This is a genomic window from Seonamhaeicola sp. ABD4_340, assembly GCF_056312135.1.
On record NZ_CM149981.1, the window covers coordinates 2,768,700 to 2,826,370 of the forward strand.

Annotated in this window: 43 protein-coding genes and 1 tRNA gene (1 of these 44 only partly in view); 30 read left to right on the top strand and 14 right to left on the bottom strand. The window is 32.4% G+C overall.

Features of this window, described 5'->3' with window-relative positions; translation table 11 throughout:
* Nucleotides 1-94: 94 nt before the first annotated feature.
* Nucleotides 95-1,357 (top strand): alginate export family protein, encoded by a 1,263-nt coding sequence (locus ACYX4H_RS12015; protein WP_476236520.1) that lies wholly within the window; start codon nucleotides 95-97, stop codon nucleotides 1,355-1,357.
* Nucleotides 1,358-1,534: 177 nt separating this feature from the next.
* A complete protein-coding gene (locus ACYX4H_RS12020; RefSeq protein ID WP_476238663.1) occupies nucleotides 1,535-3,106 on the top strand; it encodes a YifB family Mg chelatase-like AAA ATPase in 1,572 nt (523 codons plus the stop codon).
* A gap of 115 nt (nucleotides 3,107-3,221) precedes the next feature.
* On the opposite strand, the gene lacZ is transcribed toward ACYX4H_RS12020, so the two are convergent.
* A complete protein-coding gene (lacZ, locus tag ACYX4H_RS12025; RefSeq protein WP_476236521.1) occupies nucleotides 3,222-6,482 on the bottom strand; it encodes a beta-galactosidase, LacZ type in 3,261 nt (1,086 codons plus the stop codon).
* A gap of 171 nt (nucleotides 6,483-6,653) precedes the next feature.
* Between lacZ and ACYX4H_RS12030 the strand changes: the two genes are divergently transcribed.
* From ACYX4H_RS12030 to ACYX4H_RS12055, 6 genes are read left to right on the top strand one after another with little or no spacing between them, the layout of a single operon-like run.
* Nucleotides 6,654-7,772, top strand: a complete 1,119-nt coding sequence (locus ACYX4H_RS12030; protein ID WP_476236522.1) for a DUF2891 domain-containing protein — start codon at nucleotides 6,654-6,656, stop codon at nucleotides 7,770-7,772.
* Nucleotides 7,765-8,985: an Nramp family divalent metal transporter gene (locus tag ACYX4H_RS12035; RefSeq protein ID WP_476236524.1), complete on the top strand. Its 1,221-nt coding sequence runs from the start codon at nucleotides 7,765-7,767 to the stop codon at nucleotides 8,983-8,985. The genes ACYX4H_RS12030 and ACYX4H_RS12035 overlap by 8 nt, the downstream gene beginning before the upstream one ends.
* Before the next feature lie 7 nt (nucleotides 8,986-8,992).
* Entirely contained in the window at nucleotides 8,993-9,733 is a 741-nt protein-coding gene (pxpA, locus tag ACYX4H_RS12040; protein ID WP_476236526.1) for a 5-oxoprolinase subunit PxpA, read from the top strand.
* Between the two features lie 3 nt (nucleotides 9,734-9,736).
* On the top strand, nucleotides 9,737-10,462 hold the full coding sequence (gene pxpB, locus ACYX4H_RS12045) for a 5-oxoprolinase subunit PxpB (RefSeq protein ID WP_476236528.1): 726 nt from the start codon (nucleotides 9,737-9,739) through the stop codon (nucleotides 10,460-10,462).
* Nucleotides 10,455-11,306: a 5-oxoprolinase subunit C family protein gene (locus ACYX4H_RS12050; protein WP_476236529.1), complete on the top strand. Its 852-nt coding sequence runs from the start codon at nucleotides 10,455-10,457 to the stop codon at nucleotides 11,304-11,306. The genes pxpB and ACYX4H_RS12050 overlap by 8 nt, the downstream gene beginning before the upstream one ends.
* Nucleotides 11,307-11,347: 41 nt before the next feature.
* A complete protein-coding gene (locus ACYX4H_RS12055; RefSeq protein WP_476236530.1) occupies nucleotides 11,348-12,094 on the top strand; it encodes a DUF6503 family protein in 747 nt (248 codons plus the stop codon).
* Here the strand turns inward: ACYX4H_RS12055 and deoD are convergent.
* From deoD to clpB, 4 genes are all read right to left on the bottom strand, one after another.
* A complete protein-coding gene (deoD, locus tag ACYX4H_RS12060) occupies nucleotides 12,091-12,789 on the bottom strand; it encodes a purine-nucleoside phosphorylase (RefSeq protein ID WP_476236532.1) in 699 nt (232 codons plus the stop codon). The genes ACYX4H_RS12055 and deoD overlap by 4 nt on opposite strands.
* A gap of 3 nt (nucleotides 12,790-12,792) precedes the next feature.
* On the bottom strand, nucleotides 12,793-13,458 hold the full coding sequence (gene deoC / locus ACYX4H_RS12065; protein ID WP_476236534.1) for a deoxyribose-phosphate aldolase: 666 nt from the start codon (nucleotides 13,456-13,458) through the stop codon (nucleotides 12,793-12,795).
* 118 nt (nucleotides 13,459-13,576) lie between these two features.
* On the bottom strand, nucleotides 13,577-14,224 hold the full coding sequence (gene deoC, locus ACYX4H_RS12070; RefSeq protein WP_476236535.1) for a deoxyribose-phosphate aldolase: 648 nt from the start codon (nucleotides 14,222-14,224) through the stop codon (nucleotides 13,577-13,579).
* Between the two features lie 375 nt (nucleotides 14,225-14,599).
* Nucleotides 14,600-17,206, bottom strand: a complete 2,607-nt coding sequence (gene clpB / locus ACYX4H_RS12075) for an ATP-dependent chaperone ClpB (protein ID WP_476236537.1) — start codon at nucleotides 17,204-17,206, stop codon at nucleotides 14,600-14,602.
* A 202-nt stretch (nucleotides 17,207-17,408) separates the two neighbouring features.
* Between clpB and ACYX4H_RS12080 the strand changes: the two genes are divergently transcribed.
* From ACYX4H_RS12080 to ACYX4H_RS12105, 6 genes are all read left to right on the top strand, one after another.
* Nucleotides 17,409-17,993 (top strand): phage tail protein, encoded by a 585-nt coding sequence (locus ACYX4H_RS12080; RefSeq protein WP_476236538.1) that lies wholly within the window; start codon nucleotides 17,409-17,411, stop codon nucleotides 17,991-17,993.
* 11 nt (nucleotides 17,994-18,004) lie between these two features.
* On the top strand, nucleotides 18,005-18,694 hold the full coding sequence (locus ACYX4H_RS12085; protein WP_476236539.1) for a T9SS type A sorting domain-containing protein: 690 nt from the start codon (nucleotides 18,005-18,007) through the stop codon (nucleotides 18,692-18,694).
* 109 nt (nucleotides 18,695-18,803) lie between these two features.
* Nucleotides 18,804-19,193, top strand: a complete 390-nt coding sequence (gene ytxJ / locus ACYX4H_RS12090) for a bacillithiol system redox-active protein YtxJ (RefSeq protein WP_476236540.1) — start codon at nucleotides 18,804-18,806, stop codon at nucleotides 19,191-19,193.
* Nucleotides 19,194-19,595, top strand: coding sequence for a gamma-glutamylcyclotransferase family protein (locus tag ACYX4H_RS12095; RefSeq protein ID WP_476236541.1), 402 nt, complete (start codon nucleotides 19,194-19,196; stop codon nucleotides 19,593-19,595). It abuts the gene before it with no gap.
* Nucleotides 19,582-21,270 (top strand): RluA family pseudouridine synthase, encoded by a 1,689-nt coding sequence (locus ACYX4H_RS12100; protein ID WP_476236542.1) that lies wholly within the window; start codon nucleotides 19,582-19,584, stop codon nucleotides 21,268-21,270. Before ACYX4H_RS12095 ends, ACYX4H_RS12100 begins: the two co-directional genes overlap by 14 nt.
* A gap of 211 nt (nucleotides 21,271-21,481) precedes the next feature.
* Nucleotides 21,482-22,480 (top strand): glycosyltransferase, encoded by a 999-nt coding sequence (locus ACYX4H_RS12105; RefSeq protein ID WP_476236543.1) that lies wholly within the window; start codon nucleotides 21,482-21,484, stop codon nucleotides 22,478-22,480.
* Between the two features lie 224 nt (nucleotides 22,481-22,704).
* Here the strand turns inward: ACYX4H_RS12105 and ACYX4H_RS12110 are convergent, their stop codons facing one another.
* On the bottom strand, nucleotides 22,705-23,883 hold the full coding sequence (locus ACYX4H_RS12110) for a hypothetical protein (protein ID WP_476236544.1): 1,179 nt from the start codon (nucleotides 23,881-23,883) through the stop codon (nucleotides 22,705-22,707).
* 125 nt (nucleotides 23,884-24,008) lie between these two features.
* Nucleotides 24,009-25,292 (bottom strand): fumarylacetoacetase, encoded by a 1,284-nt coding sequence (fahA, locus tag ACYX4H_RS12115; protein WP_476236545.1) that lies wholly within the window; start codon nucleotides 25,290-25,292, stop codon nucleotides 24,009-24,011.
* Nucleotides 25,293-25,505: 213 nt separating this feature from the next.
* Here fahA and glyA point away from each other — a divergent pair, with 213 nt between their 5' ends.
* Complete coding sequence (gene glyA, locus ACYX4H_RS12120; protein ID WP_476236546.1) at nucleotides 25,506-26,780, top strand: serine hydroxymethyltransferase; 1,275 nt, start codon at nucleotides 25,506-25,508, stop codon at nucleotides 26,778-26,780.
* 82 nt (nucleotides 26,781-26,862) lie between these two features.
* On the opposite strand, the gene ACYX4H_RS12125 is transcribed toward glyA, so the two are convergent.
* The 6 genes from ACYX4H_RS12125 to ACYX4H_RS12150 form a co-directional block, all read right to left on the bottom strand.
* Nucleotides 26,863-27,114, bottom strand: a complete 252-nt coding sequence (locus ACYX4H_RS12125; protein ID WP_476236547.1) for a YgaP family membrane protein — start codon at nucleotides 27,112-27,114, stop codon at nucleotides 26,863-26,865.
* 211 nt (nucleotides 27,115-27,325) lie between these two features.
* Nucleotides 27,326-28,885 (bottom strand): hypothetical protein, encoded by a 1,560-nt coding sequence (locus tag ACYX4H_RS12130; RefSeq protein WP_476236548.1) that lies wholly within the window; start codon nucleotides 28,883-28,885, stop codon nucleotides 27,326-27,328.
* Nucleotides 28,886-29,196: 311 nt separating this feature from the next.
* A complete protein-coding gene (locus ACYX4H_RS12135) occupies nucleotides 29,197-30,216 on the bottom strand; it encodes a UDP-glucose--hexose-1-phosphate uridylyltransferase (protein WP_476236549.1) in 1,020 nt (339 codons plus the stop codon).
* Between the two features lie 21 nt (nucleotides 30,217-30,237).
* The gene (galK, locus tag ACYX4H_RS12140) at nucleotides 30,238-31,386 is read right to left on the bottom strand and encodes a galactokinase (protein WP_476236550.1); all 1,149 of its coding nucleotides are present in this window, start codon (nucleotides 31,384-31,386) and stop codon (nucleotides 30,238-30,240) included.
* A gap of 12 nt (nucleotides 31,387-31,398) precedes the next feature.
* Nucleotides 31,399-32,289, bottom strand: a complete 891-nt coding sequence (locus ACYX4H_RS12145) for an aldose epimerase family protein (RefSeq protein ID WP_476236551.1) — start codon at nucleotides 32,287-32,289, stop codon at nucleotides 31,399-31,401.
* 8 nt (nucleotides 32,290-32,297) lie between these two features.
* Nucleotides 32,298-33,290, bottom strand: a complete 993-nt coding sequence (locus ACYX4H_RS12150) for a GntR family transcriptional regulator (RefSeq protein WP_475296087.1) — start codon at nucleotides 33,288-33,290, stop codon at nucleotides 32,298-32,300.
* A 148-nt stretch (nucleotides 33,291-33,438) separates the two neighbouring features.
* Between ACYX4H_RS12150 and ACYX4H_RS12155 the strand changes: the two genes are divergently transcribed.
* Together ACYX4H_RS12155 and ACYX4H_RS12160 are read left to right on the top strand one after the other, a co-directional pair.
* The gene (locus ACYX4H_RS12155) at nucleotides 33,439-35,082 is read left to right on the top strand and encodes a sodium/sugar symporter (RefSeq protein WP_475296088.1); all 1,644 of its coding nucleotides are present in this window, start codon (nucleotides 33,439-33,441) and stop codon (nucleotides 35,080-35,082) included.
* 164 nt (nucleotides 35,083-35,246) lie between these two features.
* A tRNA-Arg gene (locus ACYX4H_RS12160) sits at nucleotides 35,247-35,320 on the top strand.
* A gap of 73 nt (nucleotides 35,321-35,393) precedes the next feature.
* Here ACYX4H_RS12160 and ACYX4H_RS12165 read toward each other — a convergent pair.
* Nucleotides 35,394-36,254 carry an AraC family transcriptional regulator gene (locus ACYX4H_RS12165; RefSeq protein WP_476236552.1) on the bottom strand — a complete coding sequence of 287 codons (861 nt, stop codon included), beginning with the start codon at nucleotides 36,252-36,254 and terminating at the stop codon, nucleotides 35,394-35,396.
* A 218-nt stretch (nucleotides 36,255-36,472) separates the two neighbouring features.
* On the opposite strand from ACYX4H_RS12165, the gene ACYX4H_RS12170 reads away from it, so the two are divergent.
* The 13 genes from ACYX4H_RS12170 to ACYX4H_RS12230 all read left to right on the top strand — a co-directional run.
* Nucleotides 36,473-39,550, top strand: coding sequence for a SusC/RagA family TonB-linked outer membrane protein (locus tag ACYX4H_RS12170; protein ID WP_476236554.1), 3,078 nt, complete (start codon nucleotides 36,473-36,475; stop codon nucleotides 39,548-39,550).
* Nucleotides 39,551-39,559: 9 nt separating this feature from the next.
* A complete protein-coding gene (locus ACYX4H_RS12175; RefSeq protein ID WP_476236555.1) occupies nucleotides 39,560-41,095 on the top strand; it encodes a RagB/SusD family nutrient uptake outer membrane protein in 1,536 nt (511 codons plus the stop codon).
* A gap of 11 nt (nucleotides 41,096-41,106) precedes the next feature.
* Nucleotides 41,107-42,807, top strand: a complete 1,701-nt coding sequence (locus ACYX4H_RS12180; RefSeq protein WP_476236556.1) for a hypothetical protein — start codon at nucleotides 41,107-41,109, stop codon at nucleotides 42,805-42,807.
* A gap of 52 nt (nucleotides 42,808-42,859) precedes the next feature.
* Nucleotides 42,860-44,389: a hypothetical protein gene (locus tag ACYX4H_RS12185; protein WP_476236557.1), complete on the top strand. Its 1,530-nt coding sequence runs from the start codon at nucleotides 42,860-42,862 to the stop codon at nucleotides 44,387-44,389.
* Between the two features lie 46 nt (nucleotides 44,390-44,435).
* Nucleotides 44,436-45,485, top strand: a complete 1,050-nt coding sequence (locus tag ACYX4H_RS12190; protein WP_476236558.1) for a glycoside hydrolase family 130 protein — start codon at nucleotides 44,436-44,438, stop codon at nucleotides 45,483-45,485.
* Nucleotides 45,482-47,053 (top strand): hypothetical protein, encoded by a 1,572-nt coding sequence (locus ACYX4H_RS12195; RefSeq protein ID WP_476236559.1) that lies wholly within the window; start codon nucleotides 45,482-45,484, stop codon nucleotides 47,051-47,053. Before ACYX4H_RS12190 ends, ACYX4H_RS12195 begins: the two co-directional genes overlap by 4 nt.
* A 13-nt stretch (nucleotides 47,054-47,066) precedes the next feature.
* Nucleotides 47,067-48,662: a sodium:solute symporter gene (locus ACYX4H_RS12200; protein ID WP_476236560.1), complete on the top strand. Its 1,596-nt coding sequence runs from the start codon at nucleotides 47,067-47,069 to the stop codon at nucleotides 48,660-48,662.
* A 14-nt stretch (nucleotides 48,663-48,676) separates the two neighbouring features.
* Nucleotides 48,677-49,993, top strand: coding sequence for a sugar porter family MFS transporter (locus tag ACYX4H_RS12205; RefSeq protein ID WP_476236561.1), 1,317 nt, complete (start codon nucleotides 48,677-48,679; stop codon nucleotides 49,991-49,993).
* Complete coding sequence (locus ACYX4H_RS12210; protein ID WP_476236562.1) at nucleotides 49,993-50,838, top strand: sialate O-acetylesterase; 846 nt, start codon at nucleotides 49,993-49,995, stop codon at nucleotides 50,836-50,838. Before ACYX4H_RS12205 ends, ACYX4H_RS12210 begins: the two co-directional genes overlap by 1 nt.
* 117 nt (nucleotides 50,839-50,955) lie before the next feature.
* A complete protein-coding gene (locus ACYX4H_RS12215) occupies nucleotides 50,956-51,744 on the top strand; it encodes a T9SS type A sorting domain-containing protein (RefSeq protein WP_476236563.1) in 789 nt (262 codons plus the stop codon).
* Between the two features lie 72 nt (nucleotides 51,745-51,816).
* Nucleotides 51,817-54,432 (top strand): beta-mannosidase, encoded by a 2,616-nt coding sequence (locus ACYX4H_RS12220; RefSeq protein ID WP_476236564.1) that lies wholly within the window; start codon nucleotides 51,817-51,819, stop codon nucleotides 54,430-54,432.
* Nucleotides 54,413-55,384, top strand: coding sequence for a type I phosphomannose isomerase catalytic subunit (locus ACYX4H_RS12225; RefSeq protein WP_476236565.1), 972 nt, complete (start codon nucleotides 54,413-54,415; stop codon nucleotides 55,382-55,384). Before ACYX4H_RS12220 ends, ACYX4H_RS12225 begins: the two co-directional genes overlap by 20 nt.
* 284 nt (nucleotides 55,385-55,668) lie before the next feature.
* Nucleotides 55,669-57,671, top strand: the 5' portion of a protein-coding gene (locus ACYX4H_RS12230) for a prolyl oligopeptidase family serine peptidase (RefSeq protein WP_476236566.1). It continues 697 nt past the right edge of the window; only the first 2,003 of its 2,700 coding nucleotides appear in the window; it begins with the start codon at nucleotides 55,669-55,671; the stop codon falls past the right edge of the window.

Here is a 57,671-nt window from a genome sequence, read left to right on the forward strand (position 1 = left end):
ACCGCTTGTACGTAAGTATATTTGCTTACCAATTAATTAAAAATAACTACAAAAAACAACTTATTAAAAAATGCTAAAATTAAAATTTAACAATATGAAAAAACAATACGTATTATTAGCAGTTTTTGCCTTAGCAATACAATTTGCACAAGCGCAATTTACATTAGACGGTGAGTTTAGACCACGTACAGAATACCGCCACGGATTTGGAAACTTAATTGCAGATGATGCCGATGCTGGTTTTGGAATTTCAACAAGAGCGCGTTTAAATGCTGGTTGGACTACCGATGCTTATAAAGTGTATTTAAGCTTGCAAGATGTTATGGTTTGGGGTGAAAACCGTCAAATATTACCTTGGGATCAAAACAATTCATTTGCAGTTTTTGAAGCTTGGGCAGAAATTAAATTAGCAGAAAGCTGGTCTACTAAAATTGGTCGTCAAGTATTATCATATGATGATCAAAGAATTTTAGGTGGTTTAGATTGGGCACAACAAGGGCGTAATCATGATGCAGCCATGATAAAACATAAAAAAGGTAAATTTATGTTAGATTTTGCTTTGGCTTTCAATCAAGACTATTCTAATCCAACTGGTTTTGTATCTGTTGGTACAGGCTATAATACTTCAGGTTTCTTTTCATATAAAACCATGCAAATGTTATATATGAAACAAGCTTGGGAAAAATTTACAGGTAGCTTATTATTATTAAATAATGGTTTTCAAAAATTTGACGATGCTAGCGCTCCTGATGGTGTAAATAATATGCAAACATTTGGTACGCATTTAACTTATAAAGCAGGTAGTTTTGGTTTTGCAGGTAATGGTTATTTACAGTTTGGTGATGATAGAAAAACAGCGTTTTTACTTGGTTTAGATGCTACTTATAAAGCGTCTGATAAAGTAACACTTGGTGCAGGGGTTGAAGTTATTAGCGGAGACCAAACAAATACTGCAGAAACTGAAGCGTTCTTCCCGTTATATGGTACAAACCACAAGTTTAATGGTTTTATGGATTATTTTTATGTAGGTAATCATGCAAACTCTATTGGTTTATCTGATATTCACGTGAGTGCTAATTTTGATTTAGGAAACAAATCTAGCTTATTAGTTAAAGCACTTAATTTTAGTGGAGAGCAAGAATTACCAAGTGGCGATAAAGCTTTAGGAACTGAAATTGATATTGTATACAAAAAAGCCTTTAAAGGATACGCATTGGTAATGGGGTACTCACACATGTTTGCCGCAGATGGTATGTATGAGTTAAAAGGAATAAGTGAAGATGCTGCTGCAAGCGGACAAAACTGGGCATGGGCCATGTTAGTTATTAAGCCTAAGTTCTTAAATACAGGTAATTAAAATTGAAAATATAATCTGATATTTTTCAGGTTAATCATGACTATTTCATTTTAAAAGTCTCACTTTTCAGTGAGACTTTTTATGTTATAAATTAGAAATCTAAATATATATAAACTGTTTTTTTTTGTTTATGGTAAAAAAGTTTAATCACAGCTACTAAATTCATTTCAAAATAAAATTACATTTCTTACATTTAAGCAGAAAAGAACGAATATGCTTAAAAAAGTTTTTGGTAGTGCCGTTTTTGGTGTTGAAGCTACCACAATTACCGTTGAGGTAAATGTAGATTCTGGTATTGGTTATCATTTAGTAGGTTTGCCAGATAATGCCATAAAAGAAAGTAACTACCGTATAGCTGCTGCGCTTCAAAATAATGGTTATAAAATTCCAGGAAAAAAGATAACAATCAACATGGCTCCTGCCGATTTACGCAAAGAGGGAAGTGCTTACGATTTAACCTTAGCAATTGGAATTTTAGCAGCTTCAAAACAAATACAAGCCGAAAATTTAGAGCAATATTTAATTATGGGCGAACTATCTTTAGACGGAAGTTTACAGCCCATTAAAGGTGCCTTACCCATAGCTATTAAAGCCAGAGAAGAAGGGTTTAAAGGATTCATTTTACCTGCGGCTAATGCTAAAGAAGCCGCCATTGTAAATGATTTAGAAGTTTACGGAATTGAAAACATAAAACAAGTTATAAATTACTTTGATAAAGGCGAAGCTTTACAGCAAACTATTATTGATACAAGAAAAGAGTTTGAAAAAAATCTAGATTTTCCTGAGCATGATTTTGCCGATGTAAAAGGACAAGAAGGTATAAAACGCTGTATGGAAATTGCAGCAGCTGGCGGGCATAACATTATTTTAATTGGTCCACCAGGAGCAGGAAAAACCATGTTAGCCAAACGTTTACCTAGTATTTTACCGCCAATGACCTTACATGAAGCGCTTGAAACAACCAAAATACACTCAGTGGTTGGTAGGGTTAAAGATGCTGGTTTGCTGTCTCAAAGACCTTTTAGGAGCCCACACCATACCATATCAAATGTGGCTTTAGTTGGTGGTGGTAGTTATCCGCAACCAGGTGAAATCTCTCTATCACATAATGGTGTGTTGTTTTTAGATGAGTTACCAGAGTTTAAACGCGATGTTTTAGAAGTTATGCGTCAACCATTAGAGGATAGAGAGGTAACCATTTCAAGAGCTAAATTTACAGTAACATATCCATCATCATTTATGTTGGTAGCCAGTATGAATCCAAGTCCTGGTGGCTATTTTAACGATCCTGATGCGCCTGTAACGTCAAGTCCTGCTGAAATGCAACGGTATTTAAGTAAAATTTCTGGTCCATTATTAGATAGAATAGATATTCATATTGAAGTAACGCCTGTACCTTTTGATAAACTTTCAGATGATAGAAAAGGCGAATCTTCAGTAGATATTAGAAAACGAGTTACAGAAGCAAGAGATATTCAAAGTAAACGTTTTACAGCTAATGAAACGGTACATTATAATGCGCAAATGAATACCAAACAAATTCGTAAACATTGTGTTTTAGATGAAGGCTCAAAACAATTATTAAAAACTGCAATGGAGCGCTTAAATCTGTCGGCTAGAGCTTATGATAGAATTTTAAAAGTAGCTAGAACTATTGCTGATTTGGAAGCCTCTGAAAATATTGAAGGCGCACATATTAGTGAAGCTATACAGTACAGAAGTTTAGATAGAGATGGTTGGTTAGGGTAAATTATAGACTCTGAAATAAGTTTAATATATAAAATTAAGCATACTAATAACATAATTTCAAAACAAAAAAGCAGCTCCAAAGAGCTGCTTTTTCTATAGATATGCTATTAATCTATTAAAATTTAATTTTTTCAGCTTTCACCTTAGAGCTGAAGGGTACTAAATAAAATGAATATTTGTAACTGCTCGGTTTATTTCTAAATTCTTCATGAGCTTGTGCTCGTGGAGACCATGTGTTGTCTCCACCAACTCCTTGTTGGCTTAAATCTATATTTACAGTGTAAACATCACGTTCTACTAATTCATTTAAAAAGTTTGCTTCTTGTAAGTTATCTATACTATACTCTAAAACACTAAAGTTTATGGGTTGTTCGCCTTTAACCAAAACACCTTTTTTAGCAGTATTAGTAAGTGTAAACCAATGTGTATGGGTATGGTTGCCATACTCTTCGGGGTAAACGTATTTATAGTTGATGTCTTCAGGTTTTCCTGAGTATAAACCAACGTGAGCACCATAATTTCTGTCGGCATAATTGGCTTGTGGGCCTTTACCAAAATACGTTAAATTATTGTAGTTATTAGCAATATCAAACTGCATACCAATACGTGGAGCGTTAGGTGCATTATCGGCTATATTTACGTTATAATCTACTTTAATTTCACCTGTTCCTAAAACAGTGTAAGTTAAATTAACCTTAGTTTCAGGTTTATTAATTTTACCGGTAACAGTAATAATTGTTTTACCTTTTTCAGTGTTATTAACAGAAACGTTTTCAACTTTTAACGTGTTTCCAGCATGCATCCAATCTAATTCAGACTTTAATTTCATAGACTCTCTATAAGCTTCGTCATTTTCAGTTTCAGCACGCCAAAAGTTTAGTTTTAAAGGCGATTTCATAATATTTATACCTTTGGCGGTATAAGACGAAATGTACCCCGTATTTTTATCAATTTTAACAGAAACGATGTTGTTACTTACAGATACTGTTTTGTCTGTTTGGTCAACAATTAAAGCATTGTTACTTTTTAATGCTGAAGGCTGCGGAACATCATAATTTAAAGAAAATTGTTCTTCAAACACCACATAACCCGCATCAGCCCAAAGCGTATTGTTTTTTAAACTTCCGAAGACATTTAAATGATATACGCTACCAGCTTTAAGTTTTGGTTTTTTAAAATTTATGTTGAAATTATCAGTTTTAAAAGCTTTGGTGTTTAGAGTTTTTAAATCACCTTTTTGAATAATTTTTCCGTTTTCAGTAATATTCCAAGATAGATTATATTGTGATAAATCTGTGGCGTGGTGACGATTTAAAATACTAAAATTACCGCTTAAAGCATCTTTACTTGAAATTACTACCGGTTGATTTACCTTTTTACATTCAATAATTTCAGGTTTTGGTGTTCTATCTGAAGCAATAATACCATTTATACAAAAACTTCCATCATTTGGCGTGTCTCCATAAGAGCCTCCGTACGCATAGTATTCTTTACCGTTTTCGTCTTTTCTTAAAATACCTTGGTCAATCCAATCCCAAATGTAACCACCTAAAGCGCGGTCGTTGTTATGAATAATATCCCAATAGGTTTTCATGTTTCCAACAGAATTACCCATGGCATGCGCATATTCACACATTAAAACGGGGCGATTATCATATTTAGCAGTATTTGTAATTAAATCTTGATATTCTTGTGGCTGTGGATACATTCGACTAATCATATCAACCCAAGCTGGGTCAGATGGGTTGCCATTATCATGTGCATAATATTTCTTTTTATAATTTGGATGGTTTGGTATGCCTTGAGCACCTTCATAATGTATGTAGCGTGTTGGGTCAAAATCTTTAATCCACCCTGCCATGGCGGCATGATTTGGGCCCATACCAGACTCATTACCTAAACTCCACATTACAATACTTGGGTGGTTTTTATCACGCTCAACCATACGAACAGCACGCTCTAAATAGGCATTGCTCCATTCTGGTACATTTGAAAGCTGCCCGCGTACGCCATGTGTTTCTAAATTTGCTTCATCCATAACGTAAATACCATATTTATCACATAAATCATAAAAATACGGGTCGTTAGGGTAGTGCGATGTTCTTACAGCATTAAAGTTAAATTGTTTTATAAGTTTAACATCGGTTTCCATGTCTTCACGAGTTACAGTTTTTCCATTAATATGGTCGTGGTCATGGCGGTTTACACCAATCATTTTTACAGGATTTCCATTAACAAGAAAACGTCCGCGTTCATCAATTTTAACTTCTCTAAAGCCAACTTTTGTGCTGGTGTGTTGTATGCTGTTACCTTGGTTGTCTTTTACTGTAAAAAGCAGTGTATATAAGTAAGGATCATCAGAAGACCATTTTTTTGGCGACTCAATTTCAGTTTCAATTAAACCAAAATACACATTATCACGTTGCGGATAGTTTTCACCTAATATTTTACTAAAAGGTGTACTTGTAGTTTTACCAACAGTATTACCGTTAGCATCAACCAATTCAGTTAAAAGTTGCCAGTCATCAACAGTAGTTTTTAGGTTGGTGTTGCCAAACTCACCAACTTTAGCTACATATTTATTGGATATGTTTGCAATAATTTCAGGTCTTATTTGCAATAATGCATTTTCATAATTATCATCAAAATCTGTTCTAACTGTAAAATCAGATAAACGTACTTTTGGGTTGGCTTGTAAATATACTTCACGTTCAATTCCACTCATACGCCAGTGGTCTTGTGCTTCCATATAACTACCATCGCACCAACGGTACACTTTAACCGCTACTTTGTTTTCGCCTTGTTTTATATGTTTTGTAATGTCGAATTCAGCAGGAAGCCTTGTATCTTCGCTATAACCAACAAATTTACCATTAACCCATACGTAGTAGGCAGATGAAACGCCTCCAAAATGTATAATAACATCTTTATTGACCCAAGTTTCATCAATATTAAATGTTTTAATATAATGCCCAACGGGGTTGTCATGATGGTTTATATTTGGAAAATCATTAAAAAACGGATAGGTTGTATTGGTATAAATAGGAGTACCGTATCCGCGCATTTCCCAGTTTGAAGGCACATCAATAGCATCCCACTTTGATGCATCGAAATTTTCATTTTTAAAATCATCTAAAGCATCAGCAGGTTTTGCAACCCATTTAAATTGCCAATTACCGTTTAAAGATTTATAATTGCTAGAAGCCTCGCGGTTGCCAGTAAGAGCTTGGTCTTTGCTGTCAAAATTATAAAACGTAGCTTTTGCCGGTAGCCTGTTTATTTGATTTACGTTAGGGTTTTCCCAGTCATTCTGTTGTGCAGTTGTTAGGGAAACAAAAAAGAATAGTAATAGTGAAAAACTACTTAAGTACTTCATTGTTAAATTTAGTTTAGATGTTTTATATTTACTCAATCACAAAGATATTTATTAATAGAAGCAGGCCATATTTTATATATGCAACAAATAGTCAAAAAAAGGCAATTATTGGTCAAATAGGGGTTTTTAGCTTTTAAAACGTCAATATTAGTAAATAATAAACATACTTAAATGAAGAAACATATACTTATTTTAATAATCTTAAGTTTTATTGCTTGTAACCAAACACATAAAAAAACTTCTGAAAAAACAGATAATGAAACACCAATTGTTAAAGAACTGTTGCCAGATTTAGATTTAGCTCAGGCAAATAAATTAGCCGAATTACCTTTGCATTGTATAAATATAGAATATCCTAATAGGTTATCGCAAACATTGGGCAGTGATGAAGATTTAAAATCTCCGGAAGTATTACACCCAGCATTTTATGGATGTTTTGATTGGCATTCATCGGTACATGGGCATTGGAGTTTGGTTAAATTATTAAAAATGTTTCCAGATTTAGAAAAAGCAGAACATATAAAAGAACGTTTGCTTAAAAATATTTCAAAAGAAAACATTGAAGCAGAAGTGGCTTATTTCAAAGGAAAACATAATACAAATTATGAGCGCACTTACGGCTGGACATGGTTGTTAAAATTAGCCGAAGAGTTACACACTTGGGATGATGAAACAGCAAGAGTTTTAGAGCAAAACTTAAAACCACTAACAAATTTAATTTGCAATAAGTATATAGAATATTTACCAAAACTAAATTACGCATTACGTGTTGGAACACACACTAACACAGCTTTTGGGTTGTCTTTTGCCTTTGATTATGCCGAAACCGTAAAACATGAAGCCTTAAAAAAAGTAATTAAAGATAGAGCGTTATTTTTCTTTAAGAATGACACAAATTGTCCCATGAGTTGGGAACCTAGCGGAAGTGATTTTTTATCGCCTTGTTTAGAAGAAGCTGCTTTAATGAAACGCTTACTACCTCTTAAAGATTATAAAATTTGGTTAGAAGAATTTTTGCCACAATTAAAAGATGAAAATTATAGCTTAAAACCAGGTGAAGTTTCAGATAGAACCGATGGGCATTTAGTGCATTTAGATGGTGTAAACTTTTCTAGAGCTTGGAATTTATATGAAATTACTAAAGGGCTGCCAGAATATAACCATTTAAAAAATGTTGCCAATAAGCATATTAACTATTCTTTACCAAGTATTTTTGGTGATGATTATATGGGCGGACATTGGCTTGGTAGTTTTGCAATTTACGCGTTAAATGCTGCTAAAAGTGATTAAAAGGTGGTTTAAAAACATTGGCCCTGGCCCGTTAGTTGCCGCAGCTTTTATTGGTCCGGGTACCGTAACAATGTGCACTATAGCTGGTGTTAATTTTGGGTATGCTTTGCTGTGGGCAATGGTGCTGTCTGTTTTTGCTACGGTGATTCTTCAAGAAATGGCAGCAAGATTGGGTATTGTTTCCCAAAAAGGGCTTTCAGAAATTATAAGAGAAGAAATTAAAATTCCTGTATTCAAAACAATAATAATAATTTTAATTTTAGCAGCTATTGTAATTGGAAATGCAGCTTACGAAGCCGGAAATATCTCTGGTGGTGTTTTGGGTTTAGAAGCTGTTTTAGGGCAGGCTTCTTTTAATTTATTTGGTGTGCCTTTTAAAAGTTTTAGTCTAGTAATTGGAGCATTGGCATTTGTTCTACTTTATTTAGGTAACTATAAAATTATTGAGCGTGCGCTAATAATGCTTGTTGTTTTAATGAGTTTGGCTTTTTTTACCTGTGCTATTTTAACAAAACCAGATATACTGCTAATACTAAAAGGTGCCTTTATACCAAAGTTTCCAAAGAATAGTTTGCTAATTGTTGTTGGGCTTATAGGAACTACCGTAGTACCATACAATCTTTTTTTGCATGCATCTTTGGTAAAAGAAAAGTGGAAAAAAACAACAAATTTAGGCACTGCAAGAAAAGACACTTTTATTGCGGTTGTTTTAGGTGGTTTAGTTTCAATGTGTATTATAATTGCCGCTTCAGCTATTCAAGATACATCTGTTAATAATGCAGCAGATTTAGCCAAAGGACTAGAACCCTTATTTGGTAGTTTTGCCAAGTATTTTTTGGCAACAGGTTTATTTGCTGCAGGTATAACAAGCGCTATAACGGCTCCTTTGGCAGCAGCTTTTGTTGCCTCTGGTTGTTTAGGGTGGACTTCTAATTTAAAATCATTAAAATTTCGAGGTGTTTGGATGTTTATTTTAATACTTGGTGTTGTACTGTCATCAACCAATATTAAACCCATTGAAATTATTAAGTTTGCGCAAGTGGCTAACGGTATTTTACTACCCGTTATAGCTGTAATTTTAATTTTTATAATGAATAAAGCATCGGTTCTTGGAAAATATAAGAACAATACAAAGCAAAATATTCTAGGTTTTATTATCTTAGGAATAACAATATTACTTTCAGTGGTTGCTCTAATGAAAGTGTTTTTATAAAAATTTAATGAATCATCTTGTTGTTGATATAAATGCTGATGTTGGCGAAGGTATTGGAAATGAAACCTATTTAATGCCTTACATATCTTCTTGCAACATTGCATGCGGTGGGCATGCTGGTAATCAAGTTTCTATGCATGAAGTGGTAAAACTAGCTAAAAAGCATAAAGTTAAAATTGGTGCGCATCCTTCATTTCCTGATAAGGAAAATTTTGGACGTGTTAATATGAATATGTCATGCGCAGCGCTATTCACAACATTAAAACATCAAATTACAGATTTGCAAAATGTATTGCACAAAGAAAATGCAACGCTTCATCATATAAAACCACATGGTGCACTTTATAATTTAGCTGCAAAAAACGAAAAGGTGGCCAATGTAATTATTGAAGTTATTAAAAGCATGCACAAACCTGTGCAGTTATACGTACCTTATAAATCGGTTATTGCGCATTTGGCAAAAAAACAAGGGATTTCTATAACTTATGAAGCATTTGCAGATAGAAATTATAATGATGATTTAAGTTTAGTATCTAGAAAAGAAAATAATGCGGTAATACAGGATGCTGATACTTTAGTAAACCATGTATTAAATATTGTGGCTTTCAAAAAAGTAAAAACTATTAATAATACCGAAATTCCTATTTTGGCAGAAACCGTGTGCGTTCATGGAGATAACCCCAAAGCTTTAGGGCTTGTAAAACAGCTTTATAAGCATTTACGTAAAAACCAAATTAAAGTACAATAATTAGTGTTTTACCAACTTAAATACAAACCATTTGGTGCGCAATCTGTTTTAATTGAATGGCCTCAAATTATAAGCAAAGAAATTCTTAGAGACATTGTAAGTTTTAAAACAAAGCTAGAAAAAGTACAAACTATTATAGAAATTAATCACGCGTATAATTCTGTTTTAGTTAGTTTTAATGAATTGAGTATTGATTTTGAATTAAAAATAAATGAATTAAAAACTATTTATAAAACTGAAGGTAATATAGAAAAACACACTTTTAAAAGATGGCGCATACCAGTATGTTATAATACTAAATTTGGTATTGATTTAGAGGCTATTGCTCATGCTAAAAACATAACTGTTGATGAGGTTATAAAACGCCATTTTAACACCAATTATACCGTTTATTTTATTGGTTTTTTACCCGGCTTCCTCTATTTGGGTGGGTTAGATAAATTACTTCACACACCAAGAAAAGCATCTCCAAGATTAAAAATTGAAAAAGGTGCTGTAGGTATTGGCGGTGAGCAAACAGGTATTTATCCAAGTGAAAGTCCCGGAGGTTGGAATATTATAGGGAACTCACCAATTAACTTTTTCAATATTCAAGAACAAAGGCCGTGTTTTGCCAATGCAGGAGATGAAATTCAGTTTTATCCAATATCTTTAGAGCAACATACCAATATAAAAACATTAGTAGATGCTGGTGTTTACCAAATAGAAAGTGAGGTGATTAGTGATTAAAGTTTTAAACGCAGGAATGTATGCTTCCATACAAGATTTAGGAAGGTTTGGTTTTCATAATTACGGTGTGCCATATTCTGGAGTAATGGATACACAATCTGCTTCATTTGCTAATGCTATTTTAGGTAATATGCTAAATTTACCAGTTATGGAAATTACCATGTTAGGGCCAAAATTACAATTTGAAACGAAGACTAGAATTTGCATTTCAGGGGGAGATATGTCGCCAAAATTAAATAACAACCCCATTTTTAACAACAAGTCAATTTTAGTTAAAAATGGCAATGTGCTTTCCTTTGGAAAACTTAAAAAAGGGTTTCGTGCGTATTTGGCTGTTCAAGGTGGCTTTAAAACAGATAAAGTTTTAGGAAGTTATAGTATGTATCAAAATATTACTTCTAAAAGTAAAGTTGAAAAAGGCGATGTTTTAAAAATTGCTTCTTTTAATAATGTTGGTGCGCATGCTAATGCCTCTGTAAACGTATCAAACAAGTATTTAGATACAAATAACATTGAAGCCTACAAAGGTCCTGAATTTGATCAACTTTCCGAAGACCAAAAAAAGTTTTTGTTAAGCAATACATTCAGTATTTCAAAAGACAATAATAGAATGGCCTATCAACTTAATGAACCATTAAAGAATGAATTAAAACCTATTATAACCTCATTAGTAAAGCCTGGTACAGTGCAGTTAACACCATCTGGAAAACTTATAGTTTTAATGAAAGATTGTCAAACAACAGGAGGATATCCCAGAGTGTTACAGTTAAAAGAAGCCGCAATAAATGTATTATCTCAAAAATATACAGGGCAAAACATACAGTTTAAATTCAAACAATTGTAAATATTTTTATAGACTAACGACTTACTTTTAAAATACAAATAATGAAAAAAAATATAGGCATCGTTTTAATAATTAGTATTCTTTTTTTCAGTTGCAAGCAAGAAGAAAAACTATCAGCAAACACCATTATAAATAAAGCAATTGAAATTTCTGGAGGAAATATTATTAAAAATGCTACCATAAAATTCAATTTTAGAAATAAACAATACACCGCTATAAGGCAGTTAGGTAATTTTAAATTAGGAAGACATTTTATTGCTGAAAATGACACAATTACAGATTGGTTATTTAATAAGGGTTTTGAAAGAACCATTAATGGCAAACCTGTAAAAGTTGCAAATAACTTAGTACCAAAATATGCAGCTTCAGTAAATTCTGTGCACTATTTTTCAATGTTGCCGTTTGGTTTAAATGATAAAGCAGTTAACAAAACGTATGTTAAAGATGTTGAAATTAAAGGTGAAACGTTTCATAAAATAAAAGTAACTTTTAACGAAAATGGAGGTGGTGAAGATTTTGAAGATGTATTTATGTATTTTATTAATTCAAAAACATTTAAAGTAGCATATTTAGCGTATTCATATGAAGAGGAACACGGTGTTGGTTTACGTTTTAGAGAGGCTTACAATGAGCGTTTTGTAAATGGTGTTAGGGTGGTAGATTATAATAATTACAAACCTAAAAGCGAAACAGCAAAACTAGAATTATTGGAAGAAGCTTTTAATAAAAATGATTTAGAACTACTTTCAAAAATTGAATTAGAAAACGTTGAGGTTATTGCACATTAGTTTAAAGCTAAAGCAATTTCAACCATGTCTTTAAATGAGGTTTGGCGCTCCATACTTGATAAACGTTCGCCAGTAACTAAAGAATCTGAAATTGTTAAAATACTCAAAGCGTTAACGTTGTGTTTAGCAGCAATGGTGTATAGGCCAGCGGTTTCCATTTCAACACAAAGCACACCAAAATTTGCCCATTTTTTGTAGTCTTCAAAATTATCGGCATAAAAAGCGTCAGATGTTAAAACATTACCAGCTTTAACGGCTATTTGCCTCTGTTTAGCGGCGTTTATGGCTTTTAAAAATAAATTAAAACTTGCTGTAGGCGCATAATCGGCACCATTAAAGCGTTGGCGGTTTAAGCCAGAATTTGATGAGGCGGCCATAGCTAAAACCACATCTCTAACTTTAACATCTTTTTGGTATGAACCAGCACTACCAACGCGTATTAAGTTTTTTACACTGTATTCAGTAATCAATTCATGTGCGTAAATTGAAATAGAAGGCAAGCCCATGCCTGTACCCATTACAGAAACAGGTTGCCCGTTATAAGTGCCAGTGTAACCAAGCATACCTCTAACATTATTAAAGCAAAACAGATTATCAAAAAAAGTTTCGGCAATCCATTTTGCGCGTAACGGATCTCCTGGTAATAAAATAGTTTCAGCTATATCTCCCTTTTTAGCTTCAATATGAACACTCATTTTTTAATATTTTGAATTTGAAGTTTCGTTATTAACAATAGCTATTCCTGATGATGTGCCAAGTCTTTCAACACCTAAATTTATATATTCTAAAGCAGTTTTTTTATCTCTAATACCTCCAGACGCTTTTATTTTAACGCATGATTTGCAAACGCTTTTCATGAGTTTTACATCTTCAATAGTAGCGCCACTTGTACCAAATCCTGTTGAAGTTTTAATAAAATCGGCGCCGCTTTGTATGGCTAATTCACTAGCTTTAATTATTTCAACCTCATTAAGGTAACAAGTTTCTAAAATAACTTTTAAAACGTTATTTGGCATGATGGCTTTTACAGCTTCAATATCTTGCCAAACGGCATCAAAATCTTTACTTTTTAATAGCCCAACGTTTATAACCATATCAATTTCATCAGCGCCATCATTTAAGGCTGCTTTAGTTTCGGCAACTTTAGCTTGTGTAGACATGGCTCCTAACGGAAAACCAATAACACTACATACTTTAACGGGTGTGTTTTTTAGCTGTGCTTTTGCTAATTTTACGTAGCAACTATTAACACACACCGAAAAAAACTGATAGGTTTTGGCTTCTTCACATAAAGCAATAATATCATTTTTTGTAGCTGTTGCTTTTAATAATGTGTGGTCTATGTAAGTGTTAAGGGGCTTCATAATGCTTGTTTTAACAAAAATGCTAATTTTTAAAGGTTTAAATTATGATTTACGTTAGTTTAAAACAAAAAAAAGAGCCTAAAAAAGCTCTTTTGTATTATTTTGTTGTGTTTTAAGTTTATGCTGAAATTGCACTAATTTTAAATGTAGTGTTAGTGCTTATTCTATCTACGCCAATGTCTAAAAATTTATTGGCTATATCGCTATCAGTTATGCCTCCTGAAGCACATATTTTAACGTAGTTTTTTACGGTTTTCTTTATAATTTTCACCACTGTAAAAGTTGCGCCACCTTTTGAAAAACCAGTAGATGTTTTAATATAATCTACGTTGGCATCTAAACATATTTGGCAAGCTTTTATAATTTCGTTTTTATTGAGTTCAGATATTTCTAAAATAACTTTTAAAGGTACAGCTCCAATGGCTAATTTAACATCACTAATGTCTTTTAAAACAGACACATAATTTTTGCTTTTTAGTAGCCCTATGTTTATAACCATATCAATTTCATTAGCACCATTTTCTATAGCTGTTTGCGCTTCTTTTATTTTGGTTGAAGTATTGGCCGCCCCAAAAGGAAACGCAATTGTAGACGCTATTTTTATATTACTATTTTCAAGTAATTCTTTAGCTAATGGTACGTAGCAACTGTTTACACAAACGGCATTGGCATTTTGTTTTTTGGCTTCAAGGCAAAAATCAATAATATCTCTTTCGGTAGTTTTTGGGGTGAGTTGTGTAAATTCAATGTGCTCAAATAAATTCATAGTTATAAGTAGGTTTTTTTCTATTTTATTAGTGTAAAATAGAAGCTATTAATGTTAAAAAAATGAGGGAAATTATGTGTTGTTGGGGACAAACATTTTCACTAAATTATAAATTATTGCCATATTTAAGGACTTCGTTTTATGTTTTTCGATGAAATACATATCAGTTTTTTTTAACTTCTTAAAAGTCAAAAAATTGTATTTCGACTATTTTTTAAGATTTTAATCGAAGTTTTAATGATTTTAATCGAGTTTTAATGATTTTAATCGAGTTTTAAGATTTTTATTACACGTTTTTGTAGAAGCTAAAAAAGCAACCTTTAATTCAATTTACTGAATTAAAGATTGCTTTTAAACTAACTAACCAAACTAAAATTAAAACTCTTCGGTAACCAAATCGCCTTGGTTTCTAAAAACCAAATTATCATCAAAAGCATCTAATAAAATAATGCTATCTGTGGTTACTTTACCAGCTAATATTTCTTTACTTAAAGCATTTAAAACTTCTTTTTGAATAACCCTTTTAACAGGTCTTGCTCCGTATTCTGGATTATATCCTTTTTGTGCTAAATAAGCAATAGCTTCGGTTGTAGCATCAAAGGTAATACCTTGTTGTGCTATCATTTTTGTAATAGCTTTAAGCTGTAAGCCTACAATGTTTACAATATTTTCTTTTGATAAAGGTGTAAACATAATGGTGTCATCTATTCTATTTAAAAACTCGGGGCGCACGCTTTGTTTTAACAAAGCTAGCACATCTAATTTTGCTGTTTCAATAGCAGAATTTATATCTTTTGTAGCTTCAAATCGCTCTTGAATAATGTTACTACCCATGTTAGATGTCATGATAATAATGGTGTTTTTAAAATCTGCAATTCTGCCTTTATTATCCGTTAATCTACCTTCATCTAAAACTTGTAATAAAATATTAAAGGTGTCTGGGTGTGCTTTTTCAATTTCATCTAAAAGCACAACAGAGTAGGGTTTACGTCTTACAGCTTCTGTTAATTGGCCACCTTCATCATAGCCAACGTATCCTGGGGGCGCCCCAACCAAACGACTTACAGCATGACGCTCTTGGTATTCACTCATATCAATTCTAGTCATGGCATTTTCATCATCAAATAAATACTCGGCTAAGGCCTTAGCTAATTCTGTTTTACCAACACCAGTTGTTCCTAAAAATAGGAAGGTTCCAATGGGTTTTTGCGGATTTTGTAATCCTGCTCTGCTACGTCTTACGGCATCACTTACGGCCTCAATGGCTTCTTCTTGGCCAACAACACGTTTGTGTAATTCATCTTCTAATTTCAAAAGTTTTTCGCGTTCACTTTGTAGCATTTTAGTAACCGGTATACCTGTCCATTTGGCTACAACTTCAGCAATATCATCATAAGTGACTTCTTCTTTTATAAGTGAATTATCGGCTTGAGCTTGTAATTGTTTTTGGTATGCTTCAAGTAACTCTTGGGCTTCTTTAATTTTACCGTAACGTAATTCGGCTACTTTACCATAATCACCATCGCGTTCTGCACGTTCGGCTTCTAGTTTATAGTTTTCAATATCTTGTTTTGTATTTTGAATATTATCAACTACTTCTTTTTCACTCTTCCATTTAGCATTAATATCATTACGTGTTTCTTTTAAATTGGCTAAATCTGAACGAAGAGATTTTAACTTACTTTCATCTTTTTCGCGTTTAATGGCTTCAATTTCAATTTCTAACTGCATAATTTTTCTGTCTAAAACATCTAATTCTTCAGGTTTAGAATTGATTTCCATACGTAATTTTGAAGCAGCTTCATCCATTAAATCAATAGCCTTATCTGGTAAATAACGGTTTGTAATGTAGCGTGTTGAAAGCTCAACTGCACCAATGATAGCTTCGTCTTTAATACGTACTTTATGATGTGTTTCATACTTTTCCTTTATACCGCGTAGTATTGAAATAGCGCTTTCTGTATCTGGCTCATCAACCATTACTTTTTGGAATCTGCGCTCTAAGGCTTTGTCTTTTTCAAAATATTTTTGATACTCGTCTAAAGTTGTTGCACCAATGGCTCTTAATTCACCACGGGCTAAAGCGGGTTTTAAAATATTGGCTGCATCCATGGCGCCTTGGCCACCGCCGGCACCCACAAGTGTGTGTATTTCATCAATAAACAAAACAATATCGCCGTTACTAGTTGTAACTTCTTTAATAACAGCTTTTAAGCGCTCTTCAAATTCACCTTTATATTTGGCGCCAGCAATAAGTGCGCCCATATCTAGAGCAAAAATTTGTTTGTCTTTTAGGTTTTCAGGAATATCGCCATCAATAATTCTATGGGCTAAACCTTCAGCAATGGCGGTTTTTCCTGTACCAGGTTCACCAACTAAAATAGGGTTGTTTTTGGTACGGCGCGATAAAATTTGAAGTATGCGTCTTATTTCCTCATCTCTACCAATAACAGGGTCTAACTTACCATCTTTAGCTAATTGGTTTAAATTTTTGGCGTATTTATTTAAAGAATTATAAGTATCTTCTTGACTTTGCGATGTTACATTTTCACCTTTGCGAAGTTCATCAATGGCTGCGTTTAATGTAACTTCAGTTACGCCTTGGTCTTTTAGCATTTGGGCAATTTTGCTATTAGATTTAAAGACGGCCATAATTAAATGCTCAATAGATACGTAATCATCTTTTTTATTTTTAGCAATATTAGCAGCTTCGTTAAGCGTTTTTCCTGTTTCGCGAGACAACATTAAATCGGTGCCAGTTACTTTAGCAAAACTTTCCAATTGCTTGTTTAAGGCTTGTTTTAAAATGCTAACATTTACATTTAGTTTTTTTAAAATGAATGGCAATACGTTTTCATCTACTTCAAAAATACCTTTAAAAAGATGTTCGTTTTCTATTTGTTGGTGGCCAAAACCTTGCGCTATTTGTTGCGCTTCTTGTATGGCCTCTTGTGATTTTATTGTGTAATTATTAAAGTTCATAGCTAAAATTTGTTTTTCTTTTTTTCAATATTTAATAAGCAATAAGTTTACCAATATAAAATTTGATTTATTTTAAGACAAAATGTCTTTTTTGCGGCTTAATTCTATGACTTTTTGTCTTTTATAGATTTTAAATTTAAAAAGCTATATGTTTTATAAGTAATATATTACATTAGCAATAATAACCTTAACTATAATTATTATGAAATTAAAATTACATTATGTAATACTGTTTTTAACTTTAACAGTATCGCTATCAGGTTTTTCGCAACAGGAAGGCTTTTTAGGAGAAGTTAAAATGTTTGCCGGAAATTTTGCTCCAAGAGGTTGGGCTTTTTGTGATGGTCAATTATTAGCTATTTCATCAAACACAGCTTTGTTTTCTATTTTGGGTTGCCAATATGGAGGCGATTGCAGAACAACATTTGCTTTACCAGATTTAAGAGGGCGTGTAGCTATGGGAGAAGGTAATGGCCCAGGGCTATCAAATAGAGTTCTTGCTACAAAACCAGGTAGCGAAACAAATACTTTAAACCAATTGCATTTACCAGAACATAGCCACAGTATATTAGCTAGTACAGAAGCAGGTACAACTTCAAGTCCAACAGGAGCTGTTCTGGCACATACAAATAGTTTTGATAACGAGTATACAACAACAACCAATACAACAATGAACTCAAATATGGTTAGCAGTACAGGTAATAATCAGCCTGTAAATAACATACAACCATCATTAGTAATAAATTATATTATTTGTACTCAAGGCGTTTTTCCAAGTCGTAATTAATATTAAATGTTATGAAAAAAAATCTACTATTTTTAGCGGTATTAGTTGTAACTAATATTGCAATGGGACAAATAACATTCTCAGCTTGTCCGGGTTCATTTACAACATCAGCACCAAATGAGTATACTTTAACTTTAGAAGGTACAGATGCAACAGGAAGAAATTATTACCAAACAAACCCAATAACAGGTGATCAGCCTTGTGCTGCGGGTGCATGTGAATTTAGAGTTGCTTGGAATAATACACTTATGCGTTGGGAAATACTGTTAGTTCAAAATGAAATTGATTTTTCTGATGCTACAGTTGTATATCATAATTCAACAGCATCAACGCCAAATCCGCCAAGTTTAAATTTAGGTATTTGGAATGATACAACGTCAAGTTGTGGTGGCCCATTAACCACCAGTAACGGAACATTTAGCGGTAGTGTACAAGATAGTGAAGCTTTAAGTTTAAACGATTTAGCATTGTTAAATACTAAAATAACAGTATATCCAAACCCTGTAAGACAAACTATTTTTGTTAAATCTAGTGCATCACCAATCAAAGAATTAACATTATACTCCATACTTGGTAAAAAAGTTATGCGTAGTATTAATAATAATAATTTAGATGTTTCAGCATTAGCAAAAGGAATTTATATGCTAAAGGTTGTTACAACTTCAAACAAAAGTTTACAGCAAAAGGTACTTGTAAACTAAATAATTTAATAACATACTATTTTAAGGTGGAAACTTGTTTTTCTGCCTTTTTTTGTGTTTTGTAATGAAAGAATAGTATAACAGACTTATATTTAAACAAAAATTAGTTATGGGAATTTTAAATAAAATATTTGGAGGTTCTGGTGAACCCAAAGAAGAAAAAGTATTGCCTTGGATTGCTTTAAATAACTTAGAGCAGTTAAAGGATATTGAAGAAAAATCTGAAACTAAAACGCAAGTTATTTTTAAACACTCAACACGTTGCGGTATTAGCCGTATGGTAATGAACCAGTTTATAGATGCTTATAGTTTAACAGAAGCCGATTTAGATTTGTATTATCTAGATTTATTAAATTACAGAGACGTATCAAACGAGGTTGGTTATAAATTTCAAGTGCTACACGAGTCTCCACAACTATTGGTTATAAAAAATGGGCAAACCGTAGCGCATGCTTCACACGGTGCTATTAATGATGTGCAATTAGAAACCTTTGTTTAATTGGCGCCACACTATCTTTTTGTTTACGGTACATTATTACAAAATGCTGAAAACGAAATGTCGGTGTTTTTAAAAGCACATGCCACCATAATTTCAAAAGGTTATTTTACAGGTCAATTATATAAAATATCGTGGTTTCCAGGTGCTATTTTAAGTAATGATAATACCCAAAAAGTTCACGGTACATTGTTAAAACTAACAAATAATATTTTTGATGTTTTAGATGATTATGAAGGTTTTAACCCAAATAACCAAAAAGAAAGCTTGTTTATACGTCAAAAAGTTACAGTTTTTACAAAAAATAATCGTGTTTACAATGCTTGGGTGTATCTTTACAACCAAAATGTAAACCCACAAAACCGCATAGTTTCCGGAGATTTTTTAAAAGATGCCCAATTCTAAATTTACAGATACCCTTTTTCATTCGCTTCAACCAAAAAAAGAAATAGCTTTACCATCACAATTTACCTTTCCGTTTTATTACACACCGCATGAGTTAAGTGTTTTAGCTGCTGAAGATTTACAAGGTTATCTTGAAAATGAAGCCAGATTTAATCATAATTTCGGATTAAAACCCAATGCCAAAGGATTAGTAATTGGGAAAATGTTTGGGGTTATGGTGGTTAAAGATAAAGCCAATAACTTAGGATATTTAGCAGCCTTTTCTGGCAAACTAGCCGAAAGTAATCAGCATAAAGGCTTTGTGCCTACGGTTTATGATACATTGAATCCGGAAGGATTTTACAAAATAGGTGAACAAGAATTAAATGCTATAAATAGAGATATTGAAGTTTTAGAAAACTCTGAAACATATATTTCAACAAAAAACAATTTAGATATTTGTTTAAACACTTATGAAACCGAATTACAAACGTTAAAACAAACCATTAAAGAAAAGAAAGCTAAACGCAATAAACTTAGAGATTCTGAAGCTGAAAAATTATCACCCGAAGCTTATCAACATTTGCTTGAAAAACTTAAAAATGAAAGTATTTACTATCATTTTAGGTTGAAAGATTTAAAAACCGCTTGGAAATTTAAAATAGACACTGCTAAATCTCAATTTGAAAAATTACAATCAACATTAAACGCTTTAAAAGAAAAACGCCGCTTACAATCGGCGTCACTTCAAAAGCAATTACACCAACAATATGCTTTTTTAAATTACAAAGGTGAAAGCAAAGATTTGCTAGATATTTTTGAAAATACCACCGTTAGAATTCCGCCAGCAGGAGCAGGAGAATGTGCTGCGCCCAAGTTATTTCAGTATGCATATCAAAATAATTTAAAACCTATAGCTATGGCAGAGTTTTGGTGGGGCGCTTCACCAAAATCTGAAGTACGTAAACACAAACAATTTTACCCATCGTGCCGCAGCAAATGCGAACCTATTTTAGGACATATGATGCAAGGGCTACATGTAGAACCTAATCCTATTTTAGAGGTTAAAAAACACGATAAGCCTCTAGAAATTTTATTTGAAGATGATTATTTGTTGGTAGTTAATAAACCCCATGAATTTTTATCGGTACCAGGAAAAACCAGTTTAGAGTCTGTGCAAACCAAAATGCAACAATATTTACCCAATATTAAACCGTTGTTAGTGCATAGGTTAGATATGTCAACTTCAGGTATATTGTTAGTTGCTAAAAACGAAAAAACACATAAAAACCTTCAAAAACAGTTTATAAAACGTACAGTAAAAAAACGTTACGTTGCCATTTTAGACGGCGAACTTTCTAATAAAGAAGGTATTATAGATTTACCGTTGCGTGTAGATTTAGATAACCGCCCACAGCAATTGGTGTGTTATGAGCATGGTAAACCAGCAAAAACAAAATATAAAGTAGTAAAGGTTGAAGATGGAAAAACTCGCATTCATTTTTATCCAATTACAGGCAGAACACATCAATTACGTGTGCATGCCGCCCATAGCAACGGACTAAATTTGCCTATTCTAGGAGACGATTTATATGGAACTAAAGCTAACCGTTTACACTTACATGCAGAAGAATTAACTTTTGAACATCCTGTGACTAAAAAGGAATTAAATATTGTTTGTAAAGCGCCTTTTTAGTAAGAGATTTGTCTCTTTTTTTGTTAAAAACTTGTTTATAAGGCGCTTAAAGTACTATGTTGCTTTTAGAAAGAAAACTCTAAATTTGGTTGTACATAATTAGTTAAAATACAACAACATAAAACTGCTATTATTTCCTGTTAAATAGCTACATAACGATAGTTTTATTTTTATGTATTGGTTGTTTAAAATATAAAACAGAAATTAAATAATGAATATTTTAATAGTTGAAAATTCAATAATACCTGTTAAGCTTTACGGTGGTACACAAAGGGTTATTTGGTCTCTTGGTAAAGCACTTTCAGACCTTGGTCATAAAGTCTCATATTTGGTAAAAAAAGGTTCAGAATGTGATTTTGCTAAAGTTATTTATATAGATTATGAAAAAGAAATTTATGAACAAATACCAGAATATATTGATGTTGTACATTTTAACTATGAACCAACCAATTTGTTTAAATTAAACAAACCTTATATTGTTACAATGCATGGAAATTTAAATAACAGTACAAGTTTAGATTATAATACTGTTTTTGTATCTAGAAATCATGCCGAAAGATATAACTCAAATTCATTTGTTTATAATGGCTTAGATTGGAGTGATTATTCAAAACCAAATTTAAAAAAAAATAAAAACAGTTATCACTTTTTGGGTAGAGCTTCTTGGTCTGTGAAAAATTTAAAAGGAGCAATTAAAATAACAAAAGAATTAAAAAACAAGAAATTATTTGTTTTAGGTGGTAAGCGTTTTAGTGAAAGAGTACTTAAAATGGGTCCATCTCATTTTCTATCTAATAAAATTGCTTTTAAAGGTATGTTGGGCGGCAAAGAAAAAGAAAAATATTTACAATTATCAAACGGATTATTATTTCCTGTATTATGGCACGAACCATTTGGATTAGCAATAATTGAAAGTCTATTTTACGGATGTCCCGTTTTTGGAACACCTTACGGTTCTTTACCTGAATTAGTTAATAGTGATGTTGGTTTTTTAAGTAATAAAAGAAAAGATATTACCGAGAAAATTAGAAACGATTACACTTTTGATAACAAACTATGCCATGAATACGCATGTGAAAATTTTAGCAGTAAAAAAATGGCAGAAAAATATTTAGAAAAGTATAATGCTGTATTAAATGGCGAAAAATTAAACCCAAACAAACCACAACTAAAACATATTCAAAAAGAAAAACATTTACTATTTAAATGATAAAATATTGCCAATACCGCATAAACTTAATCGTTGATAGATACTTATTTATGAATATATTTACAAATTTTTAATTCGGTTTGAACTTTTAGAGTTTAATACTTAAAAATTGGTTTTTTGGGGTTGCTTTTGCAGTTTATTAATTAAGTAGTTTTTAAAGAGTTTATTTAAACATGTTAACTTAAAACATACAAAAAAACGCCCTTTTCGGACGTTTTTTTGTTCTAATTAAACCGTTGTTTGGTAATAATGTTTTTAAGTTTTGCTTTTAGGTCTTCGCCGGTATCAAAAACCATTTGTTCGTTGGTTGGGAAGGGCACACGCCTGTTATCAATTAAACGTCTGTCTTCTTTTTCTAATGCACGTTTATCGCCACGGTAACGGGCAAAAATATTTTCAAAAATAAAACCGCTATCAAATGAAAACGTGTCTATTATTTGTTTTGTTTTTAAATTGGTATAAACAACATCAGCAATAATTTGAGATTCTTTGGTTTGAATCACTTCGTTTACACGTGCTTTTACACGTATAATTTTATCAATTTTAATATCGTTACCCAAACTATCTTTCATAACGTTACCGTTACGGTCTTTTTTGTATTTCCAACCATCAGCCACATCACGTTCTCTTATAAACTCACGTTCTTTAATGCGTTCTGGCGAAATGTTTATGCGTTTTAGTTGTAGTTGCATGGCAAAGTCATAGTCTATGTTTTTATCGGGTGTGGCATGATAAACCGTCCAAAACTGATTTAAACCGTATGTGTTAAAATTTAACAAATCATCTTCTAAACGTTTTGGAATTACTTGCTGTGTTTGGTTGTTTATTGAAACTAACACGTAATGTGTACCGCGGGCATGAGCTTCGTTTAATAAACTGCGTGTGGTTTCATAATTAGGGTTTATATTATCTAAATATTCCAAAGTATTATAAGCTTCTCTAATGGTATATTTATCATCAGATTCTAATAAATCTATACCTTTTTCATATAGATAATCAGATAGTTTTTCTTTACTTTCAGCTATAGCATCACTGTAATCATTAAATTTAAAGCTAATTTTTTTACCATTAACATACAGCGGTAAAATGGGTTTAATAGCTTCTTGTCTGGCATCTAAATCACTATAAATTTCAAAAATACTTTTAAGTAATTCTGGGTTGTTATCTTTTTTAAAATGTTTTATGGTATTTAAATCGCGCTCAACAGATTTGTAATACGCATCTTGAAGCATTATAACATATTCTGCTTTACGTTTTTTGTTCTTATTGGTTTTTAATTTTTGTAATGCAGTAGTAATAGCGTGGTCATAATTACCTGTGTTTACAGCTTGTTCTACTTGCTTTTTAGCACTACAAGCCACAAATAAGGTTATACAAGTAGATAAAAGTAGTAGTTTTTTCATTAGGTTAAAATTTTAGGTTATTGGGTGTGTAATTCAATAGTAATGCCAAATGTATATCAATTTTAATTTAAATAAATAAACCCCTGAAAAACAGAGGTTTATTTGTTTGTTTTTTTATGTAAACATTATTTTTTCTTGTAAACGGGTAGTAATTCTGTTTTTACTTCACCAAAGCCAATACGTGTTCCGTCTTTTTCACAATAACCACGCATAATTACAGTATCGTGGTCGTTTATAAATTTACGTTCACTACCATCGGCCATTTTAAGTGGTTTTTCACCTTTCCAGGTTAACTCTAACATAGAGCCGTAACTATCTTCTGTAGGGCCAGAAATTGTTCCGCTTCCCATCATATCACCAGAGTTTATGGGGCAACCGTTAATAGTATGGTGTGCTAGTTGTTGCGCCATATTCCAATACATGTGTTTAAAGTTAGATTTGCTAACCACGGTTTCTTTAGCGCCTTTAGGTTGAATGGAAACTTCTAAATTAATATCAAAACTTTTATTGCCTTTGTATTGCAAATAAGGTAATTGCGGTTTAATAGGTTTTGGCCCTTGCACTCTGTATGGTTCTAGGGCATCAAGTGTTACAATCCATGGCGACATTGAAGATGCGAAGTTTTTGGCTAAAAATGGGCCTAAAGGCACGTATTCCCACTTTTGAATATCGCGGGCGCTCCAATCATTAAACAGCACTAAACCAAAAATATATTCTTCGGCTTCGTTTACTGGTATTGGTTCTCCTAAATCGTTAGCATCGGTAGTAATAAATGCCATTTCAAGTTCAAAATCTACTAATTTACTGGGCCCAAAAACAGGAGTGTCAGCATCATTTGGTAACGTTTGTCCTTGTGGTCTGTGCACCGGAATACCCGATGGTATAATAGATGAACTTCTGCCATGATAGCCTACAGGAATGTGTAACCAGTTTGGCAACAAAGCATTATCAGGGTCTCTAAACATTGTACCTACATTGGTAGCATGTTCTTTACTAGAGTAAAAATCTGTATAATCACCAACTTGTACAGGTAATTGCATTTCAATTTCATCTAAGCGAAACAGTACAATTTCTTTATGTTTTACGTTATTTTTAAGCGTATTATTTTCAGCATCAAAAATTTCAGCAATTCTGTTTCTAACAGCGCGCCACGTTTTACGGCCATCGGCAATAAAATCGTTTAAGGTATCTTGTAAAAAAATATCATCGGTTAGTGCAATACCATCAAAATATCCCAATTGGTGTAAAGCGCCTAAATCTATAGCGGTATCACCAATACGTGTACCAATGGTAATAATATCATCTCTTGTTAAAAATACTCCAAATGGTATGTTTTGTATAGGGAAATCTGAATGTTTATCTACGTGTAACCACGAAACTCTATCTGGATTGTTAGCTGATAATGGCATAACTATATATGAATTTGAATTATTGAATTATCTTCAAACGTACACATTTTTTTTTATTTTCATACAAAAATTACCTTAAAACAAATAAAATTTTAATGTGAAGTAAATGGTTAATAAATTGGTTTAAAACTTACACTTAAATATGTGTTTTTTAATGCTAAAAACTATTGTATTTTATATTTTTGCACAAATATTTAATCATAATTTAATTTTATGCAACGCGACGAACAAATTTTTGAACTTATTGAAGCTGAAAAAGAGCGTCAATTACATGGTATTGAACTTATAGCATCAGAGAATTTTGTAAGCAACCAAGTAATGGAAGCTGCAGGCTCTGTTTTAACTAATAAATATGCTGAAGGCTACCCAGGAAAACGCTACTATGGTGGTTGTGAAGTAGTTGATGAAGTAGAACAAATAGCTATTGATAGAGCAAAAGAATTATTTGGCGCTGCATATGCAAATGTACAACCACACTCTGGAAGTCAGGCAAACACGGCTGTTTTTGCAGCATGTATTAAACCAGGTGACAAAATTTTAGGTTTTGATTTATCACATGGTGGACATTTAACTCACGGATCGCCAGTAAATTTTTCTGGTAAATTATACGATCCTGTTTTTTATGGAGTTGAGGAAGAAACAGGCGTTTTAAACTATGATAAAATACAAGAAATAGCCACTAAAGAGCAGCCAAAATTAATTATAGCAGGAGCATCAGCATACTCTCGTGATATTGATTTTAAGCGTTTTAGAGTAATTGCAGATAGTGTTGGTGCTATTTTAATGGCCGATATTTCACACCCTGCAGGTTTAATAGCTAAAGGTATTTTAAACGACCCAATTCCACATTGCCACATTGTAACAACAACAACGCATAAAACCCTAAGAGGTCCAAGAGGTGGTTTAATACTAATGGGCGAAGATTTTGATAACCCATTTGGCATTAAACTTAAAAATGGAAATTTACGTAAAATGTCGTCTTTATTAGATTCGGCAGTTTTCCCAGGAAACCAAGGTGGCCCGTTAGAGCATATTATTGCAGCTAAAGCTATTGCTTTTGGTGAGGCTTTATCTGATGAGTTTTTGCATTACCAATTACAAGTTAAAAAAAATGCTGCCGCTTTAGCCGATGCTTTAGTAGCTAAAGATTATAAAATTATTTCTGGCGGAACAGACAACCACTGTATGTTAATTGATTTACGCAACAAAAATATATCAGGTAAAGATGCAGAACAAGCATTGGTGAAAGCCGATATTACAGTAAACAAGAACATGGTGCCGTTTGATGATAAATCACCATTTGTAACTTCTGGAATTCGTTTGGGTGTTGCAGCTGTAACTACACGTGGTTTAAAAGAAGATGATATGGTTGCAATTGCTAATTTAGTTGATGAAGTAATTGTTAGTTATGAAGATGAAGCTATTTTAGAAGGTGTAAGAGAAAAAGTAAATGCAATGATGGCAAATAAACCTTTATTTGTTGCATAATTAATGCTTTAAAAAAGAAGATTTTTTAAATATTATTAAATTATATAAGGCCTGAAAATTTTAATTTTCGGGCTTTTTTATTTTAACATTGTTTTTTTAAACTTTTAGTACCCATATTGTTTTTTAAATCATAATCTATAGGAAATTTTGACGTTTTATATAATGGGCAATAAGAGGTAACGCTAGAAAAAGAAAAAAGTAAGCCAACAATTAAGAATATAAATCCTAAAAAGCCTCTAACACCAGCAATAAAAAATAAACTTAATAAAAGTACAGCAACAATGAATTTTGAAACTCTATCAAAACTGCTCATATTTCTCTTAAAATGAATCATAAAAGTAGGTTATAAAATTTGGGATTAACATTAATTTTTTGAGGGAAGAATTAATTAATGTTTAATAAAATTATAGCTAAACATTTTAAAAAAGAAATATAGAATAAACTATTCGTTAAAATTTATAATTTTTCAGATTAAAATAAGATAAACGCAAACAAAACCGATAAAGAGTATAACTAATATTTTAGAGTGTTTTTTTTACTAAAAATTAATCGTCTTCATTAAAAATTGTGTGCTGGTAAGCCCCCAAATCTGGTAAAGTTGTACGGTTTTCATTTAAAATATCGGTTGGTACTTGTGAAGCAAAATTAATAGCACCTTGGTTAATAGCCGCAGATGTTTCACCAATTAAAAGCATGTTTTTACTGGTATCTTTAAAATCTGGTTTTTCATTAAAAATGATATTTTCATAATGCGTAATGTTATCAAAATTGTAATTTTCTCCAGAAAAATCTGAGCTGTTATTTTGAAATTTTATCAAACAATTAGTAAACTTAAAATTAAAATTAACAGATTCATCTTCAACGTTGTCTAATAAAATTTCATTGCTATCATTGCCATAAATAATACAGTTATTAAAACTGGCTTCGGTTAAATTTGTTACAATGGTATTTTCGTTTTCGTCTACTAAAAAATTATTTAATAATAACGCCGGAAATTGTCTAAAACTAGTATTCCAATAATTAGCAATGGTGCTATGTGTAAAATTATACTTTCCGCCAAAGGTACCAGCAAATGCTGATAAGCCGGCATTATTTATTACAACGTTTTCACCTTTAATAGCGGTGTTTCTGCCTAAAATACCAAAATTACTGGTGTTGTAAATTTGTGTGTTTGTTATGGTTAATTTATTAGCATTTGCATTTCCATCACTTAAAATACCAACTAAAGCATTTTTAATAGTTGCATAGTTAATACTATTATTTGTGCTACCTTCTAAAAGCCAAATGGTGCCCCATTGGCCAGGTCTGTCTGAAAAATTTGGTTCTAAACGGTCGCCTTCAAAAATAACTTCGTTTTCTAAGAGTTCTTGGTTTTGGCTAAAAGTTCCATTTACTTGTAATGACGCGTTGTTTTGTACAATTAAGCCAGAGTTTTCATGAAAGTGTAGGCGAGCACCAGCTTCAATAGTTAAAGTTTCTCCGCTTGGAACTGCTGCAAACCCATAGATTACATATGGCTTTTGGTTAGTCATAGTTAATTCTGAAGTTAAAAGTTCGCGTCCTTGTAATTCAGTTTCTACGGTTTCACCTGCAATATTTAAGGTTAGTGTTTCAACAACTTTTGTAGTATTATCTCTGTTTGGGTAAATAAAAATAGCATCTTTAACTAAAGTAACTAGCTCTACTTTTTGTAAATGATCACCAGCGTCAAACTCAATTTGGTCTGTATATAAATAGGAAGCATTAGGTGCGTTAAATTCATTAAAATCTATGGTAGATTCTACAAAAATATAAAGACTGTCATTTGCTAAAAGCTGAACATTTTCAAATACTTTACCAGCAACACCATCAACATTTAAACGATAATTTGAGTTTTCGCCTAAAGCAAGTTTTACAGTTGGTATTGAGATATCATTATCACTATTGTTATATACTTTTAAATTGTATGTGCTTGAACCAATATTGGTGAAAACGGTATCTAAATAAACCGTGTCTTTTGAGAATTGTAGGTTTCCTGTACTAGGTGAAAACTCAAAATCTTTACGGCAAGAACTCCAAAGTGTTAAAAAAAATATGGTAAAAACTATATAAAAAAAGCGATTCATTACACTAAAATTTATGCTAAAATATAACTTTTGAATTTATGAATTAGTATGCAGTATCTAAATTATTATTTTATGATGCTTTATTAAAAATTTGCCATTTGTATGATAAAAGTCATAAAGATTAAGGTATTTAGGTTGTATTTTTAAGTGTGAATTTTTTATAGACTTTAGGTTAAGAAATATTAAAACATAGGCAATTATGTTGCATGTTACATAATGCTTTAGTTTTATGCCCGACTCTAACATAAAGCTAGAAAAAAAGCCCTTGCATTTGCAAGGGCTTTTTAGTTGCTATTAAAAGGGGAGATTAGTTATACCAAATCTCTAATCATTTGTGCCGCTTTTTCGGCCGTAATATCACGTTGTGGTGTACCAAACATTTCATAGCCTACCATAAATTTTTTAACCGTTGCACTACGTAGTAGTGGCGGGTAAAAACTCATGTGCCAATGCCAGTGGCTATTATCGGCACCATTTGTTGGTGCTTGATGTATACCACTTGAATAAGGGAATGAAGTGTTGAAAATCTTATCATAAGCTTTGGTTAAAACCGCAATAGCATCGGCGTATAACAAGGCTTCATTTTCAGTCATTTCTAAAATGTTGGTTTGGTGTTTTTTTGGAGCTATCATTACCTCAAAAGGCCAAACAGCCCAAAAAGGAGTTAATACAACAAAGGCATCATTTTGGTAAATAATGCGTTCGTTTTTTTCTAATTCTTGCGCTAAATAATCGCTTAACAAACTACTTTTGTTTTTAGTAAAGTAGTTTAATTGTTGCGTATTCTTTTTGTCTACTTCGTTTGGTAGGGTAGATTGACTCCAAATTTGACCATGCGGGTGCGGATTACTACAACCCATTACGGCGCCTTTGTTTTCAAAAATTTGCACGTAGTTTATGAGTTCGTTTTCGCCTAATTCTTTGTATTCTTTTTGCCATGCAAAAACAACTTTTTGAATTTCTTCTGCAGACATATCGGCTAAACTTTTAGAGTGGTCTGGGCTAAAGCAAATTACTTTACAAATACCTTTTTCGCTTTCAGCAATTAAAAGACCATCGTTAACCGAAAAATCAGGTGAATCTTTTTGTAATGCAGCAAAATCATTGGTGAAAATGTAAACATCGGTATATTTTGGGTTTACTTCGCCGTTAATTCTTGTGTTTCCGGGGCATAAATAGCAGTTTTCATCATAGCTTGGTCTAACTTCATTGTTAACAGCTTCATTTTGTCCTTGCCAAGGCCTTTTAGCTCTGTGTGGTGATACTAATACCCATTCGCCCGTTAAAATGTTAAATCTTTTATGCGAATAGTCTTGTAAATTAGATGTCATTTTTTGTTGCGTTTATGTTGTTTATTTTACTACGTGTGTTCCGTCTGATAATTCAACTGAATAAAAAGTACAATCCATACCAAACTTATCTTTGTATGGTTGAGATACAAGAGCTTTAAAAGCATCTTCTTTTCCTTTTTCTATTAGGTTTATAGTACAGCCACCAAAGCCGCCACCCATCATTCTTGCTCCAATAACATAGTTGGTTGTTTTAGCTTTTCCTACTAGAAAATCAAGCTCTTCACAACTTACTTTGTATTGTTTTGAAAGCCCTTCGTGCGAACCGTAAATTAAATCGCCAAGGGTTTCTAAATCATCTTCTTCCATGGCTTTTGATGCTTTACGAGCTCTGTTGTTTTCTTGTATAACAAATAGAGCTTTTTGGTAGTTTTCTGGAGTTACTTCGCTTTTAATAGTTTCTAAATCTTCTTCGGTAGCATCTCTAAGAGCTTTTACATTAAGCAATTTTGAGATGTTTTCGCAAGCCGAACGCCTATCATTATAAGCACTATCTGATAAACTGTGTTTTACGTTTGTGTTTATTAAAATTAACTGATGATTTTTAAAATCTATTTTAAAAGGTTTTGCTTTTATGGTGCGGCAATCTAAAAGTAGGGCATTGTCTTTTATACCAAACATACTAGCGTATTGGTCCATTATACCACAGTTAACACCTACGTAATTATGTTCTGCTTTTTGTGATATAAATATCATTTCTTCTTTAGTAAGGCCAAGGTTGAATATTTCGTTTAAGCCAAAAACCACACTGTTTTCTAGTGCTGCCGATGAAGACATACCTGCACCTCCAGGAATATCGCCTTTAAAAACAATATTGAAGTTGCCAATTACTTTGTTACGGTTTTTAATTTCGGCAACAACACCTAAAATGTAGTTTTCCCAGCTACCTTCTTTTAAAGGTTTAATGGTATCTAAATTGAAACTTACTAAACTATCTTTATCAAGCGCGTATGCAGATGATGTGTTGGCGTTGGTTTTTTGTATAGCTGCGTAAATACCTTTATTTACGGCTCCAGGAAATACAAAACCGTCATTATAATCAGTATGTTCACCAATAATATTTATGCGTCCTGGTGAAAAAATAAGTACTGGTTCTTCATTAAATTCTTTAATAAAAACCTGTTTAACATCGTTAATTAATTTATTTCTCATTTTATATTGTTGTTAGTTGTTTTCTATATTTAATGACCATGTGATATTGTAAGTTTCGTTTGGTTTTAAAGTTTGTAAACCAATTTTATTATTAAAACTATTAGATACCCCAGTTGTTGGCTCAATTGCAATGGTGTTTTCTTTTGGAGGCGTGTAAACTTGTAAAAAGTTAGTGTTGCCCGTAGCGTTAAATTTTAAGTTATAGTTTGGTGTTTTAAATAGTACTTCATCAGTTTTTAATGCCCAACAATCATCAAGTTGTTTGTTTTCAATTTTTAAATCTTCAGTTGTATTTGTTGGCTCAACACCTGTAGTAATATTACGCTCGCCTAAAACTACTTTTTCATTACTGTTAAAGCGTAATGCACTTTCTGGTAAATTAGCACTTAAAAAATATGGGTGCCAACCTAGTGTGAACGGAAATGCTTTGCTATCAGTGTTATTTACTGTTACTTTTAAAGAAAGATTGGTTTCAGAAAACAGATATTCTAATTGCATTTTATAGGTGTATGGAAAGCCTTTTGAAATGTTATTTTCAGTATACTCAAGAAGTATAGATGATGATTTTTCATTTGAAATGGTTTTAATAACCTCAAAAGTTTTGTTGTAAACTAAACCGTGTAAAGCGTTGTTTTCTTCTTTTTGATTAGCTTCAAACTGAAAATTTTCATTGTTAAATGTGTATTTACCGTCTTTTATTCTATTAGCAAAAGGAAATAGGATGGATGATGCAAAAGTATCTGCATACGTTAACGGTGCTAAATCTTTAATAATTTCATGACCATTAAGTGTTAATTCTTGTAAACTAGCCCCTTGATTTAAGTAAATTTTACCGTAAAGTTTTGTTTTTTCATTTTGAATTTCTAAAACATTGGTGGCCTTGTTGTGGTTTATATTGTACATTTAGTTGGTTATAATGAGTTTCTTAAAATTAAATTATGAGGATTTTCTACTTGTATAGTTTCTTTATTTAATATCATTTCAGCTAAACGTTTGCCCATGGCATTAAAATCTGTAGAAATGGTGGTAATACCGCCTTCAACTATTTCTTTTAAAAGGGCGTCGTTATATGAAATAACCCCAATATCTTCAGCTAATTCAAGTTTAGCTTCTTTTAGTTTTTTAATTACTGTTAGTAAACTTTTATCTTCAGGCATTATGTAAACGCTTCCTTTTTTTAAAGGTTTATCATTCAGTGTTTTAATAATGCTGTAATTGAATTTATTTTTATAACAAAACTTAACAAAACCATTTTGTAAGCCTTCGGGTTGTTTATTGTCTTGTAGCACCAAAAAGAGCTTTTTATACTTTTTTAGAAGATGCAAGGTTTTTGTAAGGTTATTAAAAATAATACTTTCAAAGTTTTGATACACTGCTGGATATTGTTTTAAATCTTCATGCACTTGATCTAAAATGTATACTTTATCTTCAGGTAAATGTTTAATTTCAGCATTTGTATTTTTTAAATTTGCAGGCATAATAACATAGTAATTATAGCTGCCAATATTATCTTGAATGAGTTTTGAAAATAAATTATTGTTGAAATGATGAAAATAGATATCTACTTGAATATTACTTCCTAAATGCTCTAAAAACGAATTATACAAATCTTCTTTAAAGGCATTAAGTTCATCAAACAATAAAAATATTTTTTGAGTAACACTAACATTTTCGCTTGAAACATAGTAGCCTTTACCAACTACAGATTGTATAATACCACGATTTTTCAATTCATTAAAAGCCATTAAAACCGTATCTCTAGATATACCGTGTTCATCTTTTATGGTGTTAATAGATGGAATTTTATCACCTTTTTGTAGCGTGCCAGAAACTATCAATTCTTCAATAGAATTAATAATTTGTTTGTACTTAGGTATTCCTATTTTGCTTTTAACTTTAATCATGGTGTTTAAGTAACAAATATACAAATTTTTAAATAAAAACCTACTAGACCCTACCAGTTTGGTTTTTATTGGTGTAATTAACTATGTTTTTAAAATTTAATTTCTATATTTGAGTTCTATTTTCACTAACTAAACTAAATATTATACAATGACAGCAGGATTTGATACGTGGGACTATATAGTCTTTGTTGCTTACGCCATATTAATTTTAGGTGTAGGTTTATGGGTGTCTAGGGACAAAGACGGGCACCAAAAAAATGCCGAAGATTATTTCTTGGCAAGTAAATCTTTACCATGGTGGGCTATTGGTACATCATTAATAGCCGCAAACATTTCAGCAGAACAATTTATAGGAATGTCTGGCTCAGGGTTTGCCCTTGGTTTGGCAATTGCCTCATATGAATGGATGGCGGCATTAACTTTAATTATTGTTGGTAAATACTTTTTACCAATTTTTATTGAAAAAGGACTTTATACCATCCCAGAATTTGTTGAAAAACGATTCTCTACCAATTTGAAAACAATATTAGCTGTTTTTTGGTTGGCTTTATATGTTTTTGTAAACTTAGCATCAGTACTTTATTTGGGTGGTTTAGCTATTGAAACCATTATGGGTGTAGATATGATGTATGCTATTATTGGTTTAGCATTATTTGCTGCTGCATATTCATTATACGGTGGTTTATCTGCAGTTGCATGGACAGATGTTATACAAGTTGTATTTTTGGTATTAGGTGGTCTTGTTACTACGTATTTGGCTTTAAACGCCGTATCTGATGGCGAAGGTATATTAGCTGGTTTCTCTCAAGTAATGGATGCTGCGCCAGATAAATTCCATATGATTTTAGAAGAAACTAATGATAATTATAACAACCTTCCAGGTATTTGGGTATTAATAGGTGGTTTATGGGTTGCAAATATTTACTATTGGGGCTTCAATCAATACATTATTCAAAGAACTTTAGCTGCAAAATCTTTAAAAGAATCTCAAAAAGGTATTCTTTTAGCAGCAGGTTTAAAGTTAGTTATCCCTTTAATTGTTGTAATTCCAGGAATTGCAGCTTACGTAATGGTTAACGACCCTGAAATTATGGCCAGATTAGGTGATATTGGGCAATTAAACATGCCTTCAGCAGAAAAAGCTGATAAAGCGTATCCTTGGTTATTACAATTTTTACCAACCGGACTTAAAGGTGTGGCATTTGCGGCTTTAGCAGCTGCGGTAGTATCGTCTTTGGCGTCTATGTTAAATTCAACATCTACAATATTCACAATGGATATTTATAAAGAATATTTTGATAAAAATGCAAGTGATAAGAAAACGGTAAATGTAGGTAGAATTTCTGCAGCTGTAGCCCTTGTAATTGCAGTTATTGTAGCACCTTTATTAGGTGGTATAGATCAGGCTTTTCAATTTATTCAAGAGTATACAGGTTTAGTGAGTCCGGGTATTTTAGCAGTGTTTTTATTAGGTTTATTCTGGAAGAAAACAACCAACAATGCAGCTATTTGGGGCGCTTTATTATCGGTTCCTATTGCAGGTTTACTTAAGTGGTTACCTTTAAAAGTAGAAGCATTTGCATGGTTAACACCTTGGATGCACCAAATGGGAATTGCAACATTGCTTTCAATGGTTGTAATTATGATTATGAGCCAAATGGAAAATAAAGGAAAAGAAGATGCTAAGGGTATTCACTTTTCTAAAGATTTATTTAAAACAACACCGCTATTTAACATAGGTGCGTTTGTAATAATGCTAATATTAGCGTTTTTATACGCTAAATTTTGGTAATAAATAATTAAAATAGATATAAAACGCTATAGTAATATGGCGTTTTTTAATTTTATAACACTTGTAAAAACGTTTGTTTTAACGTATTAAGCATAAAGTATAAAAATTTGTAAAATTTCTTTTGTTAGATTTATGTTTAATTTTATATTTGCAACCGCTTTAATGGTCGCGTAGCTCAGCTGGATAGAGCATCTGCCTTCTAAGCAGACGGTCACAGGTTCGAATCCTGTCGCGATCACAAGAATCCTCACTTAAAAAAGTGAGGATTTTTTGTTTCATACAGGTTCTACAATGTTTGAAATAAACAATAATTATCTAGAAACTTCTTTTTCATAATTATATTTAAATTCTTTGGGAGATATATTATGTTTCTTTTTGAAGGCTCTATTAAAATTAGAAAGAGAGTTGAAGCCAGCTTCATAACAAACTTCACTTATAGGCATATTAGTTTCAGTTAAATATTTAGTAACAACACCAAGTCTGTAATCCATAAGGTAATTGGTAAAACTTAAACCAGTTCTTTTTTTAAAGTAGTGACTAAATGCAGATTCAGACATATTAACCATTTCGGCAACTTTAGATAATTTTATAGGTGTCTTGTAATTATTTTTAACATAGTTCATGATTAGGGATACTCTTCTGCTTTCTCTTTTTTCATTATAATTGGCACTTTGTGGGCTACTAAGCACTTTAATGTCAGTTGATGTAGATAATATATGAAGTATTTCTAAAAAAATTAAAAAGGATTTGAAGGTATCATTTCCTGATATTAATTTCATTTTTTTTTGAATAATCGATTTTGTTGGATTAGAAAATGAAATTCCTCTTTGTGATAATTCTAAAAGCTTTTTGATGTCTTTAGAAACCGAATAACTCATTATTTTTGAGTGTAGAAAATGTTCTTGAAACTGCAGTGTTATAACAGCGGCTTTACTTATAGCACTATCTGATTTCCAAACATGTTTAAGTTCAGGCCCAAGAAGGGTTAAATCGGTACCATTAATTTTTTCAGTTGAATCTCCAACAGTTCTGCTACCTTTAAAACCTGAAATGAGGTTTAATTCGTATTCGTTATGAAAATGCAGCGGATAGTCAAATAATGCATTTTTATGCTTTAAAACAACAAATGGATCATCGGTTTTTATAGGTGTAATTTCTCTTATAGATCTCATGAATAAATACAGTTTTTGTATTTAAGTTTTATGGTAAAATTAATAATTTAAAAATATATTTCACATAAATTAATGATATCGTAATGTTTTTTAGTAGAAAATTAATAATAAATAATTGTAAAGTTCAAAAAATGCAAAGTATTGAGCATTAAATAATCATTTTTAAGACTATTTCTTGTCTAATTTTGACCAACAATTAAATTTTAAAGCTAAACTAAATGAATAAAAGAAATAGAATTAGGTTTCTAGCTAGCGTCATGTTTATTTTAGGGTTAACCACCTTAAATGCTCAAATTAATGTTAGCGGTATTGTTACTGATGAAGGAGGGATTCCTTTGCCAGGAGCAAATGTTATTGAACAAGGTACTTCTAATGGTACTACTACTGATTTTGATGGTAGGTTTAATTTAACTGTTAAAAATAAATCATCTAAATTAGAATTAACGTATGTTGGTTATTTAGCACAATTAGTAGCTGTTGAAAATAAAACCAACTTTAATATTGTTTTAAAAGAAGACATTGCATCATTAGATGAAGTTGTAGTTGTAGGTTATGGATCGGTTAAAAAAAGTGATCTTACAGGTTCTGTAGCTTCAGTAGATATGGATGATATTCCTGCTAAACCTGCCAATTCTGTTGATGGTTTACTGCAAGGGCAAGTGGCTGGTGTGCAAGTAACATCGCCATCCGATAACCCTGGAGCAGGTTCTGTAATAAGAATTAGAGGAGGTAGTTCCTTAAGAGGTGGTAATGACCCGTTAGTTGTTGTAGATGGTTTTCCAATAGGAACTGCTGGAGACTTAAAGCAGATTTCTCCACAAGATATTGCCTCAATGGAGGTGTTAAAGGATGCTTCGGCTTCTGCAATTTATGGTTCTAGAGGTGCTAATGGTGTTATTATGATTACCACTAAAAAAGGTTCTAGAAATACTACCGAAGTAACTGTTTCTCAACAAAACACGTTTTCAAGTTTTACTTCAGATTTAAACCTTTGGAGAGATCCTGCTTTAATGGCAGAATTAAGTAATGAATCTAGAATTAATGGTGGTTTTGTTCCGTTGTATATTGGCGCAGAAGATGCAAACGGTATATATTATCCTTCTTTAAGTGAGTTAAAAAATAATACATGGCCATATTACACAAAATGGGATGATATTGTTTTTAGAGACCCTGTTTCTAACAATACAAACTTAGCTGTAAGGAGTCAAACAGATAGAACTCAATTTAGTTTAAGTGCAACATATTATACTAATGAAGGGGTTTATATTGAAGACGATTACAATAAGCTAAACCTTAATTTAAATGTAACTCATAAATTGTTTGATGATAAGGTAACAGTTGGTGCAAATGTAATTTACTCTAAAGGAAAGCAAAATAATAATGGTGATTTAGCATATTGGCGAAATCCAATTTTTCCAGTTTATCAAGACAATGATCCAACAAAGGATTACTTCCTAGCTGGAGTTCAAGATTTTTCTCATCCTATAGCGTTAACAGAGAATAGAAGTAATGAAACTAGATTTTTAGATTTTATAAGTTCTGCATATGTAGATGTACAACTATTACCATCATTAAAGTTTAAAACACAGCTGAATTATAAATACGGACGCTCAATTAATGAGTTTTATAACCCAAAGAGATACACCTTAGATGGTACTTTTAATAATGGAGCTGGAGGCATAAATAACTGGGATAACCACGAAACCGTAGCCGAGTCTTTCCTAACTTTTGATAAGTTGTTTAATGAAAAACACAAGGTAACAGCCATGGGTGGTGTTTCTTATCAGTATTCAGAAACCAGAACATCAAACTTAAGAGCTTTCGATTTTTTAAACGAATCTTTAGGAAGCGGTAACCTAGCTTCAGGAAATCCAGAACAGCAATCTGTTTCAAATGGGCTAACCGAAACTGTTTTATATTCAGGGTTAGGGCGTTTTAATTACACTTATGATGATAAGTATTTGGTAACATTTACTATACGTGCAGATGGGTCTTCAAAATTTGGCTCTAATAACCAATGGGCATACTTCCCTTCAGGAGCTTTAGGTTGGAAATTGCATAATGAGAAATTTATTGAAGACTTAAACATATTTGATCAATTAAAATTAAGAGCAAGTTTTGGTATCTCTGGTAACCAAGGTATTTCACCATACTTAATAAACAGTAGGTACGGGCAAGATCAATACTTCGTAAACGGAGGCTGGCAAACAACCATTGGTCCTGGTTATGCAGTGGGTCAAGATAGTCAAACAGGAAAATTTATTTGGGGTGGTATCCCAAATCCAGATTTAAAATGGGAAACAACAAGACAATTTAACATAGGTGCAGACTTCTCGTTTTTTAAACGTCGTTTAAATGTAACACTAGATTACTATAATAAATATACTGATGATTTATTGCGTGAGCGGTTAATTTCTCCTTCATCATCATATGATAGAATGTGGGTTAATGATGGTGAAATTGAAAATAGAGGTATTGAAATTACTTTAGATGGAAAAATTATTAATAATGACGATTGGGGAGTAAACGGAACCTTTATTTTCTCTAAAAATGAAAATGAAGTAGTTAGCCTAGGTAATGCATTATCATCTGGTTTAAATACTGATGCTTTAACAGGAATGCAATACGAATTCTCAGGTAGCACCGTTGAAGCGTTTAGAGCTGTGCCAAATATTTTGGCAGTGGGCCAACCTATTAATGTGTTTTATGGATATAGAGTAGATGGCATTGTACAATCTGAAGCAGATGGATTAGCTTCTGGTTTAACAGGAGATTTAGCACAACCAGGTGAATTTAAATATGTAGACCTAAATGAAGATGGTGTTATAGATGAAGGAGATAGAACAATAATTGGTAATCCTAATCCAGATTTTTCTGCAAGTTTAAATCTACAGTTTAGATATAAGAAATTTGATGCTTCACTTTTCTTTAATGGAACTTTTGGACAAGATATCTTCAATACAAAACGATTTGGAGAACCAAATAACACGCCATTAAGATGGACACAAGATAACTTAACAAACAATTATCCAAGCCTGCGAGATGGTAGAAACCTTTTAATGTCAGATTGGTTTATAGAAGAAGGAAGTTTTGTGAGACTTCAAAACTTAACCGTTGGGTATAACTTTGATTTACCTAAACTATTTAAAAGAGGTAGAGTGTTTGTTAACGGAACAAACTTATTTACAATAACAGATTTTGAAGGTTATGACCCCGAAATAGGTGAGAATGGTATTTATTGGGGAGGTTACCCAAGATTGAGAAACTGGACATTAGGTTTAGAATTTACATTTTAAACTTTGGTTATGACTAGACAAGCATTTATAACAATAAACGAATTGAAAAAAATGAATTTTAGAAATATAATATTAGGTTTAACTTTTGCAATTGGCCTTGTGTCCTGTGAAAGTTTAGATGTAGAGCCTGAAGGTTTTTACTCCGATGATAACTTCTATAAAAGTTTAGAAGACGCCGAAGCGTCTGTACTATACGCCTATGATGCGCTAACTTTAGTGAGTTATGCACCAATAACATTTTATTTAACAGAACTAGCTTCAGACAATTGTGTGGTAAAACCAGATGAAGGTGCAGATGCTCAACAATTTGTAAACTGGGAAGTAAGCTCGCAAAATGATTTGTTATTGCAATTCTACAGATCTGCTTACATTGCAATAAATAGAGCCAATGCCGTAATAGAAAATGTAGAAGGAAGAGGCTTTAATGAAGCCGATGAAAAACGCCTCTTAGGTGAAGCCTTATTCTTAAGAGCTTACAATCACTTTAATGTTGTTAAAGCATTTGGTTTGGCGCCTCTACAAAAATCTTTAATAGATAGATTAGACGAAACAACAGCTGTGTTACCTGCCAATATGGAAGAAGTTTACAGTTTCTTAATTGAAGACTTAACCACAGCAATAGATTACCTAGAAGTAAATCGTGTAGTTGGAAGAGCAGATAAAGTGGCAGCACAAGCTCTATTGGCAAAAGTATATTTGTTTGCAGCTTCAGCTAAAGAAAGTGGAGTGCCAAATTATAACACCATTTCAGAGAGTGTAGATAATTTGTATGCTAAAGCAGCCGAATTTTCAGGAGCTGTTTTAAATAATCAAGGTGAATATTATCATGATAATAACTTGCAGAATATTTATGATGTTAATGCTCCTAACGGACCAGAACATATCTTCATTTTATCAATGGATAGATCTGGAACAAAAGAGGGCGATTATTCCAAATTATCAAAATACTTCATTCCATGGTTGGGAGGCTCAACAGTATATCTTAAAAATTCAGATGATTCTTTCTCGCCAACGCATGATGGTTGGAGCGTATTCCAAACCACAGATGATTTATTTACGTCATACGAAGTGGATGATAAACGCAGAAATGAACTCATAGTTTCTGAAGTTTATGATGAAACTGAAACATCTTTAGGAACAATTAATGACGGTGCAGTACAATACCCTTTCACAAGAAAATATATAGATCCAGAGTTTGAAGGTGATAAAACAAGTACTAGACCTTATTTAATTAGATATTCAGATATTCAATTGGTTTATGCCGAAGCAACAGCAAATACAGATGGTTTACAGCATTATAACATGATACGTAGAAGAGCAGGTGTAAGTGAGTTGGCAAGCGTAGGAGATGTAAATCAATTTAGAAATTTAGTAATTCAAGAACGCCAAAGAGAATTAGCTTTTGAAGGTGACCGTCTTTGGGATTTAAGACGTAAAAATATGGTACAGTCTCAAGTGTTTCAAGCCGCAGGCTTATCACCAAATGCTGCGTCTTTTTATCCAATTCCGCAACGCGAAATAGATTTAAATCCAAACATCAACTAAAAACAAGAAAAATGAAAAAGTTATATCAAATAAGTGTAATTATCCTGTCGCTATTCATGGTGGCATGTAACGATAATCCTCTTGAAACTATAGAAGGAACCGGTTGGCAAAAAGAACGTAATATCATTTCAATTTTAGTTGAAGGGCAAATAGGGACGGCCGTTATTGAAAGAGATTTTGATGATGCTAAAATCAAAATATTTGCCAAAGAAGAAAATATTGCTGATATCACCAAGGTAGAAATTAAAAATATAGAATTGTCTTACGGAGCTACAACCCCAAACATTGAAGGATCAACTTTAGATTTTTCAAGTGGTGTGAGTGAAATTTCAATTGTATCTGGAGCAGGAGAAACATTAAACTGGGAAGTTACCTTATTACCATTTGTGTCCGATTTAGAAGGAGATTGGTACATTGGTGAAATAGGTTTGTATGCAGATATGTGGACCTGGGAAAGCTGGGGCTGGGAAAAATACGAGAAAATTAATAATTACCTACCAGAATTATCACCAGAGTTAGATAACATACTTAGTTTTAATGTTGAAGGTGCTGATGAAAACGGAAATCCGTTTGGTACTTACCAACATAAACCTGGTAACGATGGACTTTATGGTAACTTTGGCGATGCCGCTCAAGGGTGGGATTTTAACGAAAGGTTTAGAAAAATTCCAACAGGTTCAGGTACTTGGTTAAGAGACTTTGAACGTAATAAAGTTATAATTACAGATGAGAATAGAAAGGTTTATGAACTAGATTTAGAAGTGTTTATTGATACAGAGGAAGTTGCCTTAAAATCAGATTTACTATATCAGCCAGATCTCTTTGATTGGGATGTACAAGCTTGGGCTTATGAAGAATTAGCGCACATGTCTAAATCTATGTGGTATAGATTAACTAGAGACTATGTGCCGCAAACTGGTAATGATATCAGATCGTTAACGGTTGCTAATCAAGTAGGAGATGCTACAATAGATGGAGGTAACAAAACAGTTACCGTTGTAATAGAAGATAATGGAGCTGATATTTCGGCAATTGAAATTACAGATTTAGGAATTTCGTTTTTAGCCTCTTCAGATAAAGCAGTTGGAGAAACTTTAGATTTCTCTGGAGATTATACTTCTGAAATTACAATTACTTCTGAAGCAGGTGAAGCCGTAGTTTGGACAATTAACCTAGAAATAGATTTAGATGTTAGTGATGTATCTATTGCCGGAACATGGACAATTGATGAAATAGGTTTGTATGCAGATTTGTTTACTTGGGAAAGCTGGGGCTGGGATAAAAATGAATTGGTAACAAATTATTTGCCAAACGCATCTACAGAGCTAGACAATACAATAACCTTTATTGTAACCGGAAAAGATGCTCAAGATAGACCATACGGAACTTATGATAATAACGCAGGTACAGACGGCGCATACGGAAATTTTGTGTCTGATGACACTAGTTGGCCTGAAACAGATTTTAATAGCAGATTTAGAAAAGTGCCAACAGGAACTGGTACTTGGATTTTAGACGGAGAAACAGTTACCATCACTGATGGTGGTGGTACTAACTTCGTTTTAACTTTAGAAGTAAAAACAGAGACTACAATTGCATTAAGTTCAGATTTAGAGTTCCTAGCAGAACAGTTTGATTGGAATGAGCAAAACTACAGCTACGAAGAAACTGCACACATGTCTAAAAAAATGTGGTATAACTTAAGTAAATAAAAAACCGCACCTGCATACTTATGCTTTTGCAGGTGTTAAATACATTTTTAAAATGAATAAATCAAAATATATGATATCGGTATTATTTTCTCTAATTCTGGTTTTAGTCAGCTGTGATGATAATAATTTAGATGATGAGATAAATAAAACGGTTCAGGCAAATAGAGAGATAAATATAACCTCTCAGGTGGTGTCTAACAATTTTGTTGGTAATGGTGCTCAATGGGGTGGTTATGATTTAGTACAAACATGGTTAGGACAAGAAACTTTAAGTGATGCAGATTGGAATAAGATGTTTGAAAGAATAGATTTTATGCGTCCACCTTTTTTAAGAATAATGACAAACGCAGGGTGGTCTTACGATAATAATGGTACCTATGACGAGGTTACAAAAACCAAATCATTATTTAAAATGTTAGACTATGCACAAAGTAGAAATATTGAAATAACCTACGGAGAATGGGGGCATCAATCTGTTGGAAATGTTAGTACAATAGACATGAATTGGATTGCAAATTCTGTAAAATTCTTAAATCATTTAGTAAATGAAAAAGGATATACCGTTATAAAAACCATAAACATTATTAACGAACCTAATGGAGATTGGGCTTCTACACAAGGTAGTTATGATATTTATAGAGATGTACAATTAGCTTATCTCCAAGAAATGGCTAAATATTCTTTATCGGAAGTTAAATTAATGGGGCCAGATATTGCCGTATTCAATACGGCTAGTCAAACGGAATGGTTAGCTAATACTAACAACGATTTTGGTGATAATGTTGGGCTTTATGATATTCATGTATACCCAAAACAACAGTTAGTTCGTAATGGCGAATTCAGTGATATGTTAAGAGCTTACAAAAAAGTAACTCCAGAAGGAAAACAAATTGTTTTAGGAGAAATAGGCTTTAAATATGATGAGGTTGATGCAGAATTAAAGAGACAGAACGAAGAAGCTATAGCTAATGATCCTTATGCAGGAGAAGATTCTAATATGATGGTATATGAGGCTTTTTACGGCATTGATATGGCAGATGCAATAATTCAAACAATGAGAGAAGGCTATTCTGGCGCTTTAGTTTGGAATATGGATGATGCTATGTACAACAGTCCAGATAATGGAGATTACCAAACAACTGCACTTAAACGTTGGGGTTTTTGGAATATTTTAGGCGAAGAGTTAGCCGGTAACGGAGCAGATGAAAATATCCGTCCGTATTTCTATCCGGTATCATTGTTAACAAGATATTTTCCTGCTGGTAGCGAAATATTCAATGTTGAATTACCAAATAAAAAAGGTGTTAGAGCTGTAGTAGGTGTTTTTAATGGAAAATATACCGTAGCCATAGTTAATTCACATTATACAACTTATGACATTGTTTTAAAATCAGATGCATTAAGTAGTTTAACTGCTAACAAGTATACTTATAAGTCCAATGCAGATGGTTCTTTTGAAGGAGAAGTAGATGGCAATGGATTTGCCGTACCATCAGAAAATAATGTGGCATTAAACTTTCAACAAGGAGTCAATATAACATTACAAGGTGAATCTTTTGTCCTATATACTAACATGGATTAAAACTTTCACTAAAAACATAACCAAGTAATTAAAAAAATAAAATAGAATGAAAACTATTAAAAAACAGCAAGTAGGTGTTATACGTTTAGAAAAGCACGAAAAAAATCCAATTTTTAGTCCAAATCCAAATAATCATTGGGAAAACATTGTAGTATGTAATCCCGGAGTTTGGTATGAAGATGGGAAATTTACAATGCTTTACAGAGCTGCTGGTGATGATGAAGAGCACTACATAAGATTTGGCTTAGCTGAAAGTACCGATGGTGTGAATTTTGAAAGAATGTCTAATGACCCCATATTTTCACCTAGTGTTGATGGGCCTGATATGGGCGGAGTGGAAGATCCAAGAATTGTAAAATTTGGAGACGAATATTACATAACCTATGCCTACAGGCCCTTTCCTCCAGGACAGTATTGGAAGTTTGCCCACGATGTTATTTTATTACCAGAATCTGGTGAAGATACACCGCTAGTATACAAAAAGAACATTGCAAACTCTGGATTAGCAATTACTAAAGATTTTAAAAATTATAAACGTTTAGGAAGAATAACCACGTCTAATTTAGATGATAGAGATGTTATTTTATTTCCTGAAAAAATTAATGGGAAATTTGCCATGTTACACAGACCAAAAGAGTGGATAGGTGAGGCATATGGTACTAACAAACCAGCAATTTGGATTCGTTTTTCAGATGACTTAATGGTTTGGGAAGGAGAAAGTACAATGTTAATAGCAGGAAGAGAAGGTACTTGGGAAGAAAAGGTTGGTGGAAGTACACCTCCTTTAAAAACTAAAGATGGTTGGTTAATAATTTATCATGGTGTTGAAAATGGCGGATTAGGATATTACCGCGCTGGAGCGGCACTTTTAGATTTAGAAGACCCAACAAAAGTTATTGGTAGATTAGAAGACTGGATTATGGAGCCAGAACATGATTATGAAATTGAAGGGTATTATAAAGGCTGTGTTTTCCCTACAGGTAATATGATTATTGATGACACACTTTATGTATATTATGGAGCAGCCGATAAATATATTGGTCTAGCTACATGTAACATTAATGAATTACTTGACGAATTGAAAAAATCAAAATGATAAAAAAAGGCATTCATTTTCTAGCGTATGGCGCTTTAATAATATTGGGGCTTACACTAACCTATTGTGTAAATAAAAAACATAAAGAGGTAGATGTAACCATCTCGTTTAGTGAATCTGGGAAACTTAATTTTCCTTTTATTGGTCATGGTGTGCAGTGGTCTGCGTATCCGCATGCAGACTCTAACGAGGCAGAATGGGGATTCCTAATGACCGATGACAAATGGGAAGAACTTTATAAACGACTAGATTTTGTTAATCCGCATATTATTAGGGTAATGGATGTCTCAACATGGAGATACTATAAAGGGTTAGATAAAAGTGGACATCCAATTTTAGATTTCAATACCCAAGAGGTAAAAAGCCTTTATAAACTGTTAGATTATTGCCAGAAACGTAATATTCAAGTTTTATTTGGTGAATGGGGTGCTCCAGGCTTATGGAATTTAGATGAATCTATTCCAGAAATTGAAAGAGCCGATGATCCTAGATGGATAAAAATGATTACTAAATATTTAAATCATTTAATAATTGAAAAAGGATATACTTGTATTAAGTACTATAACTTGGTAAATGAACCTAATGGTTATTGGGCATCAACTGATGGCGATTGGGAGCAATGGCAAACAGGCTATAGATTACTAGCAAATGAGCTTGAAACAACTGGATTAGATAAGTATGTAACACTTTCAGGACCTGATGCTGTAACCCAGTGGGATCATCCAAAACATCCAAAAAAAGCGCATGATTGGGTATACTCAACGGTAACAGATTTAGATGCTATTACGGGCTTATATGATTTTCATATTTATGCAGATCAGGATTTAATAAGAACAGGCAACTTCATCTCATATCTGCAACCTTTTACTTCAGAAATAAACAAAACTAAAAAACCAATGGTTTTAGGTGAGTTGGGTATGAAATACAGTGGCACTTTAAAAGATGAAAACAGAAAACGAGGTGAAGAAGATCCATATGCTGGACCAGATGACTCTTCTATGTTTGTATATGATTATTTCTACGGTGTAGATATGGCCGATGCAGCAATACAAAGTATGCTTGCTGAGGTAGGTGGTGCCATTGCTTGGGATTTAGATGATGCCATGCATACAGTTGGAGATTTAGGAGAAAAAAATCAACTAAAAAAGTGGGGTATGTGGAATATTTTAGCAGAAGAATTTGGTGATTTAAAAGCTGATAAAACACCAAGGCCTTGGTCTTATACATGGACGTTGTTATGTAATACATTCCCACCAGGTTCCAAGATTTTTAAACCTGATTTTTCAAAAAAGAATGATAGTATTAGAGCCGTTGCTTCTGTAAAGAAAGATGTACTTTCTATGGCTTTTGTAAATCAATCAAGTACTTCAAAAGCAATTGAAATTAAATCAGATTTAGAATGGCATAAGAAAGAGTTGTTTCTATACGAATATTCAGAGGATAACAGACCTGTAAATGCTGAAGGTTTTCCTGTAGTAACAAGGCGTGTAGATTTTAAACCTGAAGGTTTTAAGTTAAGCTTAAAAGAAAATAGTGTAGTGTTTATTAGTTCAATAGAACTTAAATAATAAAAGGAAATTTATGGAATATAATTTAGGAATTGTAGATGTAACGGTACTTGTTGTATACTTTATATTCATAGTTTGGTTTGGAATTAAAGCGTCTAAAAAAGGGAGCGATTCTACCAGTGATTATTTTTTAGCAGGAAGAAACATGACTTGGCCAATTATTGGTTTTTCCTTATTTGCGGCAAGTATTTCTAGTACAACTTTAATTGGGAAAAGTGGTGATGCCTATTCCACGGGAATTGCCGTGTTCAACTACGATTTAATATCTGTATTGGTCATGGTGTTTTTTGCCATGTTCTTTTTACCATTTTATATTAAATCGGGCATTTTTACCATTCCGGAATTCTTAGAAAAGCGTTTTGATAAACGTTCTAGGTATTATTTTTCCTTTATCACCTTAATGGGGTCTACATTTCTTGATGCTGCAGGTGCATTATATGCCGCATCATTATTAATGAAATTGGTATTTCCCTCAATGTCAATAATGTCTTTATCTATAATTTTTGCATTAATAGTGGCAGCTTATACCATTCCAGGAGGGCTTTCTGCTGCAATAAAAGTAGATTTAATACAAGGCATTTTATTATTAGGAGGCACATTTATCTTAACATTTTTAGCCATGAATAATGGTGGTTTAGACTATCTAAAGACCTTACTTTTAGAGGGTGATTATATGATGAAATTAATAAGGCCACTAGATGATGCCTCAGTACCGTGGTTAGGAATGATTGTTGGAATTCCAATTTTAGGGTTCTACTTCTGGGGAAATAATCAAGTTTTAGTGCAACGCGTACTTACTGCAAAATCTATAGACCACGGTAGAAAAGGCATCTTGTTAGTAGGATTTTTAACGGTGTCACTTATTTTTATCATCATTTTTCCTGCTGTAATAGGGAAGCATTTATTTCCTGGACTACCAAAGAATGATATGGTATATCCAAAGTTGGTAATTGAACTTATGCCAACGGGTTTATTGGGTTTAATGTTAGCAGCTATGGTTGCAGCTTTAACGTCTACGCTTAGTGCACTTTTAAATTCTGTTGCTACCTTGTTTACTATGGATTTTTATACCAAAATGAAAAAGGATACATCTCAAAAAGAACAAGTTTATGTTGGTAAAATTGTTTCAGTTATTGTATTGGTTTTGGCCGTATTATGGGTGCCTTTTGTTTCTAAATTTGATTCATTATTAAAATACTATCAAGAAATGCTAACGTATATAGCGCCTCCTGTAGTGGCGGTCTTCTTTTTAGGTGTTTTTTGGAAACGTATTAACAAGCACGGGGCATTCTGGGGACTTATAGGTGGTGCCTTTGCTGCCGTAGTTACGGTTGTTGCCAAAGTAGCCTTTAATTATGAGCTTTTAGGAGATATTCACTTTTTATTAAAAGTACCGTTTTACTTTGTGTTTAGTGCGGTTATAATCATCGTGGTTAGTTTGTTTTCCAAACCTGATAACAAAACTGAAATTGAAGAGCTAATTTGGACTAAAAAGATATATCAAGAAGAATCTAAAGCTTTAATAGGCGTACCATTCTATAAGAATTTTAGAGTATGGTCTGTGATCCTTATTCTCTTCTGCTTTTTAGTTTTATACATCTACCAATAACTGTATTCTAAACAATGAATAAAATTCTTTCTTGGTCTATTACAGCGGCTTTGGCCGGATTTTTGTTCGGGTTTGATACTGTAGTAATATCTGGTGCAGATAAGGAATTGCAAGCGCTTTGGAATTCTTCGAATGCATTTCATGGCTCTGTGGTTATGGCTATGGCTTTATGGGGAACTGTTGTTGGAGCTATTTTTGGTAGTCTACCCACAAATAAGCTTGGAAGAAAAAAAACACTGGTTTGGATTGGCGTTTTTTACTTTGTTTCGGCTTTAGGTTCCGCTTTGGTAAATGATCCATATACTTTTGCGTTTTTTAGGTTTTTAGGGGGGTTGGGTGTTGGAGCATCTACGGTTGCAGCGCCAGCTTATGTTTCAGAAATTGCACCAGCAAAAGATAGAGGTCGTTTAGTGGCACTTTATCAATTTAATATTGTGTTGGGAATATTAATGGCTTTTTTGTCTAACTATTTACTAAGTTCTATTGCATTTAATGCTTGGAGGTGGATGATTGGGGTAGAAGCGATTCCCGCGTTATTATATACAATTTTAGCCTTTACAATACCCAAAAGCCCAAGGTGGTTGTTATCTCAAAATAGAGTTGAAGAAGCTAAGGAAATATTCCAAGTGGTCAATCCAAATGGTAATATCAATGACTTTGTTACAGAAAGCAATGATGATAAAGCTGAAGAAAGAAATGAAAGTATTTTTCTAAAAAAGTACAGATTACCTTTAATTTTAGCATTTCTTATTGCATTTTTTAATCAATTTTCTGGAATTAATGCGTTTTTATATTATGCTCCAAGAATTTTTGAAGAAGCGGGCTTAGGAGAGCGTACAGCACTATTAAGCAGTATTGGAATTGGAGTTACCAATCTTGTTTTTACCATTATAGGAGTTACCATGATTGATAAGTTTGGTAGAAAAACTTTAATGTACATTGGTTCTTTTGGGTATATAATCTCTTTGGGTATGGTTGCAGTGGCATTTTTTCTTAATTGGGGAGGAATGGCAGTACCCGGATTTTTGTTTTTGTTTATAGCCTCACATGCTATTGGGCAAGGAGCAGTTATTTGGGTATTTATTTCTGAAATATTCCCCAATAAACTAAGAGCAAGCGGACAAGCATTTGGCTCGTCGGTACACTGGATATTGGCTGCCATAATACCATCTTTAGTTCCTGTTTTAATAACCAGTGTAGGAGCAGGAACTGTATTTGCGTTTTTTGCCTTTATGATGGTATTGCAATTACTTTTTGTAATATTCTTAATGCCAGAAACTAAAGGTGTTGAACTCGAAACCTTAGCTAAAAAACTTTTAAATAAAATATAATGTTCAGAACCTTAAAAACTACCTATTCTGTTTTGATTTTAGTAATCATTACGTGCTATTCTATAAAAGCAAAAGCTCAAGATCCAAATTTTCATATTTATCTATGTTTCGGGCAATCTAATATGGAAGGATCTGCTCAAATAGAAGAACAAGACAGAATAGAGAATAGTAGGTTTTTGGTACTTCAGTCTCTAGATTGTGATAATTTATTGAGAAAAAAGAATATTTGGTATCCTGCTTCACCACCGTTAAGTCAATGCTATACAGGATTATCTCCTGCCGACTATTTTGGAAAAACCATGGTAAAACATTTACCAGATAGTATTAAAATTGGTGTAATAAATGTGGCTGTTGGCGGTAGTGATATTAGATTGTTTGATAAAGAAATTTACAAGAATTACACCAAAACTTATCCAGAAGATTGGTTTCAAAAGAAAATAAATGATTACGGTGGCAATCCGTATAGACACTTTATAGAACTGGCTAAACTGGCTCAAAAAGATGGCGTTATAAAAGGCATACTTTTACATCAAGGAGAAACAAATAAAGATGATAAAAATTGGCCCCAATATGTTAAGGTGGTTTATAATAATATACTAAAAGACCTAAATCTTAAGGCGGATGAGGTACCATTATTGGCAGGTGAGTTAGTACATAAAGATCAAAATGGACTTTGTGCCAGTATGAATCCAATAATAAATACATTACCTAATGTTATTCCAACATCTCACATAATTTCGTCTAAAGGTTGTGATGTGAGAGAAGACAATGTACATTTTAATTCTAAAGGTGTTAGAGCGTTGGGTAAACGTTATGCCTTAAAAATGCTTGAACTTAAAAATTAGTGATTATGGCTAATTAATTACTTCATTAAATAGTAAGTAATCAATAAAATACAGGAATAGAATATTCTTTTTGAGTGTTAATTTTACTAAATCCAATTAATCTAAATACATTGAATTATGAGTAAAAAAAATACACAAATTAAAAAATCACTATGTTTATTATTAGGAAGTTTGTTTATTACGGCAACAGTACTTTCTCAAACAACAGTTGTGGATTTTGAAAACCCTTCAGAATATCAACATTTAGCATGGAATGGCACACCAGAAGTGGTGGCTAACCCTAATGCCACAGGCATAAACACATCGGCTACAGTAGGTAAATACACTATTCCTGCCGGAAATGCATGGTCTAATGCTTCAGTAGTAATAATAAACACGCCTTTAAATTTAAAAGATTTAAGCAATTTAGAGTTTAGTATAATTGCACCCTCTGGTACGCAAATGTATTCTAAATTAGAGCTTGATGGCGTTGGTGGTGTGGCAGAGGCCTATGCAACACCAACAGCAAATGCAAATTGGCAGAAAATTACACTTAATTTTTCACCACTAGATGGAGTAGATGTTAATACCGCTACATATGATAAATTTACTTTCTTTTTTAATGTTAATGATAATGATGGAGGTGAAGTCTGGTATTTTGATGATATTATAGTTAATAACAATGCACTTAGTGTAAAGGAAAATTCTTTAACTTATTTAAATATTTATCCAAATCCGGTTACAGATAATTTATTTGTTAATAATACTCAATTTATTAAAGGAACAATTTACAATACATCAGGAAATTTAATAAAAACATTTACTAACAACGTAACCAATGTATCTTCAATAAAACCAGGGTTATATTTTTTGTCTATTCAAAATACTAATGGTGAGGTAAGTGTTAAAAAGTTTATAAAAAAATAGTTAGTTTTAGTTTTGTTTAAGAGCACTGCACAAAACTTTTGGTGTGGTGCTTTTGTAATTTCAAAGTTTTTTATGAAAAAAATATATATCCATTTTGCAACAGTTATTATCAGTTTATGGCTAGTAACCTCGTGTAAAACAATAAAAAGTACGCATAAAAGCTTAAATAATAATTGGCTATTTAAAACAGAAAAAGATACTAGTTGGTTAAAAGCCAGTGTGCCAGGTACTGTGCATACAAATTTGCTAGAAAACAAGATTATAGCAGATCCTTTTTACAGAATTAATGAAAAAGATTTACAATGGATAGATAAAAACAACTGGGAATACAAAACAAAATTTGAAGTAAATAAAGCTACCCTAAATAATGAAAACCTTGAGATAATATTTAATGGTTTAGATACCTATGCCAGTATATATTTAAATAACGCTTTGTTATTAAAAACAGATAATATGTTTTTAGAGTATAAAGTAAACGTTAAACCGTATTTAAAATTAGGAGAAAATCATTTAAAAATAGTGTTTCAATCACCAATAAAAAAAGGTTTAGAAAAACGCAAATCTTTAGGTTATAACTTGCCTAATGCGGTAAATGACCAATCTGAAAATGGAGGCTTAGGCAAAAAACAAGTAGCCGTATTTAGTAGAAAACCCGGGTATCATTTTGGATGGGATTGGGGGCCAAGGCTCGTTACAAGTGGTATATGGAAAGATATTGATTTGCGGTCTTGGAACAAAGCCATTATAAGAGATGTTTATATAAAACAAGAAAGTTTAACAAACAAGAAAGCTTTTTTAGCAGCAGAATTAGAAATTGAGTCTACAGAAAAAATTAATGCTATTTTAAACATTAAGGTTGACCAAAACTTACATATAAAGAAACAAATAAACTTAAATTTAGGTTTTAACAAAATTGAAATTCCTTTCACAATTGAAAGCCCTGAATTATGGTGGACAAATGGACTAGGAAACCAAAAGTTGTATAACGTTGAAGTTGAGTTAAAACACAAAAGTAAAATTGTGTCTTTTGAAGAGCGGAATATTGGTATCAAAACATTAAAAGTTGTTCAAAATAAAGATGAATATGGAGAAAGCTTCTATTTTGAATTAAACGGAAGACCAGTTTTTATGAAAGGCGCTAATTACATTCCTCAAGATGTATTTTTAACAAGAGTAACGGTAAAAGATTATGAAACAATTATAAAAAATATGGTAGATGCCAATTATAACATGATACGCGTGTGGGGTGGTGGTATTTATGAAAAAGAGATTTTTTATAATCTATGCGATAAATACGGTATTCTAGTTTGGCAAGATTTTATGTTTGCATGTGCCATGTATCCGGGAGATGAAGCGTTTTTAACTAGCGTTAAAGAAGAGGCTATTTATAATGTTAAAAGATTAAGAAATCATACAAGTATAGCACTTTGGTGTGGTAATAATGAAAATTTAACCGCATGGAAAAATTGGGGGTGGATTCCAGAGATTCTTAACAACCAAGGGCAAGAAGTAGTAGATAAGATATGGAAAGGGTATACCGATGTTTTCCATAAAATTTTACCCAAGGTAGTTGAAGAATTTGATAGCGATACATTCTATTGGGCGTCATCACCAACTTCAGCAAGAGGAGAAGATGCCACATTAACATCGGGAGATTATCATTATTGGGGCGTTTGGGGGCAGCAAGAAACGTTTTCAACTTTTAATGAATACATTCCGCGTTTCATGTCTGAATACGGATTTCAGTCATTTCCAGAGTTTAGTTCAGTAGAAAAATTTACAGAACCACAAGATTGGGATGTGTATTCAGAAGTTATGAAATCCCATCAACGTCACCCAATAGGCAATAAAAATATAGAGTATTACATGAAACCGCTATATAAAAAACCAAAGAATTTTGAGGCGTTTTTATATGTTAGTCAGTTATTACAAGCAAGAGGCATGCAAATAGCTATTGAAGCACATAGGCGAAACATGCCTTATTGTATGGGGTCTTTATACTGGCAAATAAACGATTGTTGGCCAGTTGCCTCATGGTCTACCATTGATTATTATGGTAATTGGAAAGCAGCTCACTACAAAGTAAAAGATTTATATAAGGCAGTTAAAGTAATGTTTTATGAGAACAAAGAGAAATTAGAAGTGCATATTGTTTCAGATGAAGTAAAAGACAAAAAAGCATATCTTAAATTACGTGTTTTAGATTTTGAAGGGAAAGTGATTAAAACAGTTACACAGGCCGTAACCATTAAGGCAAATACAAGTAAAGTTTATTTAAGTAAAGACGTTAGCGCATTAGTTTCCGAAGAAGAAAAAAACAAAACGTTTGTAATTACCGAATTAATAGGAAGTAATGATAACGTTTTTGATGAGAGTATTTATTATTTTGAAACACCTAAAAACTTAAATTTAACAGAGCCTAAAATTGATTTTACAGTTTTAAAAGTTGAAGGCAATAATATTACAATTAAATTTAAAGCCAATACCTTAGCTAAAAGTGTACGTTTAACTACAGATGAACTAGGGCAATTTTCAAATAATTATTTTGATATCATTCCAAATAAAGCATACAATATCAATTTCAAATCTGATAAAATAATTGATGTTGAAAAATTCAAAAGCAGTTTAGAAATAATATCATTAATTAATACTTACAAAAACTCAGACAATGCAATTATATCCAATTAAATTTGAACCCATTTTAAAAGAAAGAATTTGGGGAGGAGAAAAATTAACATCAACTTTTAAAAAGAATTCAAATAAAACCAATATAGGTGAAAGTTGGGAGATTTCAGATGTTGAGGGAGACGTTTCAATAGTAGCAAACGGGCCATTAAAGGGGGAAACACTAAAAACACTTCTGCAAACTTATAAAGGCAGTATTGTTGGAAATAAAGTTTATAAAACGTTTAAAGATAATTTTCCTGTTTTAATAAAATTTATTGATGCTAAAACCCCGCTTTCTATTCAGGTACACCCAAATAATGAGTTGGCAAAAGAGCGTCATAACTCCTTTGGAAAAAATGAAATGTGGTATATAATGGATTGTGAAGAAGATGCCGAATTAATAGTTGGATTTAATAAACAAATTACTAAAGATGAATACATTTTAGCACTACAAAACAAAACAATATTAGATGTTCTAAATACAGAAAAAATTGAAACAGGAGATGTGTTTTACATACCAACCGGTAGAGTACATGCTATAGGAGCTGGTACAGTTTTGGCAGAAATACAACAAACGTCTGATATTACTTATAGAATTTATGATTATGAACGTGTAGATAAAAAAACAGGAAAACAAAGAGAGTTACACACGCAATTAGCATTAAACGCTATTGATTTTAATGCATGTAATAATTACAAAACAAATTACAATACCATTCAAAATAAACCAGCAAAGTTAGTTCATTCACCTTACTTTAAAACTAATATAATTGAATTAACCAATGAGTTAAAGTTAGATTATAATACTTTAGATTCATTTGTGATTTTTATATGTGTTGAAGGTAATTTTAGCTTAAATTTTAATGAAGATGAATTTAACGTAAATAAAGGTGAAACGGTTTTACTACCAGCAAGTATATGTCAAGTTATTTTAAAAGGAAACAACGCCAAAATTTTAGAGGTTTATTTATAGCTAATTTGTTTTTAGGAAATATATAAATTAAAAAATCCTCACCTTTTAAAGTGAGGATTTTTTTTTCACTCAAGTTTTCACTATAAAGCTATCACAGAAAGTTACAATACCTCAATTATTTAAGTTTTAAAATCAGATTTATAAATAATTCAAATAAATTTTATAGTAGAATTATTATATCCATAAAACTTATAATAGCCTATTTAATTATTAAAGTAATTTGTAATTTCACCAAATTACATAAAACAATTAAACTCGTTATTAATCTTACAGTTTTTTATAAAATGCATATTAAAAAATTTTATTTCATCCTTTTATTGGTAGCTTTTGTTAAATTTAGTTATTCTCAAAACACCAAAGAATCATCACTTTGGACGCCCGAAGATATTATAAACACTCAATACATGCGTTCTGTTTCCATATCACCAGATAATACTATGGTAGTATGGACAAAGAAGAAAGCTGTTAAAGAAAAAGACCGTTTTGTGTCTGATATCTATTTAACAAGACTAGATATTAAGAAAAATGATGCTTTTAAAACCATTCAATTAACCAATGGTAAAGACAATAATTACAGTCCAATTTTTTCAAAAGATGGTGAATATATCTATTTTTTATCAACCAGAGATAAAGGCAAAAAACTTTGGAAATTAAGTATTTATGGAGGAGAAGCTCAAGAAGTAAAAGAATTTAAAAACGGAATTTCTAATTTACAATGGAAAGATGATGAAACTTTATTATTTCAATCTAATGATGGAAAAACGTTGCAAGAAATTACCAATGAAAAAAGTAAAGATGACGTAATTATTGTTGAAGATACCTTAAGCTGGAAACCTAACCACGTTTACGCATTTAACCTAAAAAATAAAACTACAAGCAAGCTTACATTTAATAAAAAACCGCTAACAAGTTATAAAGTATCTAAAAATGGAAAATGGTTAATTTATGGTATGCAGCGTAATATTGCGTATGCTTCAGATGCCCAAAAAGATCCGTTCCAGTATTTAAAAAACCTAGAAACAGGTAAGGTAAAAAAAATACTTACAGAATTTGAATTTCCAACATATAGCTTTCAGTTTACCAATAATTCTAAAGGTTTTTATTTTTCTTCGGCCTATGGTTCTAACCCAAAATATAATGGCGCAGGAATTAATGAGTTGTATTATTTCAATTTAGAAACCATGACGCATACTAAAGTAAATTTAGATTGGAGTTTAGGTCATGCAGGCGGTTATAATGTTGTTGGTAATGATGTTATAGTTTCTTTAGCAAACAAAGCAACCAGACGTTTAGCATACTATAAAAAGAATGATAACTCTTGGACAAAGAAAAAAATTGATTTAAATGAAAAGAATGATCACGTATCTGTAAATGCAGTTTCTATTGATGGTTCAAAAATGGTTTATACCTATTCAACAGCATCAAAATTACCAAGTTTTCTTATTTCAGATATAAAAGAACATAAAATTTTAAACGAAGCAGAATTAGTTAAGTTGAATAAAAATTTACTAAAAAAGCACATTACCAAAAGTGAAGTTATGGTTTGGAAGGGCTATAACGATGAAGAAGTTACAGGTATTCTTTATTATCCTGAAAACTATGTTGAAGGTAAAAAATACCCGTTAATGCTTTCTATTCACGGTGGGCCAGCAAGTCAAGATTTAGATTCTTGGTCTGAACGTTGGAGCACTTATCCTAATTTATTAGCGCAAAAAGGCATGTTTGTTTTAAAACCTAATTATCACGGCTCATCAAACCACGGGCTGTCGCATGTAGAGAGCATAAAAGAAAATTATTATGTACCAGAAATGGATGATATTATTAAAGGTATAGAAGTGTTGCACACTGCTGGTAAAATAGATAAAAATAAATTAGGAACAATGGGCTGGTCTAATGGTGCAATACTAAGTACCATGCTTACGGTAAAATATCCAGATATGTTTAAAGTAGCAGCTCCGGGCGCGGGTGATGTTAACTGGACATCAGATTACGGAACGTGTAGGTTTGGTGTAAGTTTTGATCAGCATTATTTTGGTGGAGCACCCTGGGATGATGTTAATGGCAAAATTTACAATGAAAACTACATACTTAAATCACCATTATTTGAAATTGAAAAAATTAAAACACCAACCATAATATTTCACGGTAGTGCAGATAGAGCAGTGCCTAGAGACCAAGGTTGGGAGTATTACAGAGGCTTACAACAAGTTGGTAAAGCACCAGTGCGTTTTCTTTGGTTTCCTAATCAACCACACGGTTTAGGTAAAATTACGCATCAGTTACGTAA

What these genes read in the sequence shown, in the direction of transcription:
- ACYX4H_RS12110 (WP_476236544.1), bottom strand. Translation starts at nt 23,883, where the DNA reads ATGAAAAAACTACTACTTTTATCTACTTGTATAACCTTATTTGTGGCT.
- ACYX4H_RS12100 (WP_476236542.1), top strand. Translation starts at nt 19,582, where the DNA reads ATGCCCAATTCTAAATTTACAGATACCCTTTTTCATTCGCTTCAACCA.
- ACYX4H_RS12195 (WP_476236559.1), top strand. Translation starts at nt 45,482, where the DNA reads ATGATAAAAAAAGGCATTCATTTTCTAGCGTATGGCGCTTTAATAATA.
- ACYX4H_RS12125 (WP_476236547.1), bottom strand. Translation starts at nt 27,114, where the DNA reads ATGATTCATTTTAAGAGAAATATGAGCAGTTTTGATAGAGTTTCAAAA.
- ACYX4H_RS12205 (WP_476236561.1), top strand. Translation starts at nt 48,677, where the DNA reads ATGAATAAAATTCTTTCTTGGTCTATTACAGCGGCTTTGGCCGGATTT.
- ACYX4H_RS12175 (WP_476236555.1), top strand. Translation starts at nt 39,560, where the DNA reads ATGACTAGACAAGCATTTATAACAATAAACGAATTGAAAAAAATGAAT.
- ytxJ (WP_476236540.1), top strand. Translation starts at nt 18,804, where the DNA reads ATGGGAATTTTAAATAAAATATTTGGAGGTTCTGGTGAACCCAAAGAA.
- ACYX4H_RS12055 (WP_476236530.1), top strand. Translation starts at nt 11,348, where the DNA reads ATGAAAAAAAATATAGGCATCGTTTTAATAATTAGTATTCTTTTTTTC.
- deoD (WP_476236532.1), bottom strand. Translation starts at nt 12,789, where the DNA reads ATGAGTGTTCATATTGAAGCTAAAAAGGGAGATATAGCTGAAACTATT.
- ACYX4H_RS12215 (WP_476236563.1), top strand. Translation starts at nt 50,956, where the DNA reads ATGAGTAAAAAAAATACACAAATTAAAAAATCACTATGTTTATTATTA.
- deoC (WP_476236535.1), bottom strand. Translation starts at nt 14,224, where the DNA reads ATGAATTTATTTGAGCACATTGAATTTACACAACTCACCCCAAAAACT.
- pxpA (WP_476236526.1), top strand. Translation starts at nt 8,993, where the DNA reads ATGAATCATCTTGTTGTTGATATAAATGCTGATGTTGGCGAAGGTATT.
- ACYX4H_RS12085 (WP_476236539.1), top strand. Translation starts at nt 18,005, where the DNA reads ATGAAAAAAAATCTACTATTTTTAGCGGTATTAGTTGTAACTAATATT.
- ACYX4H_RS12180 (WP_476236556.1), top strand. Translation starts at nt 41,107, where the DNA reads ATGAAAAAGTTATATCAAATAAGTGTAATTATCCTGTCGCTATTCATG.
- ACYX4H_RS12030 (WP_476236522.1), top strand. Translation starts at nt 6,654, where the DNA reads ATGAAGAAACATATACTTATTTTAATAATCTTAAGTTTTATTGCTTGT.
- ACYX4H_RS12210 (WP_476236562.1), top strand. Translation starts at nt 49,993, where the DNA reads ATGTTCAGAACCTTAAAAACTACCTATTCTGTTTTGATTTTAGTAATC.
- ACYX4H_RS12165 (WP_476236552.1), bottom strand. Translation starts at nt 36,254, where the DNA reads ATGAGATCTATAAGAGAAATTACACCTATAAAAACCGATGATCCATTT.
- ACYX4H_RS12225 (WP_476236565.1), top strand. Translation starts at nt 54,413, where the DNA reads ATGCAATTATATCCAATTAAATTTGAACCCATTTTAAAAGAAAGAATT.
- ACYX4H_RS12135 (WP_476236549.1), bottom strand. Translation starts at nt 30,216, where the DNA reads ATGACATCTAATTTACAAGACTATTCGCATAAAAGATTTAACATTTTA.
- ACYX4H_RS12200 (WP_476236560.1), top strand. Translation starts at nt 47,067, where the DNA reads ATGGAATATAATTTAGGAATTGTAGATGTAACGGTACTTGTTGTATAC.
- ACYX4H_RS12080 (WP_476236538.1), top strand. Translation starts at nt 17,409, where the DNA reads ATGAAATTAAAATTACATTATGTAATACTGTTTTTAACTTTAACAGTA.
- fahA (WP_476236545.1), bottom strand. Translation starts at nt 25,292, where the DNA reads ATGCCATTATCAGCTAACAATCCAGATAGAGTTTCGTGGTTACACGTA.
- ACYX4H_RS12190 (WP_476236558.1), top strand. Translation starts at nt 44,436, where the DNA reads ATGAAAACTATTAAAAAACAGCAAGTAGGTGTTATACGTTTAGAAAAG.
- ACYX4H_RS12185 (WP_476236557.1), top strand. Translation starts at nt 42,860, where the DNA reads ATGAATAAATCAAAATATATGATATCGGTATTATTTTCTCTAATTCTG.
- clpB (WP_476236537.1), bottom strand. Translation starts at nt 17,206, where the DNA reads ATGAACTTTAATAATTACACAATAAAATCACAAGAGGCCATACAAGAA.
- ACYX4H_RS12105 (WP_476236543.1), top strand. Translation starts at nt 21,482, where the DNA reads ATGAATATTTTAATAGTTGAAAATTCAATAATACCTGTTAAGCTTTAC.
- galK (WP_476236550.1), bottom strand. Translation starts at nt 31,386, where the DNA reads ATGAGAAATAAATTAATTAACGATGTTAAACAGGTTTTTATTAAAGAA.
- ACYX4H_RS12150 (WP_475296087.1), bottom strand. Translation starts at nt 33,290, where the DNA reads ATGATTAAAGTTAAAAGCAAAATAGGAATACCTAAGTACAAACAAATT.
- ACYX4H_RS12170 (WP_476236554.1), top strand. Translation starts at nt 36,473, where the DNA reads ATGAATAAAAGAAATAGAATTAGGTTTCTAGCTAGCGTCATGTTTATT.
- ACYX4H_RS12145 (WP_476236551.1), bottom strand. Translation starts at nt 32,289, where the DNA reads ATGTACAATATAAACCACAACAAGGCCACCAATGTTTTAGAAATTCAA.
- lacZ (WP_476236521.1), bottom strand. Translation starts at nt 6,482, where the DNA reads ATGAAGTACTTAAGTAGTTTTTCACTATTACTATTCTTTTTTGTTTCC.
- ACYX4H_RS12155 (WP_475296088.1), top strand. Translation starts at nt 33,439, where the DNA reads ATGACAGCAGGATTTGATACGTGGGACTATATAGTCTTTGTTGCTTAC.
- ACYX4H_RS12130 (WP_476236548.1), bottom strand. Translation starts at nt 28,885, where the DNA reads ATGAATCGCTTTTTTTATATAGTTTTTACCATATTTTTTTTAACACTT.
- ACYX4H_RS12015 (WP_476236520.1), top strand. Translation starts at nt 95, where the DNA reads ATGAAAAAACAATACGTATTATTAGCAGTTTTTGCCTTAGCAATACAA.
- ACYX4H_RS12220 (WP_476236564.1), top strand. Translation starts at nt 51,817, where the DNA reads ATGAAAAAAATATATATCCATTTTGCAACAGTTATTATCAGTTTATGG.
- glyA (WP_476236546.1), top strand. Translation starts at nt 25,506, where the DNA reads ATGCAACGCGACGAACAAATTTTTGAACTTATTGAAGCTGAAAAAGAG.
- deoC (WP_476236534.1), bottom strand. Translation starts at nt 13,458, where the DNA reads ATGAAGCCCCTTAACACTTACATAGACCACACATTATTAAAAGCAACA.